The following is a 41,520-nucleotide window of genomic DNA, read 5'->3' as shown; positions in this document are numbered from 1 at the left end:
CTTGTTTTCAAACCAAAAACACCTCCATTGAATTTGCATACTTAGTATGCGAATTCAGGAGGTGTTTTTTTCATGTACCACTATTCGGGTTCACTTCAGTCGTAAGGGGTTTTATTACTTCGCAAAACTTTCAGCTAGCTGTTTCTCTCTCCACATAAATGTAATGCCGAGACCAACTATTAAGACAACTCCTGAAAATGCATATGGATAATGAATATTCATATCAAATAATATTCCGCCCATCGCTGGTCCTGCGATATTTCCTAAACTCGTATAAGTCGAGTTCATACCAGCAACGAATCCTTGCTCTTTTCCAGCTGCTTTTGATAAAAACGTCGTTAACGCTGGACGAAGTAAATCAAACGCTAGGAAAATGAAGCAAGTAACGAGAAGTACAATCCAATAATTAAAGACTACAGTTGAAACGAATGCTAATACTGCACCTACAATTAAACATATTTGAATCAACATTTTTTCACCGAACATGTCGACCAATTTGCCAAACATAAATACTTGCACAACTACCCCAAAGATGGAGCTAATCGTAATAATTGCGGCAATATCTTTCGGTGTAAATCCAAACTTATGATCAGAAAATAAACTAAACACAGTTTCATACGCCGATAATCCGAATGCGAGTACAAATACAATAATAAATGCAATTGCATACATTGGATGTAATGATTTCTTTAAATCACCAATAAAACTTGATTCTTTCGTGTTAGCAGAAATCTCTGCAAGCTCTTCTTTCGTTAACGGCTCTTTCAAAATAAAGATCGAAATTACACATGCTATAAAGGCAATTGCTGCTGCAACGAAGAATGGCACACGTATACCGTATTCTGCAATAAATCCACCAATTCCTGGCCCTATAATAAATCCAGTACTAATTGCCGCAGATAAATATCCCATCGCCTTTGGACGTTCTTGCATAGAGGTAATATCCGCAACATATGCCGTAACACCAGGCATAATAAACGCAGCACTAATTCCGCCTAACACTCGTGCTACATAAAGCATCCACACATCTTTTCCTAATCCAAAAAGAAGTTCTGAAACACCAAAAATAAATAATCCAATGATGATCATTTTCTTCCTGCCGTAAAGATCAACCCACCGGCCTGTAATAGGTGACGTAATGAGCTGAGCCATTGCAAACACTGCAACGAGATAACCCATCGTCTTCCCTGTTAAACTCATGTCATTCATAAAGGACGGCATAACCGGAATGATTAATCCAATCCCTAAAAAAGCGATAAATATATTACTCAAAAGAATGACCAATACCATCTTTTGTTCTTTTATCGGTTTCTTCACTTTTTAACACCTCTTCCCATTAGTTCCTCAAAAAAATAATGCCCAAGAAGCTTTTTCTTTATCCTGCTATTTGTGGGCTAATCATGAGTAGAGATGCCTCTACTCATTAGAATTTCACACTATCCTTCCACACATACATAAGCATTAGGTGAATGACTATCATTCAGTTTTCCTCAAAAATGAACCTACCTTTTCAGACAGGTTCATCTCACTATTTCTTTATATGTAGTGCATGTGTTAAAAAATCTAGTACTTCTGCCTTTTGTAGCTCGACTTGCTCATCATCTTTATGATCATATAAATAAACTTGTTCCGCTGCTGACTCAACAAGAGCAATAAATAACTTCGCTGTTCGCTCCGCATGAACCGAATCACGAATTTCACCAGCTTCTTTCGCCTCATTTAAAAACTCGCTTAGCCACATATAAAGAGGCTCATACACAGCTTCCCATTCTTTTATATGTTCTGTAGATGCAAGACCCGCATACATTAAAGCCTGTATTTCACGATATTCCGCTATAAAGTGAAACACCGCATCTATTACTTGCGTCACTTTATTTGAGAAAGGCGCATCGTTTTGCACTTTTTCTTTCACTGCAAGTATCATCTTTTCAACCATCACTTCTGCTATTGCAGGCATAACAGATAACTTAGAAGGAAAATATAAATAGAAAGTTCCTTGTGCAATGCCAGCTAATTTCACGATATCAGAAATCTTCGTTTTTTCAACGCCCTTTTCCTGAAACACTTCAATAGCTGCATAGACAATTTTCTCTTTTTTATTCATCATCTAAACCCTTTCAAACGCGTATTGAATGACTGTCACTCATTTTATAAAATAACTAGCTGTACTGTCAATTATCGTGTACTTTTTATAACAAAAATCTCCTAACGACTTGTTAGGAGATACAATATATTTTTACGACAGAGCCTTTAATCCTGTCACTCCGCATACAATAAGAGCCACACTAATGATACGTGCTTTACTTTTCGACTCACCGAACAGAAACATGTTTAATAAAACGGCACCTGCTGTTCCAATACCAATCCAAACCGCATACGCGACACTTACTTGTAAAAATAAGAAAGATGTATACAAGAATGCGAAGGATGTAGCAAACCCGCCTATATAAAGCGCACCATTTGCTAATGTTTTATCTTTACTATACATTTTTAGACCGATCACACCGACTATTTCACTAATTGCAGCACAAAATACGAAAAACCAACCCATCTTTAAGCAGCTCCTTCCATAGTTTCTTCTTTATTATCAGCTAGCTTTAAACCGATAACGCCAGCTACAACCATCACGATGAAGAATAACTTTCCTACACTGAAACTTCCTCCGAAAAGGAATACATCCATTAAGAAAGTACCTACCGTACCAGCTCCGGCAAAAATGGCATATACAGTTCCTGTCGCAAGATGTTCACACGCTTTAGAAAGGAAGTGAAAATCAACAGCAATAACTCCTAAAATAATAATCCAATGCCACCAAGTATCGGCCGTATTAAAACCAAACACCCAAAAAATTTCAAAGATACACGTTAATATGACATATAACCAAGCTCTATTTTTCATACCTCTCACCTCTTATGACTGACTATCAGTCATTTTTGTTTTAAAAATATTCTCTTTCATCACTACTATATATAAACAACTATCATCCTCATTTACCATTGTATTTGTTTCGTTTCTAAGCTAACTACATCCTGCCACAGAAAAAATGACTGAATGTCATTCATTAATATTGTACATGAATATTTTAAAAGCTGTCAATGCCGAAAGTTTATTTAAAATTTATTTCATCCGATTTGTATATTTCCTAATAATCCGTCAATACTGCTAGTAACATAATATTTTCTCCACTCCCCCTTGGAGAGATCCCTTTCATAGAGCAGTTAGCGTTTGCTAGCTGCTCTTTTTATTTTTCATCTTTCATAATCCAATTCAATCGCATGTTCACTTGATCCAAAATAGAGTAAAACTTTAATCAGTGGGGGTCTTACTGCTGCCCATTAAAGCGGGATAAATATTTGCTTTTGCAACACTATCACGATATTCCCCACTATGAATTGCCGAAAAGTCATTTCAGATTCGTTTTAAATCTGATTTTCTTCATTCTAAATCAGTAATAAGTTATTTGACTTATTCAGATTTTAAGCTGCACATCCTTTTCTACAAAATAGCATTTTCATTCAATTATCATTGCACTTTTTTGTTCTACAATTCGATATGCAATATTTCATATTTCATTATCGCAATATCACTTTATTAACCATCATTTTATATAAACGAGTTCCTATTACGCGTTAAATCAACATTTGTAATTTAATTCCTTATTTAAATCATCTGGTTTTTATTTTTAAACACTATATTCGGATAATTATATTGGAATTTCTTGTTCTACACATTCAAATACATCTTGTGTATTATGTAGGAGAAGAGTAATTAAAAGACTTACTCTTTGCTATTGAGGGAAGAGCCTGAGAGCCATATCAGGCTCTTCTTTATGTATGTATCTTGTATATTAAGGTGCGATTTCCAGTAGATAAAGTGAAACTTTAATCAGTGGGGGGTTTCTTCATCCCCAACTGATTAAAGTTTCACGTCCAATTTACCGAGTAGTTAGCGTTTGCTAACTACTCTTTTTTATTTGCCAACACACTATAAGATCAAACCCATTTTCATCATATATATGTTTTCTATTTATTTTCCAAAGAGGCCTTGTATGCAATAATCTTATTCTCAAGCATCTTTTCTGTAATGACTAAGTTTTCTCTTTGCATCTGAATAGATTTCCTATGATCTTCTAGGAGCTGTAAACGAGCTTCAGTTGTATGCTCCCCTTCTAAATATAACCTAGCATATTCTCTTATTTTCGCTATCGGCATTTGCGTTTGTTTTAATTTCATGACAAACTGCAACCACTTTATATGTGACTCTTCATAAAGTCGATTCCCATTTGTATCGCGATTTGCAATTAATATATTTTCCTTTTCATAATAACGTAGTGTATGTGTACTCACTCCTATTAATTTAGCCACCTCGCTAATTGTGTACATACTCTAACTCCCTCCACATGCTTATCCTCGTATATTTTATAGCCTTATCAAATTAATAAAAAACATTTGACTTAGAGTATACTCTAACAAATAAAATCTAACCATAATACATTTATTTGAACTTAGGGGGATTTTATATGAAATACACTGTTATAACTGGTGCTAGTTCTGGAATTGGCTATGAATCGGCTTTAGCCTTTGCATCTCGTGGAAAGAACTTAATACTTGTCGCTCGAAGACAAGAAGAATTAGACGGATTAAAATTAAAAATTAACGAAATGAATCCAGAATTGGATGTTGTTATTCGAAGAACTGATTTATCTATCACGGAGAATGTTTATAAGCTTTATGAAAGCCTACAATCCTTTCAAATTGAAACGTGGATTAACAACGCAGGGTTTGGTAATTTCGCCTCAATTGCTGAACAAAATTTAAATAAAATTGAAACGATGTTACATGTAAATATAGAAGCATTAACAATACTCTCTTCTCTTTTCGTTCGAGATTATTCCATGGTTGATGGCACACAACTTATTAACGTTTCATCAGGCGGTGGATACACAATTGTTGCTGATGCTGTTACGTATTGCGCTACGAAATTCTACGTAAGTGCATTTACAGAAGGTTTATCTCACGAATTGAAAGAACAAGGTGCAAAACTACAAGCAAAGGTTTTAGCACCTGGTGCAACTGAAACAGAATTTGCAAAACGTTCATTTGATATTGATGAGTTCCAATACGATAATGTTGTACCGAAATTCCACACCGCAAAACAAATGGCACAATTTATGCTTGATCTTTACGACAGTGATAAAGTTGTAGGACTTGTCGATGGTTATACTTATAACTATGAGCTTAAAAATCCCATTTTTAATTTTGCTGTAAGAAAAACGAATTCAAACTCTTAATTCCCCTAAAATATAGAGTCCCACTATTACGTAAATAATAGTGGGACTTTTTTCTTTCTGAAAATTTCACCCAACATACCGAATCATCGCCACCTCATCACAATAATCAACCTTTGGACAATGTCTACAATCAATCCATACTTTCTCTGGTAACGCCTCTCTATTCACAAAATCAAAACCGCACTTTTGAAAAAATTCCGTTTCATATGTTAAAGAAATAACTCTACTCACTTTTATTTTCGCCGCCTCATTGATTACATGGTTCACTAACATGCGCCCGATTCCTTTTCCTGCATATGTATGTGAAACGACTAATGACCGAACTTCTGCAAGGTCCTCCCCTAACACATGTAAACCAGCAACTCCAACAATTTCTTCCCCTTCTTTCATAACATATAAACATTGCAAATATTGATAGAGAGACAAAAGCGAACGCGGTAAAACCACTCCCTCTTTTGCATAAGCTTCAATGAGACTATAAATTTCTTTCACATCACTCGTAACTGCATTAAAGATTTTCATATTCTATCCCCTTGCCACCGATATTAATATTTATAAGTACAATTGAATTTTAATACATAATTTTATATAATAATACATCTCTCCTTTCTCCCCGTCAATCACTTTATACAAACAAAAAACCGAGCAATCTAATCGATGCTCGGTTCTTCATTTCGTATCGGTAATACGGTCGAATATTTAATTTCACGAAGTGCTAAACTCGTCTGTATCCTTGTAATACCAACCTTATTCAGCTTTCTAATAAACTGCTCTAGTTCTTTACGATCACGATTTGCAACCTTTAATAAATAATCATACTCTCCTGTTAAGCAGTGACATTCTAACACTTCCGGCATCGATTCTAATTCTTTTTCCAACACGTCAAGTTTATCTGATTTATGAATATTTGTACTCATAAAAATGAAGCATAACAAATCAAAACCAAGCTTTTCTTGATTTAAAATGGCTACTTGCTTATCAATGAACCCTTCTCCATCTAATCTTTTTATTCTCGCATGCATCGCAGCTGGTGATAAGTTAACGCGTCGCGCAAGCTCTGCATTACTTACTTGAGACTCCTTCTGCAATATATCTAAAATTTGTACGTCTAAATCATCTAACACTTTAATAACAGACGACTCCATCAAAATTCCCCCTTTTTATTACCGATGATTATTCGAAAAAACACCTTATAATCTAAATAAAACTGAATATCTTTCCGTAAATAACATTCAAAACAAAATATTTTATCGACTTTTTTCCATTATACAAAAGAATATATTACATAATAAAGAAAAATGCTAAAATTATTTACAATTCAAATTGATTACAACAAAGGGGATTTTAGTATGCCTTATTTTTATGTCTTTTTACTATTACTAACAAGCTTATTATGGGGAGGAAATTTCGTCGTTGGGAAATCGCTCGTTGATCACGCGTCTCCGATGACACTTACAAGTTTAAGATGGATGATTGCGATTGTTTGTTTATTACCGATGGTTTGGTTTAAAGAAAAGAAAATCATTCCACCTCGTGCTGCGATACTTCCGTTAATACTTATGGGGATTTCAGGGGTCGCTCTTTTTAACATCTTTCAATTTCTAGCACTAGAAAAAACATCCGCAACGAATGTAGGGCTTATTTCTACATTAAATGCGATTTCCATTGCACTATTTTCAGTATTATTTCTAAAAGAAAAAGTAAATACACTTCAAATTCTATCCATGATTCTTTCATTCTTTGGGGTTATTCTTGTCCTATTAAAAGGTAACTTTGCACTTTTATTTTCACTACATTTTAATAGTGGCGATTTATGGATGCTTGCGGCTGTTTGTATTTGGGGCATGTATTCTGTTTGCAGTAAATGGGCAACAAAAACAACTACACCGCTCATGGCAACATTATACTCTGGTATTTTCGGTGTTATGTTATTACTGCCATTTAATATTGGGAGCTTCACTGTTACAAATATAAATACTTCCTTCATCACATCCCTTTTATATACAGGGCTTATTTCAACGGTTCTTTGTATGGTGTTTTGGAATATTGGCGTACAAAAATTAGGAGCTACGACATCCGGTATTTTTCTAAATTTCAATCCGATTTTCACAGCTATTTTAGCATTCCTTTTCCTCGGTGAAGAACTAACGTGGATACAAATTTTCGGGACAATGATCGTTGTGACAGGATGTTATTTGTTTTCCCACTTCAAAACGGCTGCTGTTCAGCCAACTAGAGCTTTAATGCGGAAACATTCTTAACAAAAAAATATCGCCACCAAAGTGGCGATATTTTTATTTACCTTTCATTTCTTTCACATACTGCTTTTCTTCTTCTGGCGATAAACGTTCTGTTGCCTTTCCAGTATCACCACCTTGAATTTCCCACAAAAAGTTATGCTCCTCGACCGTTTGTGAAAAATCACCTTTCTCCCAGCGCTCTAAAGTGGCAAGTAGCTTTGATTTATATTTAAAATTTGTACTACTTTCTACCGCCTTCTTGGCACTAACAATTTCCTTATTTGTCATTTCAATAAATCCCCATTTTTCAGAGGATTTCACTTTTTGATGTACCATCCTATGCATGGTAGAAATAATTTCATCCTCACTAAACTGTGGCTTCTCTTCCGCAACTTTCTTATCCTGTTGGCTCATCACTTTTTGTGTTTTAAGACTCTTCTCCTCTTCCTCTATATAATTAAGCAGTTTAGTAACACCGAATACAGCTCCTATCGCAATTACAATCATTGTAATTGCCCCTATTATCCATTTTTTCATATTATGTACTCCCCATTCCCCTAATAATCACATAAACAAATGGAATCGCCTGCGCACAGCCGATTCCATTTGTTTCCTTATTTCATTTTAAACCTTCATCGCTTCTCGTACAATATAACTATCCACATATTGCTTGAATTTTATGATTTTTCCGTTTTCCAGCTGCCATACGTGAACAAAATCTGCTTCAAATGATTTTCCCGTTTCTTTATAAACTCCTGAATAAACACCTTCCGCAATAATTACATCTTTTCCGTTTACTTCATGGTACATATTTACACTCGCTTTATAATCATCCCATTCTGATCCTAATCGGCTAAATACATTTTTCATTATTGCTTCCAAACCTATATAAGTTCCCCCATACGGGAATCCTTCTGCCTCTGTCCATTCTACTTTTTCAGAGAGGGCTTCTGCTAAATGTTTTGCATTCGAAGAAGCTGATCCTTCATATGTACTTCGAATAATTTCTAAATTTGATTTAGGCATGTTACTTCCTCCCATTCTATTTATTTTTCGCACAAGGTGTAACCAATATCGTTACACCTTGTGCGAAAAAAATTTTTAAATTGTTTTATTCTTAATCTACACGTTGTAATCATTATAGTTACAATGATGATTCAAGTCAACAATTTATAAATAAGTTTACTTCGTTTTCATTACTTTCTCTTTTAAGAAACGATCTATATATCCTTCTGCTTTTACAACGAATAAATACGCACCCATTGCTAGTAATGCAAGATCTAATTCATATCCTGGATTCTTTCCATCTCCTAATAAACCTGCTGCTCCATTTACCTTTACAATAGCTCCAGCTAAAATAAGTGCAAATAACAATCCTACATATTTTACGCCTAAACCGATAATTAATAAGATGCCACCAACTAATTCCACAGTTGCCACGCCATATGCAAGACCGCCTGGTAAGCCGATGCTTGTAAACCATCCTGCTACGTTATCGATACCTGATTGAAACTTCGCTAAACCGTGCGCAAAGAATGTCACTCCTAACACGATGCGAATAATTAAATTCCCAATATATTGGTTCATTTTGAACTCTCCTTTTTGTTTTGTTATGGTGAACTTTTATTTACAAGTCAAAACAATACGTTATTTCATTTCATTCGTCAAATACTTTTTTAAAGAAAACAAAAAACATTATCCCATTTACGGATAATGTTTTCTTACAAAATAGCGCTAATTCAGGCTTTTACTCTCGATCACACAAAAAAGTTGAAACATTTTTCCAGCGCCAACATACGACAATAAAGACAAGTCCTCTTCGACAACCATTCCAACAACATTCACTTTTTCATCTTGAGGCAAATCATGTTTGGCAACTTGCATCTCCCCAGCATATCTACCATACAATTCATTATCAATTGTAATGCTACCTTTCTTTCTTACAATGGTAGGTATCGGCTGTACAATCACCTTGTTTTCTTCTCGTGATTCTACAGAGCGAATGACATCACGAGCTGGATCTAGTCTATTTGTATGCACTTGTTCTACCATTTTTAATACTTCACTTTTCTCTATCAACGGCTCATACCGCAGTGGAATAATTCCTCTGCTCGCACTCGCTATCTCTTGTACACTTTCTACACTCCCGCTTATATCCCCAATTAACACCTTATCGACACCACAATCTTGTACAAGTTCTAAGTACGCTTCAAGTGGGCGCATATTACGGTGCTTTTCTAACGTTGGTAAGCCTTCATATAGCGGACCACGTTTTTCACCGTCTCCCGGAATAAATGCCATCGTTTTTATTCCGCACTCATGTAAGTATTCGTTTTGTTTTTGTAAGAAAGACTTTGCTAGTCCTGTTTCTGGACGCGGATAAAAATTATGCCATGCTTCAACATTCTCTACCTGTATCTTTTCAGTGATTAGCTCTTTCCAAAATGAATCTGTAATCGTACTCGCATTTAAAGCTACTTTCATTTTATGAGATACGCGTGCGATTTCTTTCGGCGCAATGCCATAGTCCATTCGTAAACCAGTAATGCCCCAGTTTACTAACTCTTCGACATTTTCGTACGTCATACCTAAATGGTGTAACGATTTTGGAGAAACATCAACCATTAATTCCATTTTATTTTCGAGAGCTTGCTTCCCAAGTATTTGAATTAACTCTTTATACGTATTTGGATCATCCTCTGGTATATGAAGTGATGTAAAAATAGATGAAAATCCGTTTTCCTTCGCTACTTTTAGCCACTCTTCTTGTTTCTTTACTCGTTCTTTTGCAAGATAAATTGAAACTCCTATCATATGAATCTCCCTTTCTATGAATAGAAAAAGAGAAAGGAATCCCTTTCTCTATATGTTTTCTGCCATTTCTTCCTTAAATCCGAAGAAGTACGTAAAGATGAATCCGAACGTATATGCCACTACTAATCCAAGGAAATATAATAAATATTTATTATCAGCAATTAACGGAATTAATGATAATCCTGATACGCCAATTCCGAGTGCGGCTGTTTTCATAACTGCTTGGAATGCACCGCCAACTGCCGCTCCTAAACAAGCTGTAAGAAACGGTTTCCCAAGTGGTAATGTAACCCCGTATAATAATGGTTCGCCAATTCCTAAAAAACCAACTGGTAATGCACCTTTAATTACGTTACGAAGTCGTTTGTTTTTTGTTTTTACAAAAATCGCAATCGCCGCTCCTACTTGCCCAGCACCTGCCATTGCTAGTACTGGTAATAAAGGCGTTACGTGCGTTTGATTAATAAACTCCATATGAATTGGTGTTAAACCGTGATGTAATCCGACCATAACGAGCGGTAAAAATGTTCCAGCAAGCACTGCTCCTGCAAACGCTCCGCCAATACTTAAAATACCGTTAATCCCGCTTGTAATTCCTTCAGATAAGAAACCTGCTACCGGCTGAATCGCTAACATCGTTACGATACTTACTACTAATACAGTAATGAGTGGTGTCACGATAATATCGACTGCATTTGGCACTGCTTTTCGAACTTGTCTTTCCACTACAACCATAAGCCATGCTGCAAAAATAACTGCAAACAATCCGCCCCGTCCGGGTACGAGCGCTTCACCGAATAACTTTACATTCGCCATCGCTGGGTTAAAAATTAAAATACCAGCAATTGCCCCAAGAACGGGTGTCCCGCCAAATTCTTTCGCTGTATTCCAGCCGACTAAAATTCCTAAGAATGTAAAGATACCGCCACCAATGAGTAGTAGCATTTGTAGCCACGTTGCATTCGGATCAGCACCTGCGTTTTTCGCAAAGTTAGCAACCCCGTTTATAATTCCTGACGCAACAAGACCTGGAATTAACGGAATGAAAATACTTCCTATTTTTCGTAAAAAGTTTTTCACTGGCGTATTATTTTTCTTCTTCCTCTCTGACTTCATCTCTTGCCCAAGATCTTCAAGGTGATGATCTGCCACCTCACCAATTCGCAGTCCCGTTAAACCTTCCATTTCAGCTGCTACTTTATTTACTGTCCCTGGTCCAACAACAACTTGAAGCGTCTCATCTTCAATAACGCCCATAACCCCTTCAACCTTTTTCAAAAGGTCCATATTCACTTTACTTTCATCATGAAGCGTTAATCGTAGTCTCGTCATACAATGAGCAATGCCACGAATATTCTTTACTCCCCCAAGTTGCTCTGAAATTTCTCTGGCCATTCTCTCTTCTTTCTTCATAATAGAATCCCCCTCCCTATTACTTTATAATGCCTTCTTCACAAACCCTTTCGCTTCTTTTAATTTCTTCAATGCTTCCCCATACTCACACTGCAATAACACCATAACAATCGCAGCTTTCACATTACGTTCTGCTTTTTCATAATACTCCGCTGCTACTTCATAACTAACCCCTGTTGCTTCCACAATAATTCGTTTTGATCGTTCTACTAATTTTTCATTTGTAGATTGAACATCTACCATTAAGTTTTTATATACTTTCCCAACACCAATCATAGAAGCTGTTGAAATCATATTCAGCACTAATTTTTGCGCTGTACCAGCTTTCAAACGTGTTGAGCCTGTTAAAATTTCTGCGCCTGTTTCTACTTCCACATTTAATTTTGCATATTTACTTATTTCAGCATTTTTATTACAGGAGACACTAGCTGTACTCGCTCCCACGCTATGTGCGTATTTCAAGCCGCCAATTACATAAGGAGTTCGACCACTTGCCGCAATTCCAATCACTGTATCTTTCTCGTTTAATCCAATACTTTTTAAATCTTCTTCTGCTAACTCTTCGCGATCTTCGGCACCTTCCACTGCCTTGGTAAACGCTTTCAATCCACCTGCTATAAATCCTTGCACCATTTTATCATCTGTGCCAAATGTCGGCGGACATTCCACCGCATCCAAAATACCTAAACGGCCACTCGTACCAGCCCCAATGTAAATTAATCGGCCTTCATCTTCAAAGGATTTAATGACAATCTGTACAACCTTTTCAATTTCTTCTATTTCATTTTCAACTGCTAATGCAACAGTTCGATCTTCTTCATTCATACTTTGCAACACTTCTTTTATGCTCATCTCATCTAAATTCATCGTCTTCTCATTCCGATGTTCTGTCGATAAATTTTCTAACATATTACCACCCTCTTTGAAATTTAATTTCATACTTTTATTATAACTTTAAGAAATTTAAAATCAATATTACTTTATTATTTTATGAAATTTTATTTCTCTTCATGACAAATTTATCCCACTTTAACTGGCAGTAAGACCCCCACCTCAAATTCAGCGAAAGCAAAAAAGATAGGTGGGGGTCGGGCTGCCTGTAAAAGTCCGATTGGTGAGGGCTAATAATAATTGGGGGATGAACAAAACCCCCAATTATTAAAGTTTCACTTTATGTCAGTATACAAAAAAAGATGGGTTTCCCCATCTTTTCATTTTAACTTCCGTAACCGCAGAGCTTCTTCTCTTGTCTCCATAAATTGATCCAACACTTTATTACCAATACGATTAAACGTAATCACATATAAAGCATCAATCATATTGAGTTGTGTCATTCTCGAAGCAATACTTGCAATACGATGATCTTGTTCTACATCTGGCATACACAGTCGAATATCCGCCTCTTTATATAACGGTGAGGATTGATCGAGCTTCGTAATCGCAATAACAGTTGCGCCCTGTCTCTTCGCATACTGCGCCATTTCAAGTACATCTTTCGTACGACCAGATGTTGAAATCGCAACAAATATATCGCCCTCTTTTAAATTCGTCACAAGCGGCAACATCATATGAAAATCAGATAGCATCATCGCTGTAAATCCGAGCCTTGTAAATTTATAAGCCCCGTCCATCGCCGGAGTAGCTGATCCACCTACTCCGTAAAAGATAATTTTATCCGCATTTACAATAAGGTCCGCTGCTTTCTCAAGTTCCTTCTTATCTATAGCCGTCACGCTCGCCTCAATTGCAGCTTTATTCACATATGTAACTTTATTAAACAAATCGTACGGTCCATCTTCCGTATTCATCACTGAAAAATCGTTAATATTATAATCAGCAATCGTTAATTCACGAACGAGCGCGATTTTAAATGCTTTAAAGCTTCCGATTCCAATCGATTTACAAAAGCGAACAACACTCGCCTCACTTGCGCCTGCATTCGTTGACACTTCTTTCGTCGTTAAATTCGGAACAATTTCTGCATTCCCCATTATGTACATGGCAACCTTCTTTTCAGCTGGTGAAAATTGATCCATATTACATTCAATTTTAAATAGTAACGTTGAAGCTTTCACTATTTAACCTCCACTTCTTACGGTTGCTTATATTCTTTAATCTCATTTGTATCATATAAATAAAAACCATCATTACCAGGTGGATGGTGAACAATTACAGTTCGATCCCCTTTTTTATATGACGTTATTTCACCTTCAGATTGCTGTTTTTCCCATCCACGTATCCAAATTGCAAAGTCAGGTACAAAAGCAGTGTACTTATAGTCTTTCGGATTTTCGTCTTCTACGTAGGAAGAAAAAATAGAAACTGGAAAATCTTTCACTTTTGACTCTTTCCATGCAGTAAACGGTATACATAGTGCAATAAGTGTGATTACACCGATAACCTTTCCCTTCGTAATCTTCACACATTTTCTCCCCTCGACTTATCATATACGTAGATTTTACCATAATTACAACCTATTCACGCTATATGCCTATCGCTTTTTTCCAATAAAAAAAGAGCTTACCTACATCAGATAAGCTCTTCCTCTCTATACAAAATATTTCTTCAAAAGCGGCGGCGTAATAATCGTCGTCAATATAACAACAATAACAATCGCTGTGAAATTTTCTTTCGCCAATAAATTCGCTGTAAGTCCATTCGCTGCAATGATAAGCGCTACTTCACCACGTGATACCATTCCCGCACCGATACTAATTGAAGATTGAAGGTTGAACCCTGTTAATCTTGCTCCTAAACCTGATCCGATTAACTTTGTAAAAATCGCGATAAGCGTCATGATGATAATGAACCAAAGCTGACTTCCAATTCCTTGAAAGGTAATTTCCATTCCGATACTTACGAAGAACACTGGCACAAATATCGCATACGCAATCGGTTCAATTTTATGTTCTACTTCGTGCTTATACTCTGTTTGAGAAATGGCAATTCCGGCTGCAAATGCTCCGATAATACCTGCAATTCCCATCATTTCACTGTAATACGAAAAAGAGAAACAAATAATAAGAGCTGCACTAATTAATGCCTCAGTTACACGAAGCGGTACAAGCATTTTCATAATCCACGGAACAACTTTCCATGCAATAAAAACAATGCTGACAAAGAAAATAATTTTCTTTACGATAACAAGTGTTATATTCACATCTTGCGTTCCTAAAAAACTCATAACAAACGCTAATAAAATAACGACGATGACATCATCAAAGACGGCAGCACCTAAAATCGTTGTACTTTCTCTCGTATTCATTTTCCCTAAATCTCTTAGCGTTTGCACCGTAATACTAACTGACGTTGCGCAAAGTAATAATCCTAAAAAAATTGCATGAGATTGCATTAATCCAAACAGCAATCCTGTTACATAACCACCGATGAAAGGAAAAATAATTCCACCAGCCGCTACTGCAAATGATGATTTCAAATTCCGATTTAACTCTTCTAAATCTGTTTCAAGCCCTGCCATAAACATGAGTAGTAAAACACCAATCTCACTCAGTTCATCGATCAATTCAGAACTATTAATAATACCAAGTACAGCTGGACCGATAATAATACCGACAAGTAATTTACCAAGTACAGAAGGCTGGCCGAGTCTTACGCTAATATCGCCAGCTAATTTCGTACAAAGTAAAATGACAACAAGTTCAAAATAAAATAACATAGCATCTGCTCCTACTTTAACTTTAATGAGTGGGTCATTAACCCTCGTCCATTCCTGCCAGTAGTTTCCCCTATTTATTCGCATTTTATTTGTCACATTTTTATTTGACAAAATATTCTGAATTATAATAAAATTAATCCAGAATTTTTAAAAAACTACATACCATAACTGTACCTCCATTTACCCTATATACTCTTTTCTAGTGGGCTCATACTATATTCGCAGTTATGGAAATGAAAAAACGGGGGGAGAGTCCAAAGTGAAGTCATTATTACGAAAAAAACCGCTTAGTACTGAATCACCACGGCAGCTAGATAGAACATTAACGGCACTCGATTTAACATTTTTAGGAATTGGCGCCGTAATTGGAACAGGAATTTTTGTATTAACAGGTATTGTCGCAGCAAAACATTCTGGTCCTGGTATTATGCTATCATTCCTTATTGCTGCATTTACTTGTGCATGTGTAGCCTTTTGTTATGCCGAATTTGCTTCTTCGATTCCTGTCTCAGGAAGTGTGTATACTTATGCATACATGACAGTCGGAGAAGTCATCGCTTTCATCGTCGGCTGGTGTTTAATGCTCGAATATTTACTTGCAGTCGCAGCAGTCGCTGTCGGCTGGTCTGGCTATTTACAATCTTTACTACAAGGATTTAACATCCATCTGCCCGCCATAATCGCCTCGGCCCCTGGCGTAGGAAAAGGCGGCCTTATCGATTTACCGGCTGTTTGTATTTTACTACTCATTACAGGACTTTTAAGTTTTGGCATACACGAAAGCGCACGCATTAATAACATTATGGTTCTTATCAAGTTAGCTGTTATTATCGCCTTTATCGTAGCAGGCGCAAAATATGTAAAACCTGAAAATTGGACACCATTCATTCCTTTCGGATACGACGGTATCATTACCGGGGCTGCCACTGTATTCTTCGCCTTCTTAGGATTTGATGCAATCGCAACCGCTGCAGAAGAAACGAAAAAACCACAGCGCGATTTACCAATTGGCATTATCGGCTCCCTTCTTATTTGTACTGTTTTATACATGATTGTATCTTTCGTTTTAACAGGTATGGTCCCGTATACACAATTAGATGTTTCTGATCCAGTTGCGTTTGCCTTACATTTCGTTGGCGAAGATACAATTGCAGGACTACTCGCTGTTGGAGCGATGACTGGAATGACAACCGTCCTCTTAGTCGTTATGTATGGACAAGTTCGCGTTTCTTATGCGATGAGCCGCGACGGACTACTTCCAAAAGCGCTAGCACGTGTAAATAAAAGAGTAAAAGTCCCTTTATTAAACACATGGATCACTGGTGTTGTTGCCGCTTTATTAGCAGGACTTTTAGACTTACATTTACTAGCGAATTTAGTAAACATCGGCACGTTAACAGCATTCACATTCGTTTGCTGCGCGGTACTTATTTTACGAAAAACACACCCTGACTTAAAACGCGGATTCCGTGCACCTTTCGTACCTGTATTACCAGTTGTCGCGATTCTTTGCTGTTTATATTTAATGATTAATTTGTCTAAAACGACATGGATTAGCTTTATAGCTTGGCTTATAGTCGGCTTATGCTTCTATTTCTTCTACTCTAGAAAGCATAGTCATTTAGCTACTGAAAAAACAAATGATGAAGAGAAAAAAGCATAACAAAATAGCTCGCCGATAAAACGGCGAGCTATCTTTCTATATTCGTATGTTTTTTCGTTAACGATTGTAAAATGAAAAATATGCCGATGCAAGCTGTAAACGATGCCCAATTTCCTATTGGTGTAGAATATGTAAAAACGCCAATACCTACAAGCAATAAAAAAATAATCACCTGATATATAAGCTTCCACTTTTGCATATGTTCCCTCCTTTACTTCGTTCCCTTCTTTTTCTTCTTCCATGCATTTAAACTATCAAAGAAGAAATTAATAAATAACGTGCCTAAACCCGCTAATAAAAACGTCATTAAAAATAAAATCCATATACTTTTCTCTTTTAAGAAATAATATCCTACAAGGAGCACAACCGCGATCCATACATATTCAAGAATTCTTTTTAGCTTTTTCTCTTCCAAATTATTCGCTCCTTCATTCTATACTACTTTTAGTATAACAAAAAAGAAGCCTATCATGATAAGCTTCTTTTCCGTTCTCTTATTTGTTTATGCTTTTTTCAACGAGTGAAATCGCGTATTCCATCGTACGATTCATCGTTTCTACTTGTGCATCTTTTACTTTCGCATCTTTTAGCACAGATTCTGCCACTGTAATTTTTTGACTCAATGATTTCACTGAACCATCCGTTACATTTGCAGCTTGCGCTTTTTTCACTAACGCTTTTGCAGATTCAATATTGATTTGTAATTTTTCTTTCTGTGTTTTCGGTTGTTCTTCTGCCACTTTTGATTGTACAAATGTTACATTAGCTGTTTTTAATGCGTTATACGTTTGAACGATTTGCTCTCCAGTACTTCCTACATTTTCAAAAGTTTGCTTTGCAGTGTTATAGCTTTTCTCTAATTCTTGAAATGCTTCCTTTGAATATTGACCTGGCTTATCACCAAACTCATACGTTCCAGCTAACACTTCTTTTACTTTCCCAAGCTCTTCATATAAAGCGTTTACTTCTTCTAACTTTGTACGGTTAGAAAACTCATTATATGCTGCTAATACTTCTGAAGAACTTAACGCTTTACTATATAATTTCGCAAGCGCAATTTGTCCATTTAACGGAATACCACCATTCCCGTTGCTATCTGGATCTGCACCAAGTGCAAATGGTACGTTCGGGTGATATACTTTCCCTGTAGCTGGCTGGCTATTTACTTTTTTACCATCTACGTAAATGGCTACTTCACTTCCGTTATACGTTCCTGTTATATGATATGTTTTATTTGCTGCTAATTGAACCCCAACACGCTTATAGCTACCGCCAATATGAGCCCATAATTCAACATATCCACTTCCTGTAGACTCAAAACCAATTCCGCCGCTCTCTGTATTTTGTAAAATACCTTGCCCGCGGAGTTCATTCATTGAAAATACAGTTTCTAAAGTAAACGTATTTGCTACTTTCTCTTTTTGTGCTGCTGAAAACGGAAGATATCCAAATGTATTTGCTTTTCCATTTAGCTTCATAACATTCTTTTTCAATGCTTTATCATATTCAATAGTCACATTGCCCTTAACATCACCTTTTGTACCAAACGATGAATTGTCTTTAAATGTACCATCTGCAAAGTTCACATCAAAAACATCCGCTTTTGGTACTTTCACATTCGGGTCAATATTATCTTTTTTCGTAGTGATTTCTGCTGTTAACGGCTGTACACTTTCATTGCCGAATGAATCAATCGCAACGACTTCAAGTGTATATGTTTTCCCGCCATCTAGTCCTGCCAGTGTAAATGTTAGTTCTTTCGGCACTGGGTCACGATAAAACTCTGAGAATGCTAACAATTTATTTTTTATTTCTCCCGTTTGCTTATCTCTAGCTTGTACACGGTAAGAATGAACAAGAAGGTTGTCCAATGCTTGCATGAATGTTACTGTTGCTGCATTTTCAGTTACATTTGATACTGATAACTTTGCATCTTTTGCAAAATACGGCTTTTCTTTATCACGATCTTCTACATGTGTAAAAGTTTCTTTCTTTGATGGCAACTGAATTTTCCACGGTTCACCTGTCCAAGAATTCGTATGGAAATCACGACGATTAATTGTTACTTCTTTATCATCCACTTCTACTAATAAACCTTGACTTAATGTGCTAGCTCCTGGCGGGATAGTCCCTTGTACTTTACCACCTTCAACTTCCATATAACTTACAGAAGATGTACCAACTGATGTAAAGTCTTTTTGATGAATCGATCTTGGATCATCTAACGGATAGTGTGAATGGCCAGAAAATGTAATGACTTGTGGGTATTGTTTTAATACTTCATTAATTTTTGCGCTATCTTGCGTTCCCCATTCTTGGCTACCGTATACTGTATCTTTAATATGTTGGTGTAAAAATACGAAAATTGGTTTTTCTGGATCATCTTTTTGTGCCTTTGCCATTTCTTGTTTTAACCAATTAATTTGCTTGTCTGAATAATATCCGTGAGTTGTCCCATCCTCTGGAGACATAACAAGGAAGTGATACCCTTTCACCACTTTATGGTAGTAAATCGATTCCATTCCTGTTTTTTCTAAGAAACGCTTCTGTGCTCCCTCTACAGATAAACCGTTCCAATAATCATGGTTTCCTAGAGAATTCATTCGTACTGCATCTTTATTTGCATTTTCATTATATACTTGCATGAAACGATCATATTGCTGCACTGATCCTGTATCTGTGAAATCACCTACGATAACAAAAGCATCTTGCTTTGGTGCAAGCGTATTGAGCTGTTCAATCGCTCGTTTCCAGCGAAACGTATCATCCGTTCCACTATTTTTAATATGTACATCACTTACGACTGGAAAAACTATCTTCTTTTCACTTGGTGCCTTTTCTTGCTTCTTCTCTTCCGCCTTGACTGATGTACTCCACGGAAATGATACGAATGCTAATACAAAAACCATTAATAATCCAATAAGACCTCTTACTTTTCGTAAAGCTGTTCTTTCCACATGAATCCTCCTCATATAATAAATTAATTACACTGGTTATTGTATCGAACATATATTAACTTCATTTAAACTAAAAATGTATTTTGTTTAAATTTTGTAAATATACAGTCAATTTTATATTAAGTGCCACATTTACATAAAACAAGTACTTTTTGTCTAATAGAAAACTAATTTTCCCTATAAAAACTATTAAGAGATATGAGCCTATGAAACTATCACGATTTTATTTTTTTTGTCCATTCTTAACACATCGGCCATGCTGTTACATTTAATAATAATAAATACCTTTTTAAAAGGAGGGATTCCATTGAAACCCCATAAAAACATCGGTTGTTTTGCTCCTTTATCTATCATTTGTCAACCTATTTGTCCCTGTCCTCCTCCTATTCCGCCACCTGAAAGATGTGATGCTGAACTCATTACTAATGAATTTGCCGGGGATATTCTTATCTCCAATGATTTTATTCCAATTTCTCAAAAACAACTAAAACAAACTTACTCCACAGTAACCATTTGGAAAAACGATGGAGTTGTTTCATTATCTGGTACTATCTCCATATATAACAATAGAAATAGTACTTCTGCATTATCCGTCCAAATAATCGGTTCTACCACAAATATTTTTACAGTTTTACCCGGAAACACCATTTCATACACAGGGTTTGATTTACTATCTGTTTCTATTATTGATATTCCATTAGATCCTTCTATTTACATTGAAGGGCGCTATTGTTTCCAATTAACTTACTGTAAATCAAAGCGAGATTGCCTATAACCACAAAAACTATCCTTTTGAATCTAATCAAAAGACTACAAAAAAACGTGCAAACTAATAAATCGTTTGCACGTTTTTTAAAATTTAAAAATCTATATATACTAAGATAAAGTGTATCGAATTGTCATACAAAATTCCCCAGTTTCAGCAGCTGCTGTTCCAAGAATCGTTACAGTATCAAAACGACGAACTGTAAAAGATGCGCTACTTCCAGTGGCTACAACAATCGTTTCCAATGCAGTCCCTGCTATACCACCAGTATAAAACACAAGTGTAACAGGTCCAGTACCAGTATCTACCTTCAAATACCCCGATGCATAAATATCTTGAGAAATATTATCTGCATAAATTACTTCAGCTGCTGCTGATGCAGTCCAGTCAATACAAACTTTATCTTGAACAATCGTTTTTTGCGAACTTGCACAACATGAAAGATTAGTACTACAATTCCCCATCTTATTTTTCCCCTCTCTATGAAATTAAATAACGTGTAGTAATACAAAACTCTCCTTGGTAGGTTCCTAACGGAGTAGCTGGTGTCGTAATTTGAATAATATTAAAACGACGGAACGTAAACGCAATACTTGTTCCTTCAGAAACGGTAAATGATTGAATCGTTCCTCCGCCCGAATCGAGCACTGCCACTGTAATTTGGTTTGCAGGGCTCACACCCGGCCCGACATCATAAGTTAAATAACCTGTTCCAACGATGTTTTGATTCACATTATTCGCATACACAGTAAATGTACTAGCAGCGGCACTAGACCATGAATTACATACTTTATCTTGGACGAAGTTACTACTATTATCCGAACAACACGTTAAAACTGTTCCTGAGCACTCACAAGCCATAGTCTTTCCCTTCTTTCTTTTTTATTCCTTATATGTGTATGTCCTTCAGAGTCTTTTGCCTGTACTATTCATCTATTTTCAAAAAATAAGACAACTCCTGTACGAATGACTAGATAGATTCTGTTCTATTTCTTTTTTTCATAAATTTATAGATTAATATACCACCTACAACAATAACTACGACTAGTAATATCGGTAGCATATATTGTCCAACAACATCCGCCGCTTTTTCCCAATGCGGACCTAATTTCATTCCAAAATAAATATACAAAGTCGTTAACGGGAACATTGCTACAAATGTATATATGCTAAATTTCCATATGTTCATTTTCGCCATACCACATGGAACAGAAATAAGCGTTCGAACTCCCGGTACAAAGCGTCCAACAAATGCTACAACTGGCCCATACTTCTCAAAGAAATCATCTGCTTTTTGAATTTGCTCTTCTTTAATAAAGAAGTATTTCCCGTACTTTATTAATAGAGGACGACCACCGTAATAACCGAGTGCGTATAACGTTAATGGTCCTGTCGTTCCGCCAAGTGTCCCTGCTAATACAGCTAGCCAAAAATTCATATCTCCCTCGTACACCCAATACCCAACCATGGGCAAAACGACTTCTGCTGGAATAAATTCAAACGTTAAAGCCAGTACAACTCCAAAATAAGAAAACTGCTTTAAAAACTCGATTATATCTAAAATAATTTGCTCCATATTTTTAACTCCTATCCAATATTTACATTATGCTTTTCTTGCAATTGCACTGGCGCCATTTTTACAATTCGGTTCAAAATGAATAACACAATTCCAATATCATCTAAAATACCGATAAATGGTAAGAAGTCTGGAATTAAATCGAGCGGCATCGCTACATAACCAACTAAAAAAGCAATGGATAAGATTTTCTTCTTTATTGAAACCTCTTTTGAAGTAAAAAAGTCAAATAGGAATGGGACAAAACGACGAACATGAAATACAACTCTTAATCTACTAATAAGTTTTTTCATTTTTATTTCTCCTCTCTTTGTATACAAAAAGAACCCTACCAAGTATGGTAAGGGTCCTAAAAAAGACAATAAGGGGCCTTTACCATTGCTGGTAAAGGTCTCACTAACAACGAAACGTTGCCAATAAAGCCGAGGGTTTCTCCCTGTAATGACGACTTTACTGTAATAAGTTACTCCCCTTTATATACACAATTTTATACAATCACATTAAAATATTTCAGAGGGCTTGTCAATATATTTTATATCCCAAGCCCTTCCGTAAAAAACAAATACACGTATAGGAAATTTCTTACTATCTCATAATATACATACTCATTCTTTTAAACGAAAGGAGAAGTTTCATATGCATACCGTATGGAAAGGTGCACTTTCACTTGGATTATTGAATATAGGAATAAAACTATATAGCGCCGTAGAAGAAAATGATATAAAGTTTTTAAGTCTCCATAAAGAATGCTTAACACCTGTTAAATATAAAAAATTTGCTCCTGATTGTACGGATGAAGAAATTGATGATAAAGATATTGTAAAAGCCTATGAATATGCACCTCATAAATACATCATTATGGATGAAAAAGAATTAACTACGTTGCAAAAAGCTCACGAACCACGATCCATTCGTATTATATCTTTTATCCAAAATAACGAAATCGATTCTGTTCTTTATGACCGTTCTTATTTTATAGGTCCTACCCCAGGACATGAAAAATCATATTTATTATTAAAAGAAGCTCTTGAACGTACAAATAAACTTGGGCTTATTCATATTTCTATTAGAAAAAAACAACATTTAGCTATTATCCGTAACTTTGAAGATGGACTTATGTTACAAACCATCCACTACCCTAATGAAATTCGCGGTATAACAAATACACCTAATTTACCAAGTCACGAAAATTATCCTATCCAAAAACAAGAACTCACCGCAGCAATCAATTTAATTCACCACCTTACAAATCCTTTTGAACAAGAAATGTATACAGATGAGTATAAAGAAGCCCTTACCGAATTAATCGAAAATAAAATTGAACAACAGGAAAAAACTGAAATAATCTCTCCAGCTCCGAACATCATTAATATTATGGAGACATTACAGGCAAGTATTGAACAAGCAAAAATAAAAAGAGAAAACAAAAAAGAACAAGAGGCCAAATGAAATTGACCTCTTGTTCTTTAAAGCGGATTACATTTCGGTATTTCGAGTCCAGATGATTGAGCTAATTTTAATAAATAATAACATTCCTCCCTTGCCATATGATCTGCCATTCTAGCTGATAGTGCACTTAATACTTCATGCGATAACTCCAGCTCTTCCACTTCATGTAAAAAATGCGAAAACAATTTCAATTCAAGTGAAACATCTTTTGTAAACTTCTTTAATGCTGGAAAATGATGAAGCTCCGTTCGTAAATACCCAGTCATCTCAACTGCCTTTAAGTAAAATTGTTCAAAATGCTTCGTAAATTCTTCGCTTTTCTCTTTTAATCTTTTTTCAACAAGATCTAGCCCACCAGAAATAGAACCCGCATGACCAGCTGCATCCGTTAGCCAAACGAGATGATAATGCAGTTCATGAAAAACAGGCGGAACTTCCCCCTTCTTCAAAAACTCTAAAACCGTTATATACTCTTCCACTTCGTTTACCATATGGTTAATAAAAGTTGGCGTAAAATGAATGGTAATTTTCCCTTCCAACTGCTTCTGTATAATATTTAATTTAAACGTCCGAATTTCCTTAGCAGCTTGTTCTGCCTCTTTTGAAAATGCCATTAGATTCACATTCCGAACTTTATTTAACAAATTCGTAAATGTTTCAACAAAGTAAGTAGCTTTTTTTATATCCTCTTTTTCCTTCGGAGCTAATGCATCAAGTAAAAATTGTGCATGATCAGTAAGTACCTTTAGCCAAAATTGATGCTCAAACAACGCACTTTCTTCATAATTTCTCCCCACTAAATCCCCTCCGTTTATTCATTCTTCTCTACCACTTGAAGTTTATATCCATCTGGGTCTTGTACTACAATGCTCTTCTCACTTTCCTTTTCTGTATATGCAATTTTATAAAATGCTAACCTCTTCTTTACATTCTCTATGTTAGAAATTGAAAACGTTAGAACATCAACTGAGTCCGTAACACTCTTCTCACGCCCGCCCAAACTGCGCTTCATAACAAAACTAATTCTCGTTAAATCAGCATCATACCAAACTCCTGTAACGTCTAATTGAGGTCTTTCTAAACTAGGTTTGATTCCTAAAATCCCTTCGTAAAAATACAGAGTTTCCTTTAAGTTCTTTACTTCTAACACAATTAAATTCTTTACATCCTCCACATTCATTCCCCCTGTACTTATTACTTTTTTATATGTGTCATAAATGCTCATTATGTCTGAATACAATACGTAGTAATGAACACTTAAGGAGGTTTATTCGTGAATAAATATATGAGATCATTCGTGCCCTATCATAGTCCTCTCGATCCTTGTCCCCCTATCGGAAAAAAATATTATTCTACTCCTCCTAATTTATTTTTAGGCTTTCAACCGCCAAACCTACCGCAATTCACACCAAAAGAAGCACTACAAAAAGGGACTTTATGGCCTGTTTTTTATGACTATTATGAAAATCCTTATAAAAAAGGGCGGTGACTACTGACGTGAATCAATCGCTACCAGAAGAATACTATCAGCTTTTACTGGAGCTTCAAGAACTGGACTTTGTACTAGTTGAACTCACTCTTTATTTAGATACACATCCAGATGACACCGCTGCGATTAATCAATTTAATGACTTTTCTTATAAACGGAGAGTATTAAAACAAAAGATGGAAGAAAAATACGGGCCACTCCAACAGTTTGGAAACAGCTATTCTAATGCTCCTTGGGAATGGAGCAAAGGTCCTTGGCCATGGCAAATATAAAGGAGCGAAACTATGTGGATTTATGAAAAGAAATTACAATACCCAGTTAAAGTGGGAACTTGCAATCCAGCACTTGCAAAATTATTAATTGAGCAATACGGCGGTGCAGATGGCGAGCTAGCTGCTGCACTACGTTACTTAAATCAACGTTATACAATTCCTGATAAAGTCATTGGCCTACTTACTGATATTGGTACAGAAGAATTTGCTCACCTTGAAATGATTGCTACGATGGTTTATAAACTAACGAAAGATGCAACTCCTGAACAAATGAAGGCTGCTGGACTTGATCCTCATTATGTTGATCATGATAGTGCACTTCATTACCATAATGCTGCTGGTGTTCCATTTACTGCAACCTATATACAGGCTAAAGGTGATCCAATTGCCGATTTATACGAAGATATCGCAGCTGAAGAAAAAGCACGTGCAACATATCAATGGCTCATTAACTTATCAGATGATCCAGATATAAATGACAGCCTGCGCTTCTTACGTGAACGAGAAATTGTCCATTCACAACGGTTCCGAGAAGCTGTAGAAATTTTAAAAGAAGAACGTGATAAAAAAATATTTTTTTAAAACACGTATCCGAGCGATATGTGTTTTTTTTTACGTTCAAAGTTAAATCCTTCCTATTAAAGATATAAATAGTATATTTATTCGATTTAATGTATTATTTTTTAATATTTTCAAAATTCCCTATTGCTTTCTAGTCATCAGACCTTTAAAATAGTAACAGTTACTCGACAAATTATTTGAATTTTCGACAAAAACACTCATTAGGAGGATTTTCTTTATATGCGTACAACTTTAAAACCAGCGCAAATACTTTCGATTAGTTTATTACTATTCGCAGTTTTCTTCGGTGCTGGTAATATGATTTTCCCGCCCCTTCTCGGTCTTTCTTCCGGAGAAAACATGTGGATTTCCATTACAGGATTTATTATTACAGACGTCGGTTTATCTTTACTAGCTATCGTCGCTGTTGCCCTTGCCGGTGGTAGTTTTAACACTTTAGCAAGCCGTGTTCATCCAAAATTCGCAGCAATATTCGCTATCATTATTTATCTTTCAATCGGCCCACTATTTGTTATTCCACGAACTGGATCTGTATCTTACGAAATTGGGATTGCACCACTTTTCCCAGACCAATGGTACTCTATGTTAATCTTTAGTGCGATTTTCTTTACAGTCGTCTACTTCTTATCATTAAATCCATCCAAATTAGTAGATCATATCGGAAAAATATTAACACCAATTTTACTTGGAATTATTGCAATTATGGCAACAAAAGCGATTCTTTCACCAGGAACGTTTGCAGAACCTGTTGGTGACTATAAAGAAATTCCATTCTTCAAAGGATTTCTTGAAGGATTTTTAACGTTAGATGCAATTGGAGCACTTGTATTATCAACAATTGTTGTAAATGCAATCCGCCAAAACGGGATACAAGAGAAGAAATCGATTGCGAAATATACAATTATTTGCGGGAGCCTTGCAGCTCTATTCTTAACAATTGTTTATTTCTTACTCGGTTATATCGGCGCTTCAAACGGAAACTTAGGACAATTCGAGAACGGTGGTCAACTATTAGCTACTGTTATGTACCAATTCTTTGGGACAAGCGGTAATGTTTTATTAAGTATCGCCATTATAGCTGCTTGTTTAACGACAGCAATTGGTGTTGTAAGTGCATTCGCCAACTATTTCGCAACAGTATTAACAAACGTTTCATATAAGAAGCTTGTACTATACGTTTGTATCTTCAGCTTCGTGATTTCAAACTTAGGTTTAAGTTTATTAATTAAAATTACATTACCTGTATTAATCATTTTGTATCCAATTACAATCATTTTAATTTTCGTATCATTTATTGATAAATATACGAAACGTAAACCTTCTGTCTACATCGGAGCAATGATCGCAGCATTCATTATTAGCTGTATTCACGCACTTGATAATGTGGAAATGATACCAAACTTTATCGCTAATATCGTACACACCATTCCTTTTTACAACTTAGGAATCGGTTGGATTATTCCAGCAATCATCGGTGGTATAATCGGATACTATATTCCGCAAACAGAAGCTGAAGGTGAAGTTTCTACAAAATAAAGAAAAGAAGCAAGCATGAACTCCATACTTGCTTCTTTTTATTTTCTATCGCTAAACACTGTATTTGTGTACGAACGAACCGTTAACATATAGTAACCAAAGTAAATGATGATATACACCCCTATACTACCTAGTAAAGGAAGACTATATTCAAACATACCTGTAAAGCCCATCAAACTTAAAAATGCAAAGAATGTATGACATATTGCCAGCAGTAATGGTACTACAAATATTGCACCTACTTGCTTCCTTACAGACTCTGTGGCTTCCCTTTTCGTTAGTCCAATTTTTTTTAACATTCCGTACGCTGTTCGCTCTGCCATCGCTTCTGTTATTTGTTTAAAGTATAAAATACAACCCGTTGCCAAAATAAAAACAATCCCTAAAAATACACTAGCAAATAATAACACTGCACCATCTTGCAATTCAGATTGACTCGCCTCTTCAAATGATTGGAATTTCACTTCTTTAGGAATGATTGTCCCTAGCTCTTTCGTTAGCTCGCTATTACCGTTTCCTTCAACGATAAATCCACTAACTGTTGAAACATCCTTTCCTTTCTGCAACTTATCAAATAACGAATCTCGAACAACAAGCCCCACGGGTGCAAGTTTCGCACTCACAACTGTTTCTTCGCGGTGATCAACGATTGTTAAACCACTCTTCATCTCTTCAAAGGACACGTTATTTCCTTCAAGTGAATTCTTTTCTATGTTATACGACTTATACGGATCTAATAAAACAACTTCCTTTTCAGAACCGAGAATAACTTGTTTCTTACCTAACATAGAAGCTGATTTATTATAATCTTTCACTTTTATAATTTGTACATTACCATTACCTATTAAATACCCAGTTAATATTTGTTCCCCATCTATCTTCCCTTGCATAGAGAGCATCGCTACAGACGTTTCATTTTTAATTGCTAACTCATGCTTTTGAATTTCTTCTCTAACTTTCTTATCTAATTCCTTTCCAGTTGTTACATATTCATAACTAACTGGATTCATTAATACCGCTGTCTTCTGTGCTCCATAATACATACTAGAACTAATTCCAATGGTACATAATGTTACCGCACTTAATAAAGATAATAGCGCCAGCATCTTTACGTTCCCTTTTATTCTGAAGAACAATGAAGAAATGGATAAAATGTTCGTTCCATTCCAATATTTCGTTTTATCTCCCTTTATTTTATGGAGTGATTTCACTGTATATTGCTCAAATAGTAAAAACGTACCTTTTACAATACAACCAAAAATAAGTAGGCCTGTAATAAAAATGGCTCCAAATCCAAAGATTTGTGTAAGTAGCGCAATGATATAACCTGTAATTAATAAAACAATCGCTCGCTTTGCCTTCTTACTTGCATACGTAGGTGCCTCTTCTTTCTGATTTTCACCATATAGTAATTCAACTAAGCGATGCTCATAAATTAACTTTTTACTTTTCCATGATGCAATAAAGAAAATTGCACCTATCGTTATAAGAACTTCTACTATAGATAAAAATGAAATCGTAAATGTAAAAGTAAACGCACTTCCCATTAACTTCACAAGAAGCCCTGCGCACATATTCGCTATAAGTAAACCAGCAAGAATACCTAACACACTTGCCGCAGCACCAACTAATAACGTTTCATAAAAGAGTAACTTCGCAATTTCTTCTTTACGGATACCTAGTAAACTGTATAACGCAATTTCTTTTTTCTTCTTTCGCAAAAAGAAGCTATTACAATAAAAAATAAATATCGTTAAAAAGATAATCAACAATATTTGTGCAAACGTAAATGTCGTTTCCACTTTATCCGATTCTTTTAAAAGAGATACTACACTTTCATTTCGTTTAATCGATACGAATGTAAAATAAATAATAATGCTGCCTACTAATGAAATAAAGTATAGAAAATAATCTTTCATATTTCGTTTTATACTACGTTTTGATACTTCTAAAAAATCCATCGTACACCTTCACCCGCTCTCGCATTTCTCTATACATGAAGTGTATACGAAATTGTATTTCTCCCCTATCGATTTTCATTACACCTCTCTTACGATATTGTAATATAACAAAATAAAAGAACCTAGTTTCCTAGGTTCTTCACATCGTATGCTTAAAAGTAAATAACTCTTCTTTCGACTGCACACCAGATTGTTCCTCTTCTACAATGTCCTTCTTTATCTCTCCTCCCAACCTTACTTTCATCATCGCCTCTTCTATACTTTTTACAATCATATTTCCCGAAAAAATAGTAAGTCCAAAAAATGTAATGGGAACGAGCGGAATCCACGGATTCACTGTTAATGACCTAAAGTATACTCCAATTAAACCTGACCATTCATGCGTATAAGATTCCACCTCTTTTATTTGTCCACCAAACATTACAGTCCCACCAAAGAACACTTCAAGTAATCCTAAGTGCAGTAAAATAGTAAGAGTCTGCGTAAACTGCTGAAGAAATACGAGTATAAACGTCATATAGAGGTGCGGAAAAAGATGTTTTATAACAATATGTCTTCTCGATCCACCTAATATGCGTGCGGCATCAACAAATTCTTCCGTTCGCAATTTACGAACTTCCTTCGCAACATACAGTGCAATAACTGGCATTACAAGCAGTACAAGTAATACCACTTGAAACGAAGCCCTTTCAAAAAAGGTTGTTGTCTCCTCTCCGCTTCCAAATGTATTTGCAGATTGAAGAAAAAAATACGCAATCATAACTGTCGGAATAACTGTAAAACTATCAAAGAAAGCCTCAATTTTTGAAAATCCTCTTTTTATGTACGTTCCGAGTACGACACCGAAAAACACACCTATTACCATTCTAAGTGCCGCAATTAAAATAGAGATACCAATCGTCCACTTCGCGCCCTCAATGACTAAATGTAACAGGTCATACCCTTTCCGGTCTGTCCCGAGTAAAAATTGTAATGAAGGTGGAAACGGTGGCACTTGTGGATTTTCATCCGCATCATATTGCAATGTAACTTGTCTAATATGTCCATCATTCCATAACGTATTTCCGATGCTCAAAAGAACTAATATGAGAAGAAACCCAATACTTATCCAAAATCTTTTATCACGTTTTATATACGTCCACATATTATAATCTCTCCTTCATCGCAGCCGGAATGAGATAATGAAACAATTTAAATAAAATAAAAATCGGAATATATATAAGAAGCACACTAACAATGAAAACCTCAACTCTAATACCGAAATACGATTTCAAAAACATAAAAATACCACCCGTATTAAAAATCCATTCTATAATATATAAATTAGATAACATAAAAAAGATATTCGTTTTCGCAAAGAATAATGTACTAAGCAACACATTTCGTAAAATATGGCGATTTAAAATATGAAAGCGCCCCAGCCCTTTCGCCTTAGCAAATAGTACATAATCTTTTTCTAGTTCATTTTCAAAACGAAGCACGATCATTTTTACAAACATAATCGTAGTCGGGATGCTCAAACACAATATTGGCAACCCCCTAATCGACTCGCCTCCAATTGAAGCAATTTGAAAAGGTAAAAAACCTGTTTGTTTAAAAAACCATACAACTAAAATTTGTGATACTAAAACAAGAAGGATATCTGGAATGGATTCTAGGAAGATAAGAAATGATTTAATTCGATGTTGTATACGCGGTGAACTACTCATAATGACATAAACAATACAAAATGCTACAAATAATGAAATGAAAAAAGCAGCTAAAAATATAATAATTGTTTCTTTATAATGGACAAACAACTGTGGAAATAAAAATTTATCTCCCACATATTTAAAATTGGAGATGTCCATTAAATTCACAAACACTTCTTGTAAACTCTGTATGTACTGTGATGCATGCAGCTCAAATCCATAAAATAGTTTCGGCAATGTCCCTAAACAAATAATACCCAAAATCGAAATAAGAAATTGAAACGTCACTTCCATCCCATTCAGAAAAACTTTTTTGACCACGTTTTCCCTTCTCTCTTTATATAATTTACCCTTTAATTTTATTCTTAATTTTCTGAATTGTAAATATTCTAACAAAAAAATCACTAGGTTACGATCCTAGTGATTCTTTATGCGCATGCCCTTCTCTTTTCGCAAATGGCATATACAAAATAAAACATCCAATAAGCGCAGCTATTTCTAATGAAATAATATAGTAAGGGTGTGGCCCTAACATATCGAGTAATGAAGCAGTTTCTGGCTTACGAGCTAAAAACATATAATTGCCACCTGTTTTGTAGTTCACAAAAGAAACGATTGGAATTATTATGTTTAAAAATATCATCGTACGCTTAATTGATTGCAAGGTCGGTCTATATCCTTCTACCCACGTCATAAAGAGTGGTGCCCAAATGAGTAATACATGTGCAACGAAGAATTCTATAAAGCGAAAATGCGGAAAAGCATATTGCACGTTCGGCGTTAAAATAGCTTGTGATGCACCGATAATTCCTGTAAAAAATACAATCTCATATATGCGGTAACTTTTCGTTACAATCATAATCGACGCTAACAATAAACTGATCGTACATAACTCAAATGGTAATGAAGTGCCTAGTTCAAAAATCCCCGCTTTCCATTCCCACATATGGAGCCCAATTTCACTCCCAATAAATAAAAATGCAATCGCATATCGAACCGTTATATTCCACTCACTTTGACGCAATAAATCTTGGTATTGATACAGAAAAAATATCCCCACCAACATAATAAATAATATAAGGACGTGTTGCCTTGAGTATGGAATAAATGGTTTTAATGGATGCGCACTAAAATAAGCTTCCATCTTGCCTCCTCCTCTCCTTCATACAATATTATTGTAAGAAAGAAACAACGAGTCAATTCATTTGCTCACACTTGGACAAGCTCTACCTTACATTTACATATTCATACCTTACAAAACTGTAAGGTTATTGTAAGCTAAAACGATTTGTCAGATTCTTCACCTCTTTTATACTAAATGTAGATACTAAAACGAACGAAAAGGTGATAAATAGATGAAGAAGAAAAATAAAGTGTTAATTACTAGTGTAGTAGCAATCGGTATTGCAGCTGGATCATATTTTGCATTTGCTGGTGGTAGTTCAGAAGTAGCAATGGCATATAGCGGATATAAAGTAACAGAAAAACAAATTGAAAACGCGCAAAAATTTGGCGGTGAAGTCATTCCAAACGGCATCGAAACAATTTCATTTGATCCAACAAAAGGTACGTATGAATTAGCTGTAAAAAAAGGGGATGAAGTAAAAAAAGGGCAACTCCTTTTTAAATATAATGACCCTACTGCGAAACAAGGTGTAACAGAAGCAGAAATGCAAAAGAAAATCGCACAAAAAGAAGTAACATTGTTCCAAAAACAAATTGATGCAGCGAAACAAAAATTACAAAAAGATAAAAATGCAGGCCTTCCTGCTGAAGCATTAAAAGCATCAGAAATCGAAGTACAACAATTAGAATCACAAATTGAAATGAAAAAGTTTGAAGTTGAAAAATCTGATGAAATGATTAAAGCAGCAAAAGAAAAAGTAAACACACTTTCTGTAACGAGCCCTACTGATGGCGTAATTGATGACATCGTAAAAACTGCTGATGAAAAAACAGGTATGAGCGGCATTACACTTCGTCATGCTGGTCCATTTAAAGTAAAAGGTCAACTTTCTGAATACGAGCTTGCTAGTATGAAAGTTGGGCAAGAAGTAACTGTTTCATCAAAAACGGTTGCTGGTAAGACTTGGACAGGAAAAGTAACAGAAATCGGTTCTACACCATTAAAGAGCATGGATGAAAACAAAACTGTTTCTAACTATCAATTCACGGTCACATTGGACAACAGTGAAGAATTACAAAACGGCTTCCACGTTTACGTAACAAGTAAATCTGGCGAAGCAACTGGTACAATTGTTCCGAAAAGCAGCATCGTGAAAAAAGGTGACAAAAATGTTGTCTTCGTTGTAAAAGACGGTAAAGCGAAAGAACAAGCGGTTACTGTTGAATTCGAGACTGATAGCGAAGCAAAAGTTTCTGGAGTGAAAAAAGGAGAACAAATTATCTCTAAACCTGAAAAAGACTTAAAAGATGGTATGGAGGTTGTCGTTGAATGATTAACTTAAAAGGCATCACGAAATCTTTCCAAAATGGTGCAGAATCCGTACAAATATTACACGGCATTGACGTAACACTGAACCAGGGAGAATTCACTTCTATTATGGGACCATCTGGTTCTGGTAAATCAACATTAATGAACATTATCGGTTGCTTAGATAAACCAACGACAGGTGCGTATGAACTAGCTGGTCAAAATATTTCAAACATGTCTGAAACAGAACTTGCACGCGTTCGTAATAAAGAGATCGGATTTGTATTCCAAAACTTCATGTTATTACCGAGACTTACAGCACTTCAAAATGTAGAGCTACCTCTTATTTACGCTGGAGTTGATAAAAAAGAAAGACGTGAGCGTTCATTAGCCGCTTTAACAAAAGTAGGTTTAGCTGATCGCGCTACTCACCTGCCGAACGAATTATCAGGTGGACAAAAACAGCGTGTCGCTGTTGCACGCGCAATCGTAAATAATCCAAAGTTCATTTTAGCCGATGAACCGACGGGTGCACTTGATACGAAAACGAGTACACAAATTATGGACCTCTTTTACGAATTAAACAAACAAGGCTCAACAATCATTATGATTACCCACGATCGTGAAATCGGGGAAGCTGCAGCACGTCAAATTGTAATTCGTGACGGAAATATCGTCCAAGATTGGAGAGGTTAATTTTGAACACGAGTGAAAATATACGCATGGCCCTTTCCTCTATCTTTGCCCACAAAATGCGTTCTATCTTAACGATGCTAGGTATTATTATCGGTATTAGTGCCATTATTACTATCATTTCAATGGGTGATGGCACAAATGCAAAGTTTAAAGAAGAATTAGGCCAAGGAAAAGATAATGAAATAACCATTTACTACAACAACCCTGATTATGGAACAGATAGTGCCAAAATCACACCTGATATGCTAAACCGTCTTCAAACCGTACCAGGCGTTAAAGATGTGTATCCAGATGTAAGTATGAAAGTAAAAGCATCTGCTGGTTCAAAAGATGTAAATCTTGATTTAAAAGGTGGAACAGGCGCCTTTATGACGGATTCGAAAATAAAATTAGTTCACGGTCGTGAATTAAACGACAGCGAATTAAACCAAGCAATCCCTGCTGTTATATTAAATGAAGAAGCTTTCAACAAATTATTTAGTGGTTGGGAATCAAATCAATACACAGATATAAAAGGAAAGCCTTATAAAATAGTCGGTGTATACGAAACGAAAAACGATTTCGGAATGCCTATGCCTGAAGGTTATACATCCCTTGAAAACGCGCCTGTCATTTCAGGAGTAAATGAGTATGACTCTGTAAGATTAACAATGACCTCTCCGACAGAACGTAAAAGTGTAGAAAAACAAGCCGTTTCTGTTTTAAACGAAATGAAAGCTCCTAAATTTGAGCACAAATTCGAAGCACAAGATTTAGGTGAATTTACGAAGCAATTAGACGAATCAATCGGTATGATGAAAATGGTATTCGGTGGTATTGCTGCTATCTCCTTACTTGTTGGTGGTATCGGCGTAATGAACATTATGCTTGTATCTGTAACAGAACGTACACGTGAGATTGGTATTCGTAAAGCACTTGGTGCAACACGCGGTAAAGTATTAACACAATTCTTAATTGAATCTTGTATTTTAACAGGACTCGGTGGTTTCATCGGATTCATGCTCGGTATCTTCTTCGCTTGGATCGTCTCAATCTTTGCCGGATGGCCACTCGTTGTCTCAAAAGAACTTGGACTTCTTGCAGTAGGTATCTCCATGTTAATCGGTATTATATTCGGTCTACTACCAGCTAATAAAGCTGCCAAACTGGATCCGATTGAATGTTTACGATATGAATAAACAAAAACGTAGGAATTTACACTCCTACGTTTTTTTATTTATTAAATCGTGTTTCTTCTATTATATATGTTTCACGTTATACATACCTTTCACTATTTTAAAGTATTAAAGCTATTATAGAATCCTATTATTGCAAAAATAATATGTGACAGACTAAAATCAAGGCGTAATTTTTTCCATACCTCGACTTATTTTGTAACAATTATAGCGATATTTTATCGATTTTCACCTCATTTATATTTCTCTACAACTAAAATAGTTATTTTTACATAACTACTTTCCTGTTCCAACAACAAAATAAGTCGTTTTCGTAACAATTAAGAAACGTTTACGTAACACTACAGAAACATTATTAACCTATTAGAAATTGAAATACTCCCCTTTTTATGTATCATATGCTCTAACCTCCCCTAACAACTATAAGAAAGCGCTTTTAGGATATTACTGGAATTATTACAGAATATTAATGACCCGTTACGAATGCTTTGTAGTTTTGTGTTTTCCGCAAATAAGAAAATAATGGTTGCTATAATGAGGTCAACGAAAACAAATGCAATGGAGGCTATTATGAAAAAATTTATGGGTATAGCAACAGCAGCGGTTTTTGGTCTTGGGATTTTCACAACATCTGCTAAAGCAGAAACGATTGTAACAACTGACGTACTAAACGTACGAGAAAACCCAACTACTGAATCACAAGTTGTCGGAAAATTATTAGATGGATATAAGGTTAACGTTTTACATACAGAAAACGGATGGTCAAAAGTGAAATTGAACAGCGGTAAAGAAGCTTTCATTAGCGCTGACTATACAAAAGACACTTACTACGTAACAGCAAACGTATTAAACGTACGTGCTGGTGCAAACACTGACTCAGAAATTATTGGTAAGTTGAAACAAGATGATGTAATCGAAACAACACACCAAGTACAAAATGACTGGATTCAATTTGAATATAACGGAAAAACAGCTTATGTTCATGTTCCTTACTTAACAGGTAAAGCTCCAGTTAAAGTTCAACCAGCAGTTAAAGTAGAAAAAACAACTAAAGTTCAAGATACAACTAAAGCAGTGGAAGCAACTAAAGCTCGTGAAGTAGCTGAAACGCAAGCAAAAGCTAAGGCGGAGGAAGCAACTAAAGCTCGTGAAGCAGCTGAAGCTCAAGCAGCGGCTAAAGCCGAGGAGGCAGCTAAAGCTCGTGAAGCAGCTAAGGCTCAAGCAGAAGCTAAAGCTCAGGCAGCAGCTGAAGCTCAAGCAGAAGCTAAGGCTCAAGAAGCAGCTAAAGCTCGTGAAGCAGCTAAAGCTCAAGAAGCAGCTGAAGCTCAAGCAGAAGCTAAGGCTCAAGAAGCAGCTAAAGCTCGTGAAGCAGCTAAGGCTCAAGAAGCAGCTGAAGCTCGTGAAGCGGCTAAAGCTCAAGAGGCAGCTAAAGCTCAAGAGGCAGCTAAAGCTCGTGAAGCGGCTAAAGCTCAAAAACCAGCTACACAACAACCTGTTGCAAAAGAAACTGAAACAAGTGCACCATCATCTTCTCGTGAGTTACAAGTTGTAGCAACAGCTTACACAGCAGATCCACTTGAAAATGGTTATAAAGCAGGCGACCAAGTAAAATCAGCTATGGGTCATAACTTAACAGCTAATCCAAACATGAAACTAATTGCAGTTGATCCAAGTGTCATTCCATTAGGTTCAAAAGTATGGGTTGAAGGTTACGGAGTAGCAATCGCTGGTGATACTGGTGGAGCTATTAAAGGACATAAAATCGACGTTTTAATGCCTGATAAAGGTACATCTAGTAACTGGGGACGTAAAACAGTTACAGTGAAAGTTTTAAACTAATTACGCAAAAGAGCCAGTCTCAATAATGAGACTGACTCTTTTTTTATGATTCTTACATTCTTTCTTTCTCTTGAAAGTAAGCAATATTGTCTCGAAGCCACTTCCTCTCCGCCATAAACAAGTTTCCACGTTTTTTGTACACTTTATCAAACGTCTTTAAAACTTCTTCATGACCAACAAACTTATGTAAAAAACGCAGGGCGATGACAATCTCTGATTCGTCAGTAGGCTCTACTTCATTTTTACGTCTTCTAGAAACAACTTTCGTTACACGTTCGCAAATTGGTTTAATCGCCATTTCATCTCCATATGCATAAATAGCTCGAATAGCCTCATATTTCACTATGACATTTCTATCAGCTAAACCATCAATATAAACTATTTGTAAGTCTGTTCTTCCGATTTCTGCTAAAGTCTCAATAGCTGCTGAACGAATATACGCACTATCGCAGTGTAAAAGTTTCGTTAAAGGTAGAATTGATCGCTTTGTTCCAATCTCATATAAAGTGGCACATATATTTACAATATCATCTCGATTCTCTTCCACTGTAAGTAATTTCAATAAAGCATCTTCTGCTCCCAACGATTTACACAACTTTAAAGCGATGACAGCAGAATAACGGACTCCACTATTTTTATGATATATGTAAGGAATAATTTTATGTGCATTACTTGCTTCAGATAATTTACTTAAATCTATAAGCATGCTATCTAACACTATCCTGCTTTCTTCACTTTCTAGCCGATCTATCAAATAATCTGCAATATACATCTCTTTAGTATTTATTGCAAGTTGTGCAATTAAAAAATAAAGGTTTGTTTTTATATATACTTTTCGTGCTTCCGTTACTTTCTCTTGCAAACAAGAAAAAAGCGATAAATCATTTAACCGCATTGCTTCTTCATACGCACATTGCCGAATACCTGCTTTTTCATCATCCATCCGCCTTAATAAATCATCTATATACTCTTCCATCTCCTTCTCTCCCGTCCAAATTAAATCTATCTCTTTGCATTCTATATATGATAGATTACTATTTCAACAGAAAAAAGAGGATGCCATAGCATCCTCTCCTGCCTTTCCCTATTCCACACAAGTAAACTGTGTCCAAGCTCCTACATAATCTAGTAAGAATAACTCCTCTTCTGCAATTGTACCGACAATATTTTTCCGTTCATCTATCGGCATTTCTTTTAGAATGATTTGCAGTTCACCTTTATACTTTCCGAATGAGTTGTTACCAATTACAACTTGCCCTCTTTCCTGTAATACACTTTCGCGTACTGGGAAGTCATAGTCTTTATACTTTTTACGTACTTCTGTAGAGCGCACCATATATTCTGTTATGTCGCCGCGTCTTACGTGTAATTCTTGCAGCGTGGCTTTCTTCTCTACTTCAGTCGCTTCGTCTACAAAGTGTACCTTTAGCTGTAACATGTAACGATTTAAGTTTCCTAGTTTCTCTAACTCTTCTTCACTCGCATAAGCATTTCCGATAATCACATCATCAATAAGCCCTGTCGCCCATAAATGTTTCGCTTGTACTTCAATCGGTAAGTTACGATGTTGTTCTAACGTACATAATCCGTCGTTAATATCCCATGGGCCAATGTCAGCTGCATGTGACGTAATAAATGCTGCCGTACGAATACCGTGTTTTTTAAAGCGTTCACTACAGCGAATGAAATAATCATACGGAAGACCAGTGAACTTTTGCGGATAGAAGTTATGACAACCAATTAAAGCTGGCTTATTCGCCTGATGCGAAAGAATATTTTCTAAGTATGCAATATCATTGCTTACGTTTAGTTCAATTTTTAAGCCATACGGATTATTCGTCATTTTTGCTTCTGTTAATCCGTCAAAACCTAAATCTAAACGAATACCATCTGCACCTAACTCTGCAAAGAATGATAGGTCGCTATAACTAATACCAAGTTGATCGAATACCGCCGGAGCTACATCTAAAATAACTTCCATATTATTATCTTTTGCATGATTAATAATCTCTTTAAATTCAGCTACAATTTCTTCTTTCGGACGATTCACAGATAATAGACATGTGAATATTCTTGAAAAACCGTGGCGTGCCGCTGCCGAAATATATGCCATATCTTTTTCTTTCGTTGAATGCTCTGGATAAAGTGAAATTCCTAACTTACGCTCCATGCTTTTGCATCTCCTTCACACGTTGTATTAATGCCATGCTCGTAAATCTATATTTTGCAGATAAACATGTTGCACATAAAATCGTTGGTACAATAATTACGTACGGTGATTGTAACCCTAACATTACATAGGCACCCATTGAACTACCGATAAATAAAATTGATACGAGTAGTAACACTAATAAAGATTTACTTTGTACCCATTTTGAATAATGTGCAATACACTGTCCCGCTACGAATGTAATTAAGATGATAATTGCTCCGAGCATTTTTCTTTCTCCTCTCCTGCTACTTGTTGTTTCTCATACATTTTGAAGAATGGATAGTAAATAACGAATGAGATAACAAAGTTAACAAGTACAAGTACACCAGCCATGATTGTCCAGTCCGTACTAATAATCGCTGCAATTGGTGCTAACATCGTAAATGGCAATTTCGCCATCATCATCGGAATCATACCTGAAACAACTGCGAAATATGATACTGTCGTTGTCACTAACGGTGTAATAACGAATGGAATAATTAAAATTGGGTTCATTACAATTGGTGCCCCGAAAATAATCGGTTCGTTAATATTGAATAAGCCTGGCACGAATGATAATCTACCTAGCTCTTTTAGGAACTTAGATTTAGAGAACATAAACATAATAACTAAAGCTAACGTTGAGCCTGATCCACCGATCCATACGAACCATTGAATAAATTGCTCTGTAAATAAGTTTGGTAATTGATGTGCATTTCCTGTAGCAGTGAATACTTCCATATTTTCAAGAATTGCTGAATCCCACATCGGACGAATGATTGGTCCTAAAATCGCTGGGCCATGTATACCGAATGACCAGAAGAACACGATTAAGAATACTGTTAATAAACCGCCGAATAAATTATTTCCTACTAATACTGATTTTAGTGGTGCGATTAAATATGTGATTGTTGTATTTACATCAAATTTTAAACCGTAACGAATACCCCAGAATAAAAGAATAACGACTAAAGTTGGAATTAATGCTGCAAACGAATTTGAAACTGCTGGTGGTACACTATCTGGTAATTTAATCGAGATATTATGCTTAATCATAAAGTGATAAATTTCTACTGCAATTAATGCTGTAACAATTGCTCCGAATAAAGATGTTGCACTTAATGTTCCTACTGAAATGTATCTACCTGCATCAATAACACCTGGTACAGCTTTCGTAATTTGAATTGGTTCAACTGATGCTAGTAAAAAGGCGAGTACAGATAACAAACCTGCACTTAACTGATTGAGCTGATAAAAATTCGCGAGTGAAGCTCCTACCCCAAATGCTGCGTATAACGCCATTAAACCTACTGTAAATCGGAATGGAATATCTAAAATATGGCGAAACGGTGCAATCCACTCCATATATGCATCAATTGGTAAATTCAAAAAGATAACGAAAAATGATCCGACAATCGTTAACGGCAATGTAGAAATAACCCCGTTTCGAATTGCTAATAAATGTCGTTGTCCTGCAATCTTTTGCGTTGTTGGCATAATCTTTTGTTCCATAAAACTCATAAAACCATTCATCAATACCCCTCCTCTTTCTCTTTACTACGAAAGAATGAAATAAAGTTATAACATTATAATGTTTATATTTAAAAAAATATCATTATGCTAAAACTAATTGTTCTGCTTGTTTCAATACTTTTAAACCGTCACACATGCCATAATCTCGTTGCTCTATAATTGCAACCGGTATATCGTATGAGTTCGCAAGAAACTGTACAGCTGGAAACAAATACTTCACCTGTGGTCCGATTAAAACTACATCAGCATTTTTTATCTCCAGTTTCACAAGTTCTGA

Annotated in this window: 47 protein-coding genes (1 of these 47 cut by a window edge); 13 read left to right on the top strand and 34 right to left on the bottom strand. The window is 35.8% G+C overall.

Going from position 1 to position 41,520, the window contains the following annotated elements; genetic code table 11:
* Positions 1-114: 114 nt before the first annotated feature.
* From FOT98_RS01800 to FOT98_RS01775, 5 genes are all read right to left on the bottom strand, one after another.
* On the bottom strand, positions 115-1,317 hold the full coding sequence (locus tag FOT98_RS01800; protein WP_063263508.1) for an MFS transporter: 1,203 nt from the start codon (positions 1,315-1,317) through the stop codon (positions 115-117).
* 211 nt (positions 1,318-1,528) lie between these two features.
* Positions 1,529-2,107, bottom strand: a complete 579-nt coding sequence (locus tag FOT98_RS01795; RefSeq protein WP_063263507.1) for a TetR/AcrR family transcriptional regulator — start codon at positions 2,105-2,107, stop codon at positions 1,529-1,531.
* A gap of 129 nt (positions 2,108-2,236) precedes the next feature.
* Positions 2,237-2,551: a DMT family transporter gene (locus tag FOT98_RS01790; RefSeq protein ID WP_000539674.1), complete on the bottom strand. Its 315-nt coding sequence runs from the start codon at positions 2,549-2,551 to the stop codon at positions 2,237-2,239.
* A gap of 2 nt (positions 2,552-2,553) precedes the next feature.
* On the bottom strand, positions 2,554-2,898 hold the full coding sequence (locus tag FOT98_RS01785) for a DMT family transporter (RefSeq protein ID WP_000796013.1): 345 nt from the start codon (positions 2,896-2,898) through the stop codon (positions 2,554-2,556).
* Positions 2,899-4,022: 1,124 nt separating this feature from the next.
* A complete protein-coding gene (locus FOT98_RS01775; RefSeq protein ID WP_061677862.1) occupies positions 4,023-4,382 on the bottom strand; it encodes a MerR family transcriptional regulator in 360 nt (119 codons plus the stop codon).
* Positions 4,383-4,519: 137 nt separating this feature from the next.
* Between FOT98_RS01775 and FOT98_RS01770 the strand changes: the two genes are divergently transcribed.
* Positions 4,520-5,290, top strand: coding sequence for an SDR family NAD(P)-dependent oxidoreductase (locus FOT98_RS01770; RefSeq protein WP_063263506.1), 771 nt, complete (start codon positions 4,520-4,522; stop codon positions 5,288-5,290).
* 66 nt (positions 5,291-5,356) lie between these two features.
* Here FOT98_RS01770 and FOT98_RS01765 read toward each other — a convergent pair whose 3' ends face one another.
* On the bottom strand, positions 5,357-5,812 hold the full coding sequence (locus FOT98_RS01765) for an N-acetyltransferase (RefSeq protein WP_063263505.1): 456 nt from the start codon (positions 5,810-5,812) through the stop codon (positions 5,357-5,359).
* 128 nt (positions 5,813-5,940) lie between these two features.
* Positions 5,941-6,435, bottom strand: coding sequence for an Lrp/AsnC family transcriptional regulator (locus tag FOT98_RS01760; protein WP_063263504.1), 495 nt, complete (start codon positions 6,433-6,435; stop codon positions 5,941-5,943).
* Between the two features lie 204 nt (positions 6,436-6,639).
* Between FOT98_RS01760 and FOT98_RS01755 the strand changes: the two genes are divergently transcribed.
* Positions 6,640-7,551 (top strand): DMT family transporter, encoded by a 912-nt coding sequence (locus tag FOT98_RS01755; protein ID WP_063263503.1) that lies wholly within the window; start codon positions 6,640-6,642, stop codon positions 7,549-7,551.
* Positions 7,552-7,584: 33 nt separating this feature from the next.
* On the opposite strand, the gene FOT98_RS01750 is transcribed toward FOT98_RS01755, so the two are convergent.
* From FOT98_RS01750 to FOT98_RS01705, 9 genes are all read right to left on the bottom strand, one after another.
* A complete protein-coding gene (locus tag FOT98_RS01750; protein WP_063263502.1) occupies positions 7,585-8,067 on the bottom strand; it encodes a PRK06770 family protein in 483 nt (160 codons plus the stop codon).
* A gap of 87 nt (positions 8,068-8,154) precedes the next feature.
* Positions 8,155-8,556 (bottom strand): nuclear transport factor 2 family protein, encoded by a 402-nt coding sequence (locus FOT98_RS01745; protein ID WP_063263501.1) that lies wholly within the window; start codon positions 8,554-8,556, stop codon positions 8,155-8,157.
* A 156-nt stretch (positions 8,557-8,712) separates the two neighbouring features.
* On the bottom strand, positions 8,713-9,117 hold the full coding sequence (locus tag FOT98_RS01740; RefSeq protein WP_063263500.1) for a DoxX family protein: 405 nt from the start codon (positions 9,115-9,117) through the stop codon (positions 8,713-8,715).
* Between the two features lie 147 nt (positions 9,118-9,264).
* Positions 9,265-10,344 (bottom strand): DUF871 domain-containing protein, encoded by a 1,080-nt coding sequence (locus FOT98_RS01735; protein ID WP_063263499.1) that lies wholly within the window; start codon positions 10,342-10,344, stop codon positions 9,265-9,267.
* Positions 10,345-10,392: 48 nt separating this feature from the next.
* A complete protein-coding gene (locus FOT98_RS01730; protein WP_063263498.1) occupies positions 10,393-11,757 on the bottom strand; it encodes a PTS transporter subunit EIIC in 1,365 nt (454 codons plus the stop codon).
* A gap of 24 nt (positions 11,758-11,781) precedes the next feature.
* Positions 11,782-12,666, bottom strand: coding sequence for an N-acetylmuramic acid 6-phosphate etherase (murQ, locus tag FOT98_RS01725; RefSeq protein ID WP_063263497.1), 885 nt, complete (start codon positions 12,664-12,666; stop codon positions 11,782-11,784).
* 302 nt (positions 12,667-12,968) lie between these two features.
* Positions 12,969-13,832: a MurR/RpiR family transcriptional regulator gene (locus tag FOT98_RS01715; RefSeq protein WP_063263496.1), complete on the bottom strand. Its 864-nt coding sequence runs from the start codon at positions 13,830-13,832 to the stop codon at positions 12,969-12,971.
* 17 nt (positions 13,833-13,849) lie between these two features.
* Positions 13,850-14,179, bottom strand: coding sequence for a hypothetical protein (locus FOT98_RS01710; RefSeq protein WP_061677852.1), 330 nt, complete (start codon positions 14,177-14,179; stop codon positions 13,850-13,852).
* A 126-nt stretch (positions 14,180-14,305) separates the two neighbouring features.
* Positions 14,306-15,433 carry a cation:proton antiporter gene (locus tag FOT98_RS01705; protein WP_033656291.1) on the bottom strand — a complete coding sequence of 376 codons (1,128 nt, stop codon included), beginning with the start codon at positions 15,431-15,433 and terminating at the stop codon, positions 14,306-14,308.
* 259 nt (positions 15,434-15,692) lie between these two features.
* Between FOT98_RS01705 and bcaP the strand changes: the two genes are divergently transcribed.
* Positions 15,693-17,096 (top strand): branched-chain amino acid transporter BcaP, encoded by a 1,404-nt coding sequence (bcaP, locus tag FOT98_RS01700; RefSeq protein WP_063263495.1) that lies wholly within the window; start codon positions 15,693-15,695, stop codon positions 17,094-17,096.
* 28 nt (positions 17,097-17,124) lie between these two features.
* Here the strand turns inward: bcaP and FOT98_RS32185 are convergent, their stop codons facing one another.
* The 3 genes from FOT98_RS32185 to FOT98_RS01690 form a co-directional block, all read right to left on the bottom strand.
* Positions 17,125-17,295 (bottom strand): hypothetical protein, encoded by a 171-nt coding sequence (locus FOT98_RS32185; protein ID WP_080467861.1) that lies wholly within the window; start codon positions 17,293-17,295, stop codon positions 17,125-17,127.
* A gap of 12 nt (positions 17,296-17,307) precedes the next feature.
* Complete coding sequence (locus FOT98_RS01695; protein WP_000391503.1) at positions 17,308-17,511, bottom strand: hypothetical protein; 204 nt, start codon at positions 17,509-17,511, stop codon at positions 17,308-17,310.
* 79 nt (positions 17,512-17,590) lie between these two features.
* Positions 17,591-20,053 (bottom strand): LamG-like jellyroll fold domain-containing protein, encoded by a 2,463-nt coding sequence (locus FOT98_RS01690; RefSeq protein ID WP_063263494.1) that lies wholly within the window; start codon positions 20,051-20,053, stop codon positions 17,591-17,593.
* A 307-nt stretch (positions 20,054-20,360) separates the two neighbouring features.
* Here FOT98_RS01690 and FOT98_RS01685 point away from each other — a divergent pair, with 307 nt between their 5' ends.
* Entirely contained in the window at positions 20,361-20,828 is a 468-nt protein-coding gene (locus FOT98_RS01685) for an S-Ena type endospore appendage (RefSeq protein ID WP_061677848.1), read from the top strand.
* 101 nt (positions 20,829-20,929) lie between these two features.
* Here the strand turns inward: FOT98_RS01685 and FOT98_RS01680 are convergent, their stop codons facing one another.
* From FOT98_RS01680 to FOT98_RS01665, 4 genes are all read right to left on the bottom strand, one after another.
* Complete coding sequence (locus FOT98_RS01680) at positions 20,930-21,283, bottom strand: DUF3992 domain-containing protein (protein WP_000526010.1); 354 nt, start codon at positions 21,281-21,283, stop codon at positions 20,930-20,932.
* A 16-nt stretch (positions 21,284-21,299) separates the two neighbouring features.
* Positions 21,300-21,680 (bottom strand): DUF3992 domain-containing protein, encoded by a 381-nt coding sequence (locus tag FOT98_RS01675; RefSeq protein ID WP_048545698.1) that lies wholly within the window; start codon positions 21,678-21,680, stop codon positions 21,300-21,302.
* Positions 21,681-21,789: 109 nt separating this feature from the next.
* Entirely contained in the window at positions 21,790-22,395 is a 606-nt protein-coding gene (locus tag FOT98_RS01670) for a DedA family protein (RefSeq protein ID WP_061677846.1), read from the bottom strand.
* Positions 22,396-22,406: 11 nt separating this feature from the next.
* Positions 22,407-22,688: a YkvA family protein gene (locus FOT98_RS01665; protein WP_000733843.1), complete on the bottom strand. Its 282-nt coding sequence runs from the start codon at positions 22,686-22,688 to the stop codon at positions 22,407-22,409.
* Between the two features lie 343 nt (positions 22,689-23,031).
* Between FOT98_RS01665 and ku the strand changes: the two genes are divergently transcribed.
* Positions 23,032-23,844 carry a non-homologous end joining protein Ku gene (ku, locus tag FOT98_RS01660; protein ID WP_063263493.1) on the top strand — a complete coding sequence of 271 codons (813 nt, stop codon included), beginning with the start codon at positions 23,032-23,034 and terminating at the stop codon, positions 23,842-23,844.
* Positions 23,845-23,861: 17 nt separating this feature from the next.
* Here ku and FOT98_RS01655 read toward each other — a convergent pair whose 3' ends face one another.
* Together FOT98_RS01655 and FOT98_RS01650 are read right to left on the bottom strand one after the other, a co-directional pair.
* Positions 23,862-24,641, bottom strand: a complete 780-nt coding sequence (locus tag FOT98_RS01655) for a DUF2935 domain-containing protein (protein WP_063263492.1) — start codon at positions 24,639-24,641, stop codon at positions 23,862-23,864.
* Between the two features lie 14 nt (positions 24,642-24,655).
* Positions 24,656-25,069 carry a VOC family protein gene (locus FOT98_RS01650; RefSeq protein ID WP_140384226.1) on the bottom strand — a complete coding sequence of 138 codons (414 nt, stop codon included), beginning with the start codon at positions 25,067-25,069 and terminating at the stop codon, positions 24,656-24,658.
* Between the two features lie 48 nt (positions 25,070-25,117).
* Here FOT98_RS01650 and FOT98_RS01645 point away from each other — a divergent pair, with 48 nt between their 5' ends.
* The 4 genes from FOT98_RS01645 to brnQ2 all read left to right on the top strand — a co-directional run bounded on the left by FOT98_RS01645 (position 25,118) and on the right by brnQ2 (position 27,723).
* The gene (locus FOT98_RS01645) at positions 25,118-25,333 is read left to right on the top strand and encodes a spore coat associated protein CotJA (RefSeq protein WP_001046257.1); all 216 of its coding nucleotides are present in this window, start codon (positions 25,118-25,120) and stop codon (positions 25,331-25,333) included.
* Positions 25,334-25,341: 8 nt separating this feature from the next.
* Positions 25,342-25,605 carry a spore coat protein CotJB gene (locus FOT98_RS01640; protein ID WP_001076510.1) on the top strand — a complete coding sequence of 88 codons (264 nt, stop codon included), beginning with the start codon at positions 25,342-25,344 and terminating at the stop codon, positions 25,603-25,605.
* Between the two features lie 12 nt (positions 25,606-25,617).
* Positions 25,618-26,187, top strand: a complete 570-nt coding sequence (gene cotJC, locus FOT98_RS01635; protein WP_000265275.1) for a spore coat protein CotJC — start codon at positions 25,618-25,620, stop codon at positions 26,185-26,187.
* 219 nt (positions 26,188-26,406) lie between these two features.
* The gene (gene brnQ2 / locus FOT98_RS01630; protein ID WP_063263490.1) at positions 26,407-27,723 is read left to right on the top strand and encodes a branched-chain amino acid transport system II carrier protein BrnQ2; all 1,317 of its coding nucleotides are present in this window, start codon (positions 26,407-26,409) and stop codon (positions 27,721-27,723) included.
* Between the two features lie 38 nt (positions 27,724-27,761).
* On the opposite strand, the gene FOT98_RS01625 is transcribed toward brnQ2, so the two are convergent.
* From FOT98_RS01625 to FOT98_RS01610, 4 genes are all read right to left on the bottom strand, one after another.
* Positions 27,762-29,684 carry an FtsX-like permease family protein gene (locus tag FOT98_RS01625; protein ID WP_063263489.1) on the bottom strand — a complete coding sequence of 641 codons (1,923 nt, stop codon included), beginning with the start codon at positions 29,682-29,684 and terminating at the stop codon, positions 27,762-27,764.
* Between the two features lie 139 nt (positions 29,685-29,823).
* Positions 29,824-30,828, bottom strand: a complete 1,005-nt coding sequence (locus tag FOT98_RS01620) for an ABC transporter permease (protein WP_063263488.1) — start codon at positions 30,826-30,828, stop codon at positions 29,824-29,826.
* A gap of 1 nt (position 30,829) precedes the next feature.
* On the bottom strand, positions 30,830-31,696 hold the full coding sequence (locus FOT98_RS01615) for an ABC transporter permease subunit (protein ID WP_063263487.1): 867 nt from the start codon (positions 31,694-31,696) through the stop codon (positions 30,830-30,832).
* Positions 31,697-31,784: 88 nt separating this feature from the next.
* Positions 31,785-32,519, bottom strand: coding sequence for a YwaF family protein (locus FOT98_RS01610; protein WP_063263486.1), 735 nt, complete (start codon positions 32,517-32,519; stop codon positions 31,785-31,787).
* A 211-nt stretch (positions 32,520-32,730) separates the two neighbouring features.
* Here FOT98_RS01610 and FOT98_RS01605 point away from each other — a divergent pair, with 211 nt between their 5' ends.
* From FOT98_RS01605 to entC, 4 genes are all read left to right on the top strand, one after another.
* Positions 32,731-33,834, top strand: a complete 1,104-nt coding sequence (locus tag FOT98_RS01605; RefSeq protein WP_061676276.1) for an efflux RND transporter periplasmic adaptor subunit — start codon at positions 32,731-32,733, stop codon at positions 33,832-33,834.
* Complete coding sequence (locus tag FOT98_RS01600; RefSeq protein WP_000609098.1) at positions 33,831-34,505, top strand: ABC transporter ATP-binding protein; 675 nt, start codon at positions 33,831-33,833, stop codon at positions 34,503-34,505. The genes FOT98_RS01605 and FOT98_RS01600 overlap by 4 nt, the downstream gene beginning before the upstream one ends.
* 26 nt (positions 34,506-34,531) lie before the next feature.
* A complete protein-coding gene (locus FOT98_RS01595; RefSeq protein WP_406517277.1) occupies positions 34,532-35,683 on the top strand; it encodes an ABC transporter permease in 1,152 nt (383 codons plus the stop codon).
* Between the two features lie 444 nt (positions 35,684-36,127).
* Positions 36,128-37,519 carry a cell wall-binding protein EntC gene (gene entC / locus FOT98_RS01590; RefSeq protein WP_144290922.1) on the top strand — a complete coding sequence of 464 codons (1,392 nt, stop codon included), beginning with the start codon at positions 36,128-36,130 and terminating at the stop codon, positions 37,517-37,519.
* Positions 37,520-37,571: 52 nt separating this feature from the next.
* Here entC and FOT98_RS01585 read toward each other — a convergent pair whose 3' ends face one another.
* The 5 genes from FOT98_RS01585 to FOT98_RS01565 form a co-directional block, all read right to left on the bottom strand.
* On the bottom strand, positions 37,572-38,495 hold the full coding sequence (locus tag FOT98_RS01585) for a HEAT repeat domain-containing protein (RefSeq protein ID WP_063263483.1): 924 nt from the start codon (positions 38,493-38,495) through the stop codon (positions 37,572-37,574).
* A gap of 108 nt (positions 38,496-38,603) precedes the next feature.
* Positions 38,604-39,689, bottom strand: coding sequence for a DUF871 domain-containing protein (locus FOT98_RS01580; RefSeq protein ID WP_061680152.1), 1,086 nt, complete (start codon positions 39,687-39,689; stop codon positions 38,604-38,606).
* Positions 39,679-39,957: a hypothetical protein gene (locus FOT98_RS01575; protein ID WP_061680153.1), complete on the bottom strand. Its 279-nt coding sequence runs from the start codon at positions 39,955-39,957 to the stop codon at positions 39,679-39,681. Before FOT98_RS01575 ends, FOT98_RS01580 begins: the two co-directional genes overlap by 11 nt.
* Positions 39,933-41,243, bottom strand: coding sequence for a PTS sugar transporter subunit IIC (locus tag FOT98_RS01570; RefSeq protein WP_061680154.1), 1,311 nt, complete (start codon positions 41,241-41,243; stop codon positions 39,933-39,935). Before FOT98_RS01570 ends, FOT98_RS01575 begins: the two co-directional genes overlap by 25 nt.
* 82 nt (positions 41,244-41,325) lie before the next feature.
* Positions 41,326-41,520, bottom strand: partial view of a PTS sugar transporter subunit IIB gene (locus FOT98_RS01565; RefSeq protein WP_061680155.1) — the 3' portion only. Its footprint extends 111 nt past the window's final position; only the last 195 of its 306 coding nucleotides appear in the window; the start codon falls outside the window, past its right edge; its stop codon occupies positions 41,326-41,328.

The organism is Bacillus sp. HY001 (assembly GCF_007558965.1).
Lineage (GTDB): Bacteria > Bacillota > Bacilli > Bacillales > Bacillaceae_G > Bacillus_A > Bacillus_A mobilis.
This window is presented reverse-complemented; position numbering and strand designations above follow the sequence as displayed.

Coding starts and splice junctions, on each gene's coding strand:
- FOT98_RS01795 (WP_063263507.1), bottom strand. CDS start 2,107: ATGATGAATAAAAAAGAGAAAATTGTCTATGCAGCTATTGAAGTGTTT.
- FOT98_RS01790 (WP_000539674.1), bottom strand. CDS start 2,551: ATGGGTTGGTTTTTCGTATTTTGTGCTGCAATTAGTGAAATAGTCGGT.
- FOT98_RS01785 (WP_000796013.1), bottom strand. CDS start 2,898: ATGAAAAATAGAGCTTGGTTATATGTCATATTAACGTGTATCTTTGAA.
- FOT98_RS01775 (WP_061677862.1), bottom strand. CDS start 4,382: ATGTACACAATTAGCGAGGTGGCTAAATTAATAGGAGTGAGTACACAT.
- FOT98_RS01770 (WP_063263506.1), top strand. CDS start 4,520: ATGAAATACACTGTTATAACTGGTGCTAGTTCTGGAATTGGCTATGAA.
- FOT98_RS01765 (WP_063263505.1), bottom strand. CDS start 5,812: ATGAAAATCTTTAATGCAGTTACGAGTGATGTGAAAGAAATTTATAGT.
- FOT98_RS01760 (WP_063263504.1), bottom strand. CDS start 6,435: ATGGAGTCGTCTGTTATTAAAGTGTTAGATGATTTAGACGTACAAATT.
- FOT98_RS01755 (WP_063263503.1), top strand. CDS start 6,640: ATGCCTTATTTTTATGTCTTTTTACTATTACTAACAAGCTTATTATGG.
- FOT98_RS01750 (WP_063263502.1), bottom strand. CDS start 8,067: ATGAAAAAATGGATAATAGGGGCAATTACAATGATTGTAATTGCGATA.
- FOT98_RS01745 (WP_063263501.1), bottom strand. CDS start 8,556: ATGCCTAAATCAAATTTAGAAATTATTCGAAGTACATATGAAGGATCA.
- FOT98_RS01740 (WP_063263500.1), bottom strand. CDS start 9,117: ATGAACCAATATATTGGGAATTTAATTATTCGCATCGTGTTAGGAGTG.
- FOT98_RS01735 (WP_063263499.1), bottom strand. CDS start 10,344: ATGATAGGAGTTTCAATTTATCTTGCAAAAGAACGAGTAAAGAAACAA.
- FOT98_RS01730 (WP_063263498.1), bottom strand. CDS start 11,757: ATGAAGAAAGAAGAGAGAATGGCCAGAGAAATTTCAGAGCAACTTGGG.
- murQ (WP_063263497.1), bottom strand. CDS start 12,666: ATGTTAGAAAATTTATCGACAGAACATCGGAATGAGAAGACGATGAAT.
- FOT98_RS01705 (WP_033656291.1), bottom strand. CDS start 15,433: ATGTTATTTTATTTTGAACTTGTTGTCATTTTACTTTGTACGAAATTA.
- FOT98_RS32185 (WP_080467861.1), bottom strand. CDS start 17,295: ATGCAAAAGTGGAAGCTTATATATCAGGTGATTATTTTTTTATTGCTT.
- FOT98_RS01680 (WP_000526010.1), bottom strand. CDS start 21,283: ATGGGGAATTGTAGTACTAATCTTTCATGTTGTGCAAGTTCGCAAAAA.
- FOT98_RS01675 (WP_048545698.1), bottom strand. CDS start 21,680: ATGGCTTGTGAGTGCTCAGGAACAGTTTTAACGTGTTGTTCGGATAAT.
- FOT98_RS01670 (WP_061677846.1), bottom strand. CDS start 22,395: ATGGAGCAAATTATTTTAGATATAATCGAGTTTTTAAAGCAGTTTTCT.
- FOT98_RS01665 (WP_000733843.1), bottom strand. CDS start 22,688: ATGAAAAAACTTATTAGTAGATTAAGAGTTGTATTTCATGTTCGTCGT.
- ku (WP_063263493.1), top strand. CDS start 23,032: ATGCATACCGTATGGAAAGGTGCACTTTCACTTGGATTATTGAATATA.
- FOT98_RS01650 (WP_140384226.1), bottom strand. CDS start 25,069: ATGAGCATTTATGACACATATAAAAAAGTAATAAGTACAGGGGGAATG.
- cotJC (WP_000265275.1), top strand. CDS start 25,618: ATGTGGATTTATGAAAAGAAATTACAATACCCAGTTAAAGTGGGAACT.
- brnQ2 (WP_063263490.1), top strand. CDS start 26,407: ATGCGTACAACTTTAAAACCAGCGCAAATACTTTCGATTAGTTTATTA.
- FOT98_RS01625 (WP_063263489.1), bottom strand. CDS start 29,684: ATGGATTTTTTAGAAGTATCAAAACGTAGTATAAAACGAAATATGAAA.
- FOT98_RS01620 (WP_063263488.1), bottom strand. CDS start 30,828: ATGTGGACGTATATAAAACGTGATAAAAGATTTTGGATAAGTATTGGG.
- FOT98_RS01610 (WP_063263486.1), bottom strand. CDS start 32,519: ATGGAAGCTTATTTTAGTGCGCATCCATTAAAACCATTTATTCCATAC.
- FOT98_RS01605 (WP_061676276.1), top strand. CDS start 32,731: ATGAAGAAGAAAAATAAAGTGTTAATTACTAGTGTAGTAGCAATCGGT.
- FOT98_RS01600 (WP_000609098.1), top strand. CDS start 33,831: ATGATTAACTTAAAAGGCATCACGAAATCTTTCCAAAATGGTGCAGAA.
- FOT98_RS01595 (WP_406517277.1), top strand. CDS start 34,532: ATGGCCCTTTCCTCTATCTTTGCCCACAAAATGCGTTCTATCTTAACG.
- FOT98_RS01585 (WP_063263483.1), bottom strand. CDS start 38,495: ATGGAAGAGTATATAGATGATTTATTAAGGCGGATGGATGATGAAAAA.
- FOT98_RS01580 (WP_061680152.1), bottom strand. CDS start 39,689: ATGGAGCGTAAGTTAGGAATTTCACTTTATCCAGAGCATTCAACGAAA.
- FOT98_RS01575 (WP_061680153.1), bottom strand. CDS start 39,957: ATGCTCGGAGCAATTATCATCTTAATTACATTCGTAGCGGGACAGTGT.
- FOT98_RS01570 (WP_061680154.1), bottom strand. CDS start 41,243: ATGAATGGTTTTATGAGTTTTATGGAACAAAAGATTATGCCAACAACG.